The 55,107-nt window shown below is 57.0% G+C and carries 63 protein-coding genes and 1 pseudogene (1 of these 64 only partly in view); 50 read left to right on the top strand and 14 right to left on the bottom strand.

Annotated features, from left to right (window positions below; translation table 11 throughout):
• The 6 genes from AN476_RS15015 to AN476_RS14990 form a co-directional block, all read left to right on the top strand.
• A protein-coding gene (locus AN476_RS15015; protein ID WP_054462416.1) for a phage tail protein crosses the window boundary here: on the top strand, window positions 1-406 show its 3' portion. The gene continues 116 nt to the left of window position 1, outside the view; 406 of the gene's 522 nt are visible here — the last part of the coding sequence; its start codon lies off the left edge, out of view; it ends in the stop codon at window positions 404-406.
• Window positions 407-418: 12 nt separating this feature from the next.
• Entirely contained in the window at window positions 419-1,207 is a 789-nt protein-coding gene (locus tag AN476_RS15010) for a hypothetical protein (RefSeq protein ID WP_054462415.1), read from the top strand.
• Window positions 1,208-1,230: 23 nt separating this feature from the next.
• Window positions 1,231-1,629: a hypothetical protein gene (locus AN476_RS15005; protein ID WP_054462414.1), complete on the top strand. Its 399-nt coding sequence runs from the start codon at window positions 1,231-1,233 to the stop codon at window positions 1,627-1,629.
• A 107-nt stretch (window positions 1,630-1,736) separates the two neighbouring features.
• Window positions 1,737-2,915: a phage tail sheath subtilisin-like domain-containing protein gene (locus AN476_RS15000; protein ID WP_054462413.1), complete on the top strand. Its 1,179-nt coding sequence runs from the start codon at window positions 1,737-1,739 to the stop codon at window positions 2,913-2,915.
• An 84-nt stretch (window positions 2,916-2,999) separates the two neighbouring features.
• Entirely contained in the window at window positions 3,000-3,506 is a 507-nt protein-coding gene (locus AN476_RS14995) for a phage major tail tube protein (protein WP_054462412.1), read from the top strand.
• A gap of 9 nt (window positions 3,507-3,515) precedes the next feature.
• The gene (locus tag AN476_RS14990; protein WP_054462411.1) at window positions 3,516-3,815 is read left to right on the top strand and encodes a phage tail assembly protein; all 300 of its coding nucleotides are present in this window, start codon (window positions 3,516-3,518) and stop codon (window positions 3,813-3,815) included.
• A gap of 151 nt (window positions 3,816-3,966) precedes the next feature.
• On the opposite strand, the gene AN476_RS14985 is transcribed toward AN476_RS14990, so the two are convergent.
• Window positions 3,967-4,170, bottom strand: coding sequence for a hypothetical protein (locus AN476_RS14985; protein WP_157063773.1), 204 nt, complete (start codon window positions 4,168-4,170; stop codon window positions 3,967-3,969).
• A gap of 66 nt (window positions 4,171-4,236) precedes the next feature.
• Here AN476_RS14985 and AN476_RS14980 point away from each other — a divergent pair, with 66 nt between their 5' ends.
• The 11 genes from AN476_RS14980 to AN476_RS14930 are packed head-to-tail and all read left to right on the top strand — an operon-like array spanning window position 4,237 to window position 12,111.
• Window positions 4,237-7,545 (top strand): phage tail tape measure protein, encoded by a 3,309-nt coding sequence (locus AN476_RS14980; protein ID WP_054462409.1) that lies wholly within the window; start codon window positions 4,237-4,239, stop codon window positions 7,543-7,545.
• A 9-nt stretch (window positions 7,546-7,554) separates the two neighbouring features.
• On the top strand, window positions 7,555-7,977 hold the full coding sequence (locus AN476_RS14975) for a phage tail protein (protein WP_054462408.1): 423 nt from the start codon (window positions 7,555-7,557) through the stop codon (window positions 7,975-7,977).
• Window positions 7,977-8,189, top strand: a complete 213-nt coding sequence (locus tag AN476_RS14970) for a tail protein X (protein WP_054462407.1) — start codon at window positions 7,977-7,979, stop codon at window positions 8,187-8,189. The genes AN476_RS14975 and AN476_RS14970 overlap by 1 nt, the downstream gene beginning before the upstream one ends.
• On the top strand, window positions 8,189-9,181 hold the full coding sequence (locus tag AN476_RS14965) for a phage late control D family protein (RefSeq protein ID WP_054462406.1): 993 nt from the start codon (window positions 8,189-8,191) through the stop codon (window positions 9,179-9,181). The genes AN476_RS14970 and AN476_RS14965 overlap by 1 nt, the downstream gene beginning before the upstream one ends.
• A gap of 17 nt (window positions 9,182-9,198) precedes the next feature.
• Window positions 9,199-9,504 carry a hypothetical protein gene (locus AN476_RS14960; protein WP_054462405.1) on the top strand — a complete coding sequence of 102 codons (306 nt, stop codon included), beginning with the start codon at window positions 9,199-9,201 and terminating at the stop codon, window positions 9,502-9,504.
• Entirely contained in the window at window positions 9,497-9,982 is a 486-nt protein-coding gene (locus AN476_RS14955) for a hypothetical protein (RefSeq protein WP_054462404.1), read from the top strand. Before AN476_RS14960 ends, AN476_RS14955 begins: the two co-directional genes overlap by 8 nt.
• Window positions 9,983-10,011: 29 nt before the next feature.
• The gene (locus AN476_RS14950; protein WP_054462403.1) at window positions 10,012-10,407 is read left to right on the top strand and encodes a hypothetical protein; all 396 of its coding nucleotides are present in this window, start codon (window positions 10,012-10,014) and stop codon (window positions 10,405-10,407) included.
• A gap of 44 nt (window positions 10,408-10,451) precedes the next feature.
• Window positions 10,452-11,267 (top strand): M15 family metallopeptidase, encoded by an 816-nt coding sequence (locus AN476_RS14945; protein ID WP_054462402.1) that lies wholly within the window; start codon window positions 10,452-10,454, stop codon window positions 11,265-11,267.
• A gap of 1 nt (window position 11,268) precedes the next feature.
• Window positions 11,269-11,514, top strand: a complete 246-nt coding sequence (locus tag AN476_RS14940) for a hypothetical protein (RefSeq protein ID WP_054462401.1) — start codon at window positions 11,269-11,271, stop codon at window positions 11,512-11,514.
• The gene (locus AN476_RS14935) at window positions 11,514-11,873 is read left to right on the top strand and encodes a hypothetical protein (protein WP_157063772.1); all 360 of its coding nucleotides are present in this window, start codon (window positions 11,514-11,516) and stop codon (window positions 11,871-11,873) included. The genes AN476_RS14940 and AN476_RS14935 overlap by 1 nt, the downstream gene beginning before the upstream one ends.
• Window positions 11,851-12,111, top strand: coding sequence for a hypothetical protein (locus AN476_RS14930; RefSeq protein WP_054462399.1), 261 nt, complete (start codon window positions 11,851-11,853; stop codon window positions 12,109-12,111). The genes AN476_RS14935 and AN476_RS14930 overlap by 23 nt, the downstream gene beginning before the upstream one ends.
• A 36-nt stretch (window positions 12,112-12,147) precedes the next feature.
• Here AN476_RS14930 and AN476_RS14925 read toward each other — a convergent pair whose 3' ends face one another.
• A complete protein-coding gene (locus AN476_RS14925) occupies window positions 12,148-13,428 on the bottom strand; it encodes an FkbM family methyltransferase (RefSeq protein WP_172684837.1) in 1,281 nt (426 codons plus the stop codon).
• Window positions 13,429-13,467: 39 nt separating this feature from the next.
• Between AN476_RS14925 and AN476_RS23095 the strand changes: the two genes are divergently transcribed.
• Window positions 13,468-13,890, top strand: coding sequence for a hypothetical protein (locus AN476_RS23095; RefSeq protein WP_054462397.1), 423 nt, complete (start codon window positions 13,468-13,470; stop codon window positions 13,888-13,890).
• A gap of 28 nt (window positions 13,891-13,918) precedes the next feature.
• On the opposite strand, the gene AN476_RS14915 is transcribed toward AN476_RS23095, so the two are convergent.
• The 4 genes from AN476_RS14915 to AN476_RS14900 all read right to left on the bottom strand — a co-directional run bounded on the left by AN476_RS14915 (window position 13,919) and on the right by AN476_RS14900 (window position 17,990).
• The gene (locus AN476_RS14915; protein WP_054462396.1) at window positions 13,919-15,901 is read right to left on the bottom strand and encodes a glycosyltransferase; all 1,983 of its coding nucleotides are present in this window, start codon (window positions 15,899-15,901) and stop codon (window positions 13,919-13,921) included.
• A 651-nt stretch (window positions 15,902-16,552) separates the two neighbouring features.
• The gene (xerC, locus tag AN476_RS14910) at window positions 16,553-17,584 is read right to left on the bottom strand and encodes a tyrosine recombinase XerC (protein ID WP_054462395.1); all 1,032 of its coding nucleotides are present in this window, start codon (window positions 17,582-17,584) and stop codon (window positions 16,553-16,555) included.
• The gene (locus tag AN476_RS14905) at window positions 17,581-17,772 is read right to left on the bottom strand and encodes a hypothetical protein (protein ID WP_054462475.1); all 192 of its coding nucleotides are present in this window, start codon (window positions 17,770-17,772) and stop codon (window positions 17,581-17,583) included. The genes xerC and AN476_RS14905 overlap by 4 nt, the downstream gene beginning before the upstream one ends.
• Before the next feature lie 23 nt (window positions 17,773-17,795).
• Window positions 17,796-17,990 (bottom strand): Arc family DNA-binding protein, encoded by a 195-nt coding sequence (locus AN476_RS14900; protein WP_054462394.1) that lies wholly within the window; start codon window positions 17,988-17,990, stop codon window positions 17,796-17,798.
• 84 nt (window positions 17,991-18,074) lie between these two features.
• On the opposite strand from AN476_RS14900, the gene AN476_RS14895 reads away from it, so the two are divergent.
• Window positions 18,075-18,389 (top strand): Arc family DNA-binding protein, encoded by a 315-nt coding sequence (locus AN476_RS14895; protein WP_054462393.1) that lies wholly within the window; start codon window positions 18,075-18,077, stop codon window positions 18,387-18,389.
• Between the two features lie 2 nt (window positions 18,390-18,391).
• On the opposite strand, the gene AN476_RS14890 is transcribed toward AN476_RS14895, so the two are convergent.
• Entirely contained in the window at window positions 18,392-19,033 is a 642-nt protein-coding gene (locus AN476_RS14890; RefSeq protein ID WP_054462392.1) for a hypothetical protein, read from the bottom strand.
• 559 nt (window positions 19,034-19,592) lie between these two features.
• Here AN476_RS14890 and AN476_RS14885 point away from each other — a divergent pair.
• Genes AN476_RS14885 through AN476_RS14870 form a run of 4 tightly spaced genes read left to right on the top strand, consistent with a single transcriptional unit; the run spans window position 19,593 to window position 24,530 of the window.
• On the top strand, window positions 19,593-20,480 hold the full coding sequence (locus tag AN476_RS14885; RefSeq protein WP_054462391.1) for an NAD(P)-dependent oxidoreductase: 888 nt from the start codon (window positions 19,593-19,595) through the stop codon (window positions 20,478-20,480).
• Window positions 20,481-20,482: 2 nt separating this feature from the next.
• Window positions 20,483-22,195 carry a dihydroxy-acid dehydratase gene (locus tag AN476_RS14880; RefSeq protein WP_054462390.1) on the top strand — a complete coding sequence of 571 codons (1,713 nt, stop codon included), beginning with the start codon at window positions 20,483-20,485 and terminating at the stop codon, window positions 22,193-22,195.
• A gap of 56 nt (window positions 22,196-22,251) precedes the next feature.
• The gene (locus AN476_RS14875; protein ID WP_253279908.1) at window positions 22,252-23,544 is read left to right on the top strand and encodes an NAD(P)H-dependent oxidoreductase; all 1,293 of its coding nucleotides are present in this window, start codon (window positions 22,252-22,254) and stop codon (window positions 23,542-23,544) included.
• Window positions 23,541-24,530 (top strand): SMP-30/gluconolactonase/LRE family protein, encoded by a 990-nt coding sequence (locus AN476_RS14870; protein ID WP_054462388.1) that lies wholly within the window; start codon window positions 23,541-23,543, stop codon window positions 24,528-24,530. Before AN476_RS14875 ends, AN476_RS14870 begins: the two co-directional genes overlap by 4 nt.
• A gap of 60 nt (window positions 24,531-24,590) precedes the next feature.
• Here the strand turns inward: AN476_RS14870 and AN476_RS14865 are convergent, their stop codons facing one another.
• A complete protein-coding gene (locus AN476_RS14865) occupies window positions 24,591-25,520 on the bottom strand; it encodes a LysR substrate-binding domain-containing protein (protein WP_054462387.1) in 930 nt (309 codons plus the stop codon).
• Between the two features lie 96 nt (window positions 25,521-25,616).
• Between AN476_RS14865 and AN476_RS14860 the strand changes: the two genes are divergently transcribed.
• From AN476_RS14860 to AN476_RS14800, 13 genes are all read left to right on the top strand, one after another.
• The gene (locus tag AN476_RS14860; protein ID WP_054462386.1) at window positions 25,617-26,465 is read left to right on the top strand and encodes a MaoC family dehydratase N-terminal domain-containing protein; all 849 of its coding nucleotides are present in this window, start codon (window positions 25,617-25,619) and stop codon (window positions 26,463-26,465) included.
• An 8-nt stretch (window positions 26,466-26,473) separates the two neighbouring features.
• Window positions 26,474-27,625, top strand: coding sequence for an acyl-CoA dehydrogenase family protein (locus AN476_RS14855; RefSeq protein ID WP_054462385.1), 1,152 nt, complete (start codon window positions 26,474-26,476; stop codon window positions 27,623-27,625).
• Window positions 27,625-28,800 (top strand): CaiB/BaiF CoA-transferase family protein, encoded by a 1,176-nt coding sequence (locus AN476_RS14850; RefSeq protein ID WP_054462384.1) that lies wholly within the window; start codon window positions 27,625-27,627, stop codon window positions 28,798-28,800. The genes AN476_RS14855 and AN476_RS14850 overlap by 1 nt, the downstream gene beginning before the upstream one ends.
• Entirely contained in the window at window positions 28,800-29,627 is an 828-nt protein-coding gene (locus AN476_RS14845) for a CoA ester lyase (RefSeq protein WP_054462383.1), read from the top strand. The genes AN476_RS14850 and AN476_RS14845 overlap by 1 nt, the downstream gene beginning before the upstream one ends.
• 207 nt (window positions 29,628-29,834) lie before the next feature.
• Window positions 29,835-30,830 (top strand): TRAP transporter substrate-binding protein, encoded by a 996-nt coding sequence (locus AN476_RS14840; RefSeq protein ID WP_083464356.1) that lies wholly within the window; start codon window positions 29,835-29,837, stop codon window positions 30,828-30,830.
• A 64-nt stretch (window positions 30,831-30,894) separates the two neighbouring features.
• Window positions 30,895-31,425 (top strand): TRAP transporter small permease, encoded by a 531-nt coding sequence (locus tag AN476_RS14835; RefSeq protein ID WP_054462382.1) that lies wholly within the window; start codon window positions 30,895-30,897, stop codon window positions 31,423-31,425.
• Window positions 31,426-31,430: 5 nt separating this feature from the next.
• Window positions 31,431-32,717, top strand: a complete 1,287-nt coding sequence (locus tag AN476_RS14830) for a TRAP transporter large permease (RefSeq protein WP_172684836.1) — start codon at window positions 31,431-31,433, stop codon at window positions 32,715-32,717.
• A complete protein-coding gene (locus AN476_RS14825; protein ID WP_054462380.1) occupies window positions 32,717-33,133 on the top strand; it encodes a VOC family protein in 417 nt (138 codons plus the stop codon). The genes AN476_RS14830 and AN476_RS14825 overlap by 1 nt, the downstream gene beginning before the upstream one ends.
• Window positions 33,117-34,022, top strand: a complete 906-nt coding sequence (locus AN476_RS14820) for a LysR family transcriptional regulator (protein WP_054462379.1) — start codon at window positions 33,117-33,119, stop codon at window positions 34,020-34,022. Before AN476_RS14825 ends, AN476_RS14820 begins: the two co-directional genes overlap by 17 nt.
• Before the next feature lie 100 nt (window positions 34,023-34,122).
• Window positions 34,123-34,503 carry a VOC family protein gene (locus AN476_RS14815; protein ID WP_054462378.1) on the top strand — a complete coding sequence of 127 codons (381 nt, stop codon included), beginning with the start codon at window positions 34,123-34,125 and terminating at the stop codon, window positions 34,501-34,503.
• Window positions 34,504-34,534: 31 nt separating this feature from the next.
• Window positions 34,535-35,365 carry an AraC family transcriptional regulator gene (locus tag AN476_RS14810; protein ID WP_054462377.1) on the top strand — a complete coding sequence of 277 codons (831 nt, stop codon included), beginning with the start codon at window positions 34,535-34,537 and terminating at the stop codon, window positions 35,363-35,365.
• 83 nt (window positions 35,366-35,448) lie between these two features.
• Window positions 35,449-35,997, top strand: a complete 549-nt coding sequence (locus tag AN476_RS14805) for a YbhB/YbcL family Raf kinase inhibitor-like protein (protein WP_054462376.1) — start codon at window positions 35,449-35,451, stop codon at window positions 35,995-35,997.
• A gap of 191 nt (window positions 35,998-36,188) precedes the next feature.
• Window positions 36,189-36,407 carry a helix-turn-helix domain-containing protein gene (locus AN476_RS14800; RefSeq protein WP_054462375.1) on the top strand — a complete coding sequence of 73 codons (219 nt, stop codon included), beginning with the start codon at window positions 36,189-36,191 and terminating at the stop codon, window positions 36,405-36,407.
• 127 nt (window positions 36,408-36,534) lie between these two features.
• Here the strand turns inward: AN476_RS14800 and AN476_RS22895 are convergent, their stop codons facing one another.
• Entirely contained in the window at window positions 36,535-36,891 is a 357-nt protein-coding gene (locus AN476_RS22895; RefSeq protein WP_157063770.1) for a hypothetical protein, read from the bottom strand.
• 133 nt (window positions 36,892-37,024) lie between these two features.
• On the opposite strand from AN476_RS22895, the gene AN476_RS14790 reads away from it, so the two are divergent.
• From AN476_RS14790 to AN476_RS14730, 14 genes are all read left to right on the top strand, one after another.
• The gene (locus AN476_RS14790) at window positions 37,025-37,351 is read left to right on the top strand and encodes a hypothetical protein (protein ID WP_054462373.1); all 327 of its coding nucleotides are present in this window, start codon (window positions 37,025-37,027) and stop codon (window positions 37,349-37,351) included.
• 64 nt (window positions 37,352-37,415) lie between these two features.
• Complete coding sequence (locus tag AN476_RS14785; RefSeq protein WP_054462372.1) at window positions 37,416-37,994, top strand: lytic transglycosylase domain-containing protein; 579 nt, start codon at window positions 37,416-37,418, stop codon at window positions 37,992-37,994.
• Window positions 37,994-38,284: a TrbC/VirB2 family protein gene (locus AN476_RS14780; protein WP_025060020.1), complete on the top strand. Its 291-nt coding sequence runs from the start codon at window positions 37,994-37,996 to the stop codon at window positions 38,282-38,284. Before AN476_RS14785 ends, AN476_RS14780 begins: the two co-directional genes overlap by 1 nt.
• 7 nt (window positions 38,285-38,291) lie before the next feature.
• Window positions 38,292-38,570 (top strand): type IV secretion system protein VirB3, encoded by a 279-nt coding sequence (locus AN476_RS14775; protein ID WP_024096577.1) that lies wholly within the window; start codon window positions 38,292-38,294, stop codon window positions 38,568-38,570.
• The gene (locus tag AN476_RS14770) at window positions 38,560-40,926 is read left to right on the top strand and encodes a type IV secretion system protein B4 (RefSeq protein WP_054462371.1); all 2,367 of its coding nucleotides are present in this window, start codon (window positions 38,560-38,562) and stop codon (window positions 40,924-40,926) included. Before AN476_RS14775 ends, AN476_RS14770 begins: the two co-directional genes overlap by 11 nt.
• Window positions 40,927-41,069: 143 nt before the next feature.
• Window positions 41,070-42,218 (top strand): lytic transglycosylase domain-containing protein, encoded by a 1,149-nt coding sequence (locus AN476_RS14765; protein WP_157063769.1) that lies wholly within the window; start codon window positions 41,070-41,072, stop codon window positions 42,216-42,218.
• A complete protein-coding gene (locus tag AN476_RS14760) occupies window positions 42,215-42,994 on the top strand; it encodes a type IV secretion system protein (RefSeq protein ID WP_054462370.1) in 780 nt (259 codons plus the stop codon). The genes AN476_RS14765 and AN476_RS14760 overlap by 4 nt, the downstream gene beginning before the upstream one ends.
• A 4-nt stretch (window positions 42,995-42,998) precedes the next feature.
• Window positions 42,999-43,649, top strand: a complete 651-nt coding sequence (locus tag AN476_RS14755) for a virB8 family protein (RefSeq protein ID WP_054462369.1) — start codon at window positions 42,999-43,001, stop codon at window positions 43,647-43,649.
• A 3-nt stretch (window positions 43,650-43,652) separates the two neighbouring features.
• Window positions 43,653-44,348, top strand: coding sequence for a TrbG/VirB9 family P-type conjugative transfer protein (locus AN476_RS14750; protein WP_054462368.1), 696 nt, complete (start codon window positions 43,653-43,655; stop codon window positions 44,346-44,348).
• Window positions 44,341-45,654 carry a TrbI/VirB10 family protein gene (locus AN476_RS14745; protein ID WP_054462367.1) on the top strand — a complete coding sequence of 438 codons (1,314 nt, stop codon included), beginning with the start codon at window positions 44,341-44,343 and terminating at the stop codon, window positions 45,652-45,654. Before AN476_RS14750 ends, AN476_RS14745 begins: the two co-directional genes overlap by 8 nt.
• Before the next feature lie 2 nt (window positions 45,655-45,656).
• Complete coding sequence (locus AN476_RS14740; protein WP_054462366.1) at window positions 45,657-46,652, top strand: ATPase, T2SS/T4P/T4SS family; 996 nt, start codon at window positions 45,657-45,659, stop codon at window positions 46,650-46,652.
• Window positions 46,645-46,821, top strand: a complete 177-nt coding sequence (locus AN476_RS22470) for a DUF4177 domain-containing protein (protein WP_172684835.1) — start codon at window positions 46,645-46,647, stop codon at window positions 46,819-46,821. Before AN476_RS14740 ends, AN476_RS22470 begins: the two co-directional genes overlap by 8 nt.
• A 21-nt stretch (window positions 46,822-46,842) precedes the next feature.
• The gene (locus AN476_RS14735; protein WP_054462365.1) at window positions 46,843-47,841 is read left to right on the top strand and encodes a type IV secretion system protein; all 999 of its coding nucleotides are present in this window, start codon (window positions 46,843-46,845) and stop codon (window positions 47,839-47,841) included.
• A 224-nt stretch (window positions 47,842-48,065) separates the two neighbouring features.
• The gene (locus AN476_RS14730) at window positions 48,066-50,093 is read left to right on the top strand and encodes an ATP-binding protein (protein ID WP_083464355.1); all 2,028 of its coding nucleotides are present in this window, start codon (window positions 48,066-48,068) and stop codon (window positions 50,091-50,093) included.
• Window positions 50,094-50,187: 94 nt separating this feature from the next.
• Here AN476_RS14730 and AN476_RS14725 read toward each other — a convergent pair whose 3' ends face one another.
• The 5 genes and pseudogenes from AN476_RS14725 to AN476_RS23230 all read right to left on the bottom strand — a co-directional run.
• Window positions 50,188-52,080, bottom strand: coding sequence for a type IV secretory system conjugative DNA transfer family protein (locus AN476_RS14725; RefSeq protein WP_054462363.1), 1,893 nt, complete (start codon window positions 52,078-52,080; stop codon window positions 50,188-50,190).
• On the bottom strand, window positions 52,073-53,881 hold the full coding sequence (locus tag AN476_RS14720; RefSeq protein ID WP_054462362.1) for a relaxase/mobilization nuclease domain-containing protein: 1,809 nt from the start codon (window positions 53,879-53,881) through the stop codon (window positions 52,073-52,075). The genes AN476_RS14725 and AN476_RS14720 overlap by 8 nt, the downstream gene beginning before the upstream one ends.
• Window positions 53,868-54,458, bottom strand: a complete 591-nt coding sequence (locus tag AN476_RS14715) for a hypothetical protein (protein WP_054462361.1) — start codon at window positions 54,456-54,458, stop codon at window positions 53,868-53,870. Before AN476_RS14715 ends, AN476_RS14720 begins: the two co-directional genes overlap by 14 nt.
• Window positions 54,459-54,655: 197 nt before the next feature.
• Window positions 54,656-54,937 carry a hypothetical protein gene (locus AN476_RS14710; protein ID WP_054462360.1) on the bottom strand — a complete coding sequence of 94 codons (282 nt, stop codon included), beginning with the start codon at window positions 54,935-54,937 and terminating at the stop codon, window positions 54,656-54,658.
• Window positions 54,924-55,107 (bottom strand): annotated as a pseudogene (locus AN476_RS23230) (hypothetical protein); the annotation flags it as partial. The pseudogene AN476_RS23230 and the gene AN476_RS14710, both read right to left, overlap by 14 nt.

Below are 55,107 nucleotides of genomic sequence, written 5' to 3'. Positions count from 1 at the left end.
CGCCCCCAGCTATTCCCAGACCGCCCTGCAGCGCGAACTGGCGCGGCAGGCCATCCAGACCCGTCACATCGTTGGCAGCAATGCCTGGCGCGTGAAAGCGGAATTCGACCCCGACACCCCGGCCTTCGCGGTGCGTGAAATGGGGTTCTTCGACGCAGACGGCGATTTGATTGCTATCTGGGCTGGCAATGACGTGGTGCCGCGCCAGACTGGGGCCATCACCTATCTGGTGGACCATGTTCTGAGCTTCACGCGGGTCGATGAAGGGTTGGTCATCGTGAACGCGCCGGATGACGTGGTGTTCGACCTTGCTGTCACAACCGGCACCGCAATCGCAAACCTGCAACTTGAACAGCTGCGCCAAGCGGATGCCATCCGCTTGGCTGAAGGCACGTTCTTCATCTGAGGAGGCCACGGAATGGCGACCAGTACCGAACAAATCAACGACCTGATCGGGGCCTATACGGACCTGAAGAACACCTTCGAGACCAAGAAATCGGGCATCGAAACGGCGCTTTCTGCGGCGGCGGAAGCCTATTCGGACTTCCTTGTGTCTTTCTATGTCGATCAGGTGACCGGCAATGATGCAAACCCCGGCACGCAGGCATCGCCGGTCAAGACCATCCAGCGGGCTATCGACATGACCCCTTACACCGCGCTTGCTGATATTCGGGTGCGCGGGGCCTACACCACCACCCGGCGCTACAAAACGATGGGGCGGCATGTGCGCATCTCGGCCTATGACAGCGAATGGGTGATCGTGAGTGATCCGGCCAGCTATCCCGCTTTCACGATTTCCTACGGTCTCGGCTTCAATGACATCCGCGAGGTCTGGGGTTTTGACATTTCGTGGGGCGGCTACATCGACCTTGTGCGCTGGAATGTGAAGCTGCCGAGCGAGGCGGCGGTGCTTGCCGCGCTTCCGACCGCGACCGGTGACAATAACCGTTCCATCGGTCTTTTCAGCTACGGCGCATCGGATCGGATGGAAGTTGGTGGCGGCACCATTCGCTACTGCAATATCGACATCCCCGCCGATTACTACGGCAACCTGCTTGGCGACTACGGCGGATACTACCTTCAACTCGCCAACATCACCACCAGCGGCGCGGGCACCTATGGCGGTTCGGTTCTGCCCGGCGCGGCAGCGGCATCGCCAGCATCTGATTACGGTCATCTTCTGATGACCAATATCAACACCCTGTAACGCAAACCAAGAAAGGAAACGACATGCTTTCGTTTGATTTTGACGGTCGCCGCTATGAAGGGTGGACCGAAGAAGATGCCCGCCGTGCTGGCGTTCCTGCGGATGTGATCGCATCCGCCAAGCTGGATGCACGCCGTGGCGCGGTCAGCGCTGAATGTCGCCGTCGCATCTATTCCGTCGCATCGGTGGAGGCGCAGATGAACATGGCGACCGCCGTCGCATTGGTTTCCGGAAAGGCAGAAGCTGACCGCACCGATGATGACAATACGGTTCTGAACGGCGTTCAGGTGGCGCTTGCTTGGGTTTCCGACATGCGTGCGGCGTTTGAGGATTTGGCTGCAGATCCCGACGCGGATTTTTTGAGCGACGCGGCTTGGCCTGCGCTGCCGCCCGAAATTCCGCCTCTTATCGACCGGTTCTGAGGTCGAGCGCAGCAACGCTTCTGGCACCATTCAAATCCCTTCCCGGCGGATGCCGGGGCATGCCCGGCTGAGGAGTGCCGGGTTTTCTTTTGTCAAAGGAGACGAAGATGAGCTTTCTTAGCTTCCACCACGGCACCCGCCTGCAGGAGTCCAATGAAACCCCGGTGCTGGTGCAGATCGCGCAAACCGCAGTGGTCGGCCTCTTGGGCACCGCGCCCGATGCGGACGCGACCAAGTTCCCGCTGAACACCCCGGTGCTGCTTACGGGCAATCCTGCTGCGGCGGCTGACCTTGGGGATGCGGGCACCTTGAAGGATGCGGTCGATGATGTGTTTGACCAGATCGGTGCTTACACCATCGTCATCCGTGTCGATGAGGGCGTGGACACCGCCGCCACCATGTCCAATCTGGTGGGCGACGCTACGCAGCTGACCGGCGTGCACGCGCTGAAAAAGGCCGAAGCGCAGCTGGGCATCAAGCCCCGCCTGATTGCGATTCCGGGCTTTACCAGCGGGGACGGTGTGACCGCCAATCCGGTGGTGGCCGAACTGATTGGTGTGCTGGACCAGCTGAAGGCCGTGGCTTTTGTCGATGGGCCGGACACCACCGATGCCGATGCCATCGCCTATCGCGACCTGATCGGGTCGCAGCGTGTCTATGTGGTGGACCCCAAGGTGCTGGTCTGGAACACCGCCACCAGCGCCTATGTGGCCCGCCCGGCGTCGGCCCGGTTCGCCGGCGTTCAGGCCCGCGTCGATACCAATCTGGGGTTCTGGCATTCGCTGTCGAACAAGAACATCAACGGCATCGGCGGCGCGTCGCGGACTGTGACCTACGGGCTGCAGGCGAACTATCTGAACGAAAACCATGTGGGCACCATCATCAACATGGGGTCCGGCTTCATCACATGGGGCAACCGCGCCGCCACCACCGATGACCTGTGGGTGTTCCTGTCGGTGCGCCGGACGGCGGACTTCATCAATGAAGCCATCGAAAAGGCGTATCTGGAATTTGTGGATAAGCCGTTCTCGGCGGGCAACCTGAAGTTCATGCTGGAAAGCGGCAACGCGGCGATGCGGACCTTCAAGGCATCCGGGGCCATTCTGGGCGGTCGCGTCTGGATTGACGAAACCCTGAACGAGCCGACCGAAATGGCGGCGGGGAAAATCACCCTGTCCATGGAATTTGAGCCGCCCGCCCCGATGGAAGACATCCGGTTCATCACGCACCGCAACATCCAGTATTATCTGGAACTGACCAAGGAAGCGCTGAAGGCGGCGGCGTAAGCCTGCGCCACCGGTGAGTGAACAAGGCGAATGCGCCGCCGGTGCGTTCGCCCCTTTAAGCTGCGCTGAGAAGGAGTAACAGCCATGAAATCCACCCCCGCTTACATCCTGCGGAACTGCGCCCTGTGGGCCAATGAAGACGTGAAGGTCGGTCAGTTTTCCGAAGTGTCGATTTCGATGCCGAAGGAAAAGACCGAAAGTTTCCGCAACGGCGGCATGATTAAGGAACGCAAGGCCAGTATGGGTTATGAACATGATGACCTTGAATTCACCCTGACCGCCTTCGACCCCGCCACCCTGAAGCTGATGACCGGCAAGCCCGGCACCGAACATGGTTTCATGGTCACCGGTGCCCATGTCGATGAAGACGGTGTGACGCACAGTGCCGTCTACTACGTGCGTGGTCGCCTCGTCGCGGGCGATGCCGGGAACTGGAAACCCGGCGACAAGGCCGAACTGAAGTGCACCGTGGTGCAGAACTATGCCAAGCTGGAAATCGACGGGTCGGAAATCTTCGAGATTGACGATTTCGATTTCTCGGTGGGCGGCGTCAGCCAGACCGGCGACATCCGCGCCGCGCTGCTGCTGTAAGGGGGCACCATGGATTATCCAATTGAAGTGACCCTTCAGCGCCCCGTCACCATGGGTGGCAAAACCATCGAAAAGCTGGTGTTCGATGAACCGGACCTCGGCACCAGCATCGCGGTCGAAGAGGCGAAGTCGCCTGCAGAACAGACCGCCATTCTGTTGGCGGGCATGGCGGGCGTGGACCGCGCGGTGATGCTGAAGGTCAAGGAAAGCGATTTCCGCGAAATCGGCAAGCGCGTTCTGGAACCCTATCAGGCCCACGTGGCCGCGCAGCAGGGATCTGATGCGGGAAACGGGAAACCGGCAAAGTAGCGAAAGACCTGCGCTTTGCCGCGGGGTTCGTCGCAAAGTCGCTGGCGACCCCGCTTCCGCAGGTGTTGGCCATGAAGGTCAGTGAATTCCACATCTGGCAAGATACGGCCCGTGATGTGTGGGAGGCGACCCGCCTGAAATTCGAATAGCGTCAGTCGTCAGACAATGGGCGCTGGAAAGCGTTCAGCTGGTCGCGCTTCATCGGGCGGGCTGGCCCGCTCTGATACGTCATGGCGCGATAGGTCACCACCAGCAGTGCTGCGAAGGCCAGTGCACCCCAAATCCCGCCAGCAAACATTCCGACAAGTATTATCGCCGCGATAGCGGCGGCAATCATCAAGATGGCAAAGATCATCGCAAAAAATTCCATGGCCTAAATATAGGCATTTCCTCCTAAAATTGCAATGTGAGTGGGTGACCCATGGCGACCAAGCGCATCGAAACGCAGCTGACCATCAAGGCGGTGGATCAGTATTCCGGCATGCTGCACAATATGCGGACGGTTACAGGGCGTTTCGCAGATGGTGTGCGCACCGAAATGAGCCGCCTTCAGGGGTTGCGCGGCCCGCTTCGGCTGATTGAAGATTTCCGCAAACAGCAGCAGGTTGTCAGCCAATCCGGTGAAGCCTTGGGGCGTGCGCGGGAACGTGTTCGCCAGCTACAGCATGCGATCATCACCACTCGCAATCCGACCGCGCAGATGCGCCGTGAATTTGAGCGGGCACGTGCGACCGCAGACCGACTTGAGCAGCAGCACCAGAAGAACCGCCGAGCGCTGTCCGGCCTGCAGGGGCAGCTGCGCCAAGCGGGTGTGAACACTGGCGATCTTGCCGGGGAACAGCGGCGGCTGGCCGGAGCGCTAGATGGCGCGACCACGGCCTTCGGTCGCCAGATGGAGCGCATGCGCCGCCTTGAAACGATGCAGACTCGTATTGCGGAGGCGCGGGAACGCATGGACCGGTCGCTGGCCACGGCGGCAAACCTTTCGTTTGTCGGCAATGCCTCGATGATGACCGGTCGCCGCATTATGACGGCGCTGTCCGGCCCTGTGCAGCAGGCCATCGAATTTGAAAGCGCGATGTCCGATGTCCGCAAGGTGGTGGATTTCGACACGCCGGAATCCTTCACGCAGATGTCCGATGACATTCTGGATCTGTCCACCCGCATTCCAATGGCAGCGGACGGTCTGGCGCAAATCGTGGCGGCTGGTGGCCAGTCGGGCATCGCCCGCGAAGAACTGACGCGCTTTGCTGAAATGGCGGCGAAGATCGGCGTGGCGTTCGATATTTCTGCGGACCTTGCGGGTACATCCATGGCCAGCATCAAGACCGCCATGGGGCTGACGCTGGACGAAACAGGCTCCCTGTTCGATGCCATGAACCATCTGTCGAACAATTCTGCCGCACGTGCTGACCAAACGTTGGACTTTGTGAACCGCGCGGGTGCATCCGGCGCGACGTTCGGCTTCAGCAACACTGAAACGCTTGCCATAGGCGCTGCAATGATCGCGGCAGGGGCTGGTGCGGATACCGCCGCCACATCCTTCCGCAACATGGGGCGGGCGCTGACGCGCGGTGCAAGTGCGACCAAGCGGCAGTCTGAAGCGATGCAAGCCCTTGGCCTTGACGCCGAACAGATCGCCCGTGACATGCAGCGTGATGCAGTCGGCACGACTGCTGACGTGCTTCAGCGCCTTCGGGAATTGCCGGAACATATGCAGGCATCGGTGATGTCTGACCTATTTGGTGATGAGGCGCGTGAACTGACCAAGCTGATTAACAACGCGGAACTGTTGCCGCAGCTTCTGTCTATGGTCGCGGAAGAGCGCCAGTATCTGGGCAGCGCTGAAGCTGAATATGCGGCCCGCGCGGAAACCACGGCGAACAACCTTCAACTGATGCGGAACCAAATGGCCCGCCTTGGTATGAGTATCGGGGAAGTTGTTCTGCCGCCGCTGAATGACCTTCTGGAAATGTCGCAGGGCGTCATCGACCGGATGGTGGCGTGGACCAAGGAACACCCGAAGCTGACCAAGTGGCTGGTCATCGGTGCTGCGGCGGTTGGGGGACTGGCGATTGCCGGTGGTGCCCTTCTGACGGCAGCGGCGGGCCTTATCGGCACCATGGCGGTTCTGCGCTTCGGGCTGGTTGGGCTTGGTGCGCGTGCCATCTTCGCGGGTGGCAACATCGCAAGTCTGGCCGGTCGGTTTGGGCTGTTGCGCCGTCTGCCTCGGTTCCGCCTTGCAAGCCTAGTAACGCCCATTCGTTGGGCAGCAGGGTTGATTCCGTCCATTCGTTGGGCTTCGCTGGCAGGCGGGCTTCGTTGGACTTCGCTGATCCGTCCGCTTTCGTGGCTTGGCCGTGGCGCTTTGCGTTTCATCCCCGTGATTGGCTGGGCCACATTGGCTGGCGAACTGCTGTGGCACTTCCTGATTAAGCCGCTGGGATGGGATGAATACCTGCCGTCGATTGACTGGCATCGCATCTGGGGTGCCTTTTCGTGGGAAGGCTGGTTGCCTGAAGTTGATTGGTCTGAATTCGTGTCGGCAATCGACTGGCCGGAATGGATTTCCGATGTCGATTGGTCGCGTTGGCTGACGTTTGACTGGCTGACCTACATCAGCCCGATTTCATGGGTACGGTTCATTCCGAACATCCCTTGGTCGGACTGGTTTGGGTTCGAATGGTCGGACTTCCTGCCGGAGTGGAACTGGAACTTCATCGGTGAAATTGATTTCGCCGGTCTGATCAAGTGGCCGGAGCCGCCGGATTGGCTGAAGTGGCTGATGGGCACCGAAGACGAACCCGCAGCGCCGGTTCCGACCGTGATGGATGCGCCCGGCTTCGACCAATTGCCTGCTGCAGAGCGGGCGGCGGCGGAAACGGTTGTTTCGGTCATCCACTCTGGACCGCTTCCGACCCCTGCGCATCTGCAGGAGCTGCGAGACTATGCCGCCAGCCTGCGCGATGAAATCGCGGGCATTCAGGGCGAAATCGACAACCTTGGCGAAGGTCCAATGGCTGAAACCATGGCGATGCCGTTGCAACAGACCATGGACGCCCGCCGCAGGGACTTGCAGAAGGTGGAAGCGGAACTGTCGAATGCCGAAGGGCGCGCGGGCGATTTGGCAACGGCCCTTCAGGTCATCCATAGAACAGATGTCGCGCCTGAAATCGGCACGGCATCTATTGAGCGGGCCAATGACCTGATTGCCCAAATGCTGGCAAACCTGCGGGCCGTGTCTGGCGCTGAAATCAGGGCAACGGTTACGCCGCAGCCCGCCGGTGCCCGCGCCCGTGGTGGCCCCGTTCGCACTGGCCTGCCCTATCTTGTGAACGAAAACACCCCGCGTTCGGAGTGGTTCGTTCCAAGTCGGTCGGGCGGCGTTCTGAATGTTGGACAGGCACAGTCGGCCTTCCGGTCATACCTGTCCGCATCGGCCCCGCGACCGGTTGACGGCAACCCCGACCTTGCGCGGCTGCATCGTGGGGCGCAGGGGCTTCGCGCTGCCAGCCTTGCGGTGCTGACCAGTTCGGCGCTTGCGGCCCCGGCTGCGGCGCAAGGCCCGTACGGCGCTATGCCAAAGGGCGAAGTGCGAGTGGAAATCAATGGCGGCATCAACATTCAGGTGCCGTCCGGCGTGTCCGACCCTGACGCCATCGCGGACCTTGTGTCTGAACGTCTCGGGCAGCGTGTCGCGGCCACGATGTCTGCCAGTTTTTCCGACTAAGGGGGTGAGATGGCTGGACCTGTGACCATGGCCTTGGGGCCATTCATGTTTCGTGCCCACGGCTTCGGTTACACCGGAGTTGGGCGCAAGCTGGACACCACGTGGGCTGAAATCGAAACTGCGGGGCGGCTGAACGCCCTGCAGTGGACCGGACCCCGCACCGAAGTGGTGACCATCAATGGCGTGCTGTTCCCGCAGGAATTCGGCGGGGCTGGCACATTGGAAGGCGTGCGGCTGGCCGCGAAATCCGGGGTGCCGCTGATGCTGGTGTCCTTGGGTGGCAAGGTCTTTGGCAGTCACGCCATCCAGAAGGTCGATGAAGACCGCGCGTTCCATGACCGCTACGGCACACCGGGCCGCAATGCCTTCACCATAGAAGTGAAGCGCATCGGGGCCGGGTTCAGCCTGCTGTCACTGCTGGGGATTTTCTGATGGCCAGTGTTTACGTGACCACCGCCGGGGATGCGTTGGACCTGATTTGCCTACGCGAGTACGGGGCGCAGGCGGGTGCGGTCGAGCGGGTACTCGAGGCGAACCCGCATATCAAAGCCGTGGCCCACCGATTGCCGGTGGGTACTGAAATCACCCTGCCCGACATGGTGGTGCAGGATAGGGCTGGCCGGCCATTAAGGTTGTGGGACTGATGACGCATCCGCGCATTCTGGTGACTGTCGATGGCGTGCCCGTGTCGGGTGCGTTCTTTGACCGGCTTGTCAGCCTGACCATCACCGACCGCGAAGGCATCCGGTCTGATACGCTGGATCTGGTTTTCAATGACGCGGCCCCGCATTTCCAGTCGCCCCGGCGTGGGGCGGTTGCCACTGTCACTATCCTGAACGGCATTAGCGGCGGGTTTGTCGGGGCCTACATCATCGACCGGGTGGAATTCGCATGCCTGCCCTACACCATCACGGTCAGGGGGCATTCGGCTGACCTGCGGTCTGAAATGAAGGCGAACAAGACCAAGCATTGGGACAATGCGTCGGTGAAGGACATCGTGGAAGAAAAGGCCGGCGACTATGGCCTGCAGTCCAAGATTTCCGATACCGTGTCGGGCCATGTTTATGAATGGATCGGCCAGCAGGATGAATCCGACCTGAACTTTCTGGAACGTCTGGCGCAGCGCCACGGGGCGCTGTTCACCATCAAAAACGGCACGCTTCTTTGGCTGGAACGTGGCACAGGAAAGTTGGCGGACGGAACGGCCATTCCGCCGTCGCTGGTGTTCGCGCCGTCCATTATTGAGGGGTCATGTCGGGTGTCGGAAACCGATGTGGACCGTTTTGCGAAGGTCAAAGCCTATTGGCAGGACCGCAAGGGCGCGAAGCGGCAGGAAGTCATCGTGGATGCCGACCCGGAAGCAAGCGGCGAACATGTCCTGCGCGACCCATACAGTTCGAAGGAAGAGGCAACCGCTGCCGCCAAGGCCGCTGCCCGCGAAATGATGCGGGGCCTGATTGAAACCGGGTGTTCGATCGTCGGTCGCCCGGCGCTGATGGCGGGCCAGCCCGTCATCTATGCGGGGGTGCGCCCGCTGGTCGATGGCCGTGAATTCATCCTTGATAGGGTGACGCACACCTTCACGAAATCCGGCGGTCTGCGCACCGCTTTTACAGGCAAATTTAAGGCTGAATAACAGTCAAGGGGGCAGGCTTGCTGGGAAAAAGTCTTGAGTATTGGGCCGTGGTCATCGGCATGGTTTTCTATGTCATGAGTCGCGATGCCGAACGGGAACCGCTGGCGCGGCGGGCGGTGAAGACCGTGGCGTCTGCATTCCTGTCCTATGGGTTATCGCCCACGCTGGCCCCGCTGACGCGGGGGTCCGAAGTTCTAGCGGCGCTGGCCATCATGGCCTTTGCCTTGGTGCTGCTGGACACCATCACCGCGCTGTTCGCGGATCGTGAATTCGTGAAGGACATGGTGCGGCGACGGGTTGGCGGGGGGCCGAAGGATGATTAACACCCGCGCGGCATTGCGCCAGAACTTTGCGATGATTGTGCTGCTGCTGGCGGTGATGGTCATCAGCGGATTTTCCGCCGCGTGGGATGCCCTGTCAGGCAAGCGGTGGTTTCGCGACATCACGATGCAGACCCCGTTCTATGCGGTGACCGCTGAAGCCGAACCGGTCGATGGTGGGCTGACCGTGCGCGGCACTATGGTCAAGCGCCGGTGCGAGTATCAGGGGCTTCGGGCCTATGTGGTCCGCGCCAGTGGTTTGCGCGTGCCTGTCGCGTTGGATGTTTCGCCCGAAACCGCCGTCTGGGGTGGCGGGTCGCGGCCCCCTTCCGAAATTGCGGAAGTGTGGGGGCCTTGGGTCATTTCCGCGCCGCTCTTTGGTCGTGCGGCGGGGTGGGAAATCTTCGCCTTCCACCTGTGCCCGAACGGTCGGGTGCAGGTGAACCTATTCGCGGCTGGCCCGTGGTTGCCAGCGGACTGACCTGATTTTCACAATCGAAGGAGGCGGCAATGGCTGCTGATGCTGTTCAGGCGTCCCTGAACGGGCGCTTCACCTATCGTGCGGACAAAGGCGAAAGCTGGCGCATCATGGGCGGTGACGGGCCTGTGGCGGGCGACTGCGAAGACTATTCGCTGACGCTGGTCTGGCTCTATGAAGGCCGGTCGATGTGGCGTTTCTGGTGGGCGCTGGCCACCTTCAAATACGTGCTCTGGCATTGCCTGTCGCCGGGTGGTGCGGGGCATGCCGTGGTTTGGTGCCGTGGTCGCGGCTGGACCGATAACATTCAGCGCCAGCTGGTGTCGCGCGGCGACCTGAAGGCCAAGGGCTATCGGCTGCGCTTTCCCTACCTGTTCCCGCTGGTCGCGCTGAAGTTCCTGCTGCGACCATTGCTGCAGCGCATCTGACGCGCGGCATTTCCCTGAAAATCGAAACTGAAGCGAGGTGTGACATGCAAGTGTCGGACATCCAGATGCTGCTGGCCGATGTCGGCTGGTACACGGGCGCAATCGACGGTGATGCCGGGCCGAAAACGTGGGCGGCGGTGTCGCGTGTAGAACAGCTGCAGGGCACGAATTACCGCGATGCGCCGTCACGCTGGTCAAAGCGCCGTCGCCTGATTGGTGCCGGTCAGGCCTCGCTGACTGTTCTTGGCCATGAACCCGGCGTCATCGACGGTTACACCGGGCACAATACCGCCGAAGCCCTGACCGCGTGGCGCAGCGCCAAGGCTGGCGTGTCTGCTGCGGTGGAGCGGTCGCCTGTCACCGGGTCGCGCAGTCATCCGAAGCAAGACGTTTTCCCGCGCCAGCGCGACATGGCCGATTTCTATGGTGAAGCTGGTGGCCCGCAGTGCGCGGCGGGCAAGGTGGGTCTTGCCTATCCCATGGTGATCGCGTGGAACAAGCGCCAGACCATCCAGCGGTTTTCCTGCCACGAAAAGCTGGCGCAGCCGCTGACCGACATCTTCCGCCATGCGCTGCAGCACTACGGGCAGGCTGACATCGAGCGTCTGCAGCTGAACGTCTTTGGTGGGTGTTTCAATTTCCGCAAGAAACGTGGCGGCAGCACGCTGTCCACCCATGCCTTTGGCGCGGCGGTGGACCTGAACCCGGAACAGAACCAGCTTCGCTGGGGTGCTGACCGGGCGCAGTTCGCCCGGCCGGAATATGAGCCCTTCTGGAACATCGTGATGGCCCACGGCGGCACTCCTGCGGGCTACGCATGGGGCAAGGACTGGATGCACTTCCAATTCGCGAGGCTTTGATATGCTGAAGTTCTTCGGTCGGTTTATCATCGGCGGTCGGTCGGGCAAGCGGGAACAGGCGTGGGCCGTGTTCCTGCTGTGGTGCTTCGCCTTCGCGTGGATGGCGGCAAAGGAAGCTGCTGGCGTGGCCATGGAAGGCACGCAATCCATCCTGTCGCTGGCTTTTCCCATGGTCATCGCGAACCTTGCACTGGCCCACGGCATGGAATGGGTCAGCACCCAAACCGGATGGGGTGACGGGCAATGATGGCGGGGGTTCTTCGGTATGGCTGGCGATTTCTGACCAGCCGCATCGGTCTGGCGGTCGTGGTCTGCGCCCTTCTGTGGGGCTGGCATGTCTATGACAAGCGTCAAGCGGTCAGCGCCGCCCGCGACGGGTTTGTGCGCGAATTCGAACTGACTGCCGTTCAGACCGAACTGGATGCGATGCGCCGCAGGATGGCTGCGGCGGATGAAGCGAACCAAGCCCTGCGGGAAAAGGTGCAGGCGGCTGAAGGCGAAGCCCTGCGCTTTGCCGCCGAACTGGAGGCATATGAACGTGACACGCAAGTCAATCCTGAAGGTGTTGTGGATTCCGGTCTTCTTGAGCGCCTGCGGGCAAACTGACATCGCACGCATTCAGGCCGCAGGTGTTGCGGTCGGCGAAGCGCGGGCGGAACAGGTTCTGCCGGACCTGCCAGAAGACTGCCGCCGCCTGTCCTATAGCGGCGTGCGTGAAGGTGACCGGCTGGATGTGGCGGTGCTGAAGGCTGACGCGGCCCTTGCGCGGCAGAACGCCCGAACCTTACGCTGCGCCGATTGGTACGGCCAACTGCGGGCGGGGCTGCAGAATGGCCCGCAATGAGTACCAATGGATGCTTTCCAACTCCCTTCTCGTTTTTCACCAAGTCAAGTTTTTCGCATGAATGACATGCGTGCAGAGCTGATCCAAGTGCGTGAAAGGTCGGTGCAGCATTCGGATCTGGTACTCCCGTGCCCTTTCGATCTGATAGGTAAATCCAGCATCATCTAGAGTCTCCAAGATCGCCCTCAAGCGCGATAACGGTAGCTGATCACCGGTATGGAACTCGATGAAAAGATAATGCACGTTCTTGAGAAGATGTTTGCACTCCTGCAAAACGCCATCTTCCGCACCCTCGATATCCAGCTTAAGAAGATCAACGGGGGCATCGAGAAAATCACTCAACTTGGCAGACTTAATTACAAGACCATCTTCGTTGTTGATCTTTGTATAGCGCGAGTAGATGGAAGAGGCCATGGACTGCCCTTGCCGTCGCATCAATGGATAGTCGGCACCGTCATCTGTAAGGGCTAAATTATACTTTTCAATATCTTCACCGAGATGTGCCGTGTTTTTTGTCAGCAGTTCAAAATTACGCGGATCCGGTTCAAAACACAGTATCTTGGCCGCAGGGTAGCGGTTCTTGAAGTACAAAGCCGCCATCCCTATGTGAGCGCCGCCATCGATTATTCGGGGAGCCTCGGCGCCCAGTTCCGCGTAATAGTCTTCATAGAGAAAGATCTCCTTGTAGACGACATAAACAGAAAACAGATCATCGAAGTTAAGGCTATGGCCCATAAACTCGACACTAGGCTGCTCAGTGTTAAGCTTCGCCTCTCCGTTTTCCAATGCCAAAGCAAGTTTACGAAAATCAGGCAGGTCTTTAGGTCCAGCGCCGGGTCTTATCCCATTGGATACCAAGTGCTCTTGAAGCGACAGGATCGTCTGCAGTTCCTGCTCTTGAAGTCTGGTGTTCGAAGAAAAGTTCTTGCTTGCCTCCAGCATTGAGTCAGTTACTCGCCTGAGTTGTCTGGATACCTCGTCTCGGGTTCCATCCATGTGGGCCTGTATCGTTCTAGAAACGCTGGTTTGAGTGACGCTGATCTCTTTCTTGATCTCTTCAAGCTTTGCCGACAGCGTTTGCACCGTAGATTTCAGGTCTTCGGCGCTTGCGGTTGGCTCCGCATTCATCACATCAAGCGCCTTATCTATAGAGCGTTCGACCAAATTTGGCAGGCCTTCGAAATCCTGTCTAATAGCCTGAAGATCGTCAATTTTATGCTTTAGTTCCGCAACGTGATCGGATGATGAGAGCGAGTCCGCCATGCTCTTTCTTGTCTGCTCCAGCTGTATAGGAATATCAGCAATGCCGTCGCTCAACTGATCGATTGTCCCGTGCAGTTCGGCTGCTCGCTCGCGATGGATTTCACCCTCCCTGCAAAGCTCTTTCAGCAAGTTTTCCTGTTCATCAAACCGCCGCTGAAGCTGGTTTTCGAATTCGCCAAACCGCTTGAGCGGCTGGAGTTCCGTCTCAAATTTCAGGCCCATGCTGTTGAGGTCATCCGCGCCCTCGGACCGGAGACGCTGCAGTTCGAGAAGCTGTTCATCAAACCGCCGCTGAAGCTGGTTTTCGAATTCGCCAAACCGCTTGAGCGGCTGGAGTTCCGTCTCAAGTTTCAGGCCCATGCTGTTGAGGTCATCCGCGCCCTCGGACCGGAGACGCTGCAGTTCGAGAAGCTGTTCGTTGTTCCCCTGCATCAAGACACGTTCAACATTTACAAGCTGATCTTCAATGCGAGCCAGAACCCGCCGAAGCGGAGAAAAACGGCGGTAAATGCGTGACAGTCTTTCCTTTAAAAATGCCACTACTTCAGTCCTCCCTCTGCAGCTGAGGCTGCTGTTCGGCATAGGCTGCAACGATACTAGGGGAAACAACGCCCTTAGGTAGGCCGAACGGGAACTCCTTGGTGAGATAGTTCGTCAAAACGGAATAGGCGGCGCGCCTCTCAGGCTCGGGCATGTCGGATTTGTCGGGCCTCACGCGTATGTCTGCCTTGTTGAGCAACACCGTGAGCGGCAAATAATCTAAGCCGCGGGCATCTAAATACGCTTTCGACAACGAGAGATTGCGCACGATGTTCCGCATCTGCTCCGCTTCTGTACGCTTACCCGCCGTGATAGATCCGGGGCGATTTCGTCGGTAAAAGTAGAGCGGCGCAGAAATGGCCGAGATCTTTCCGGCTTGAGTGGACCATTGCACAGTCCAGAACCAGTCTTCAAAGTTTGCTCCATCGGGAAAGTGCGCACCTATTCGCCGCAGGAAATCCGTTCTGTAGATCTTCGTCCAAACCGCACAAATTTTTGCAAAGTTATGCCGTTTGAATGTACCGTTTTCAATCTCGGTACAATCATAGTGGCTGACCCATTTAGAATTGGGCTGAAAATAATCAAAACAGTCGAACACCGTCACATCACTATCGCTGGCCACTAATTTGGAAAATGCTTTCTCGCATGCGTCATAAGCCAGCCAGTCATCGGAATCCACGAACATCATGGCCTTGCCGGATGCACGCATCATAGCAAGATTTCGCGCTGAGGACAGTCCCAACTGCAATGGACGGTTGATTACAAGAATGCGCTCATCAAGACGCGCGTATTCTTGTAGAATTTTCAACGAATTATCGGTAGATGCGTCATTGACTGCAATGATTTCAAGATTGCGATGGCTCTGACTTATTATACTGTCAAGGCAGCGATCCAGATAGTCCGCTACATTGTAGACTGGCAGAATAATCGACACTCTGTCATTCTCTGACTGGGACAGGCTGCCCCCCGGAGATGCGGATGATTGTTTCTGAAATCGATTTACAATCGCTTCTACCGCGCGCTCGGTCGACGTGCGGCCTGACACGATGCTGAGGTGGCTATCGAAGTATGCTCGCGCACGCTCTCGTATGTCACGTTGCTCGATTTCAAAGGCTATGCTTTCCTTCAACGAAGCTGCTGTCTTGGCGACGGAAAATGCACCTTCTGCTTCATTGAAAGTGCGGGACCCTTCGTCGTGAGGATTATAATAGACGACAGGTTTTCCAAGAGCCAAGGACTCGTAAATTGCGTTCGAGAAACGGCTGATGAAAAGAGTGGACTCTTTTAAAAGATCATGCAGAGGGGCTTCGCTTACTTTGTCTTCATAACCCGTCAGGTCGGTTTCATCTTGGGGGTGAACGGACAATACATACTCCAGCCCAAGCGCTTCGCAGCTGGTCGCAACATCAACCAGCCAATCGCGGCTAAACTCAAGGCAGGTCTTGAAGGAAAAATTGATATTAATCAGGACCAACGGCGTCGATGGAAAAGATACAGGTTCATGGAACAATGGCTCGACACGATCCATCCCAATGATCGCATGGGGCCGCTCCGCGAAATATGTGGCGTCAAATTCGCTGGCCAGCAACAGAAAGTCGCTTTTTGTATAGGGCAAGCGGTTCGGATCCGAGTACCCCTTGTTATTCCAATTTTTCCTTAAAAAATCAGTCGTGCCTTCCTGTAACCCAATGATATCGATTCCCATCGACTGACAATGGCTTAGCAAATGGGAAGATGCGACATCCCAGTCATTCATTACAAGAACCGCTTTGGGTGATCGTATCCGACTGGTAAAATCCTCATTTGGGATCCATGCAACCGGCTTGCCTTCAAGTGCCTCGATCGCGCCATTGGCCCTATGGTTTTCGGTCGGCTCCAGAAACGCGGAAGAAAAACCGTGCGCTTCTAGTGCATTCGCTATCGGGTACATCGCTGAGGAGTGGTAATCTTTGTGCGGCATGAAAACAATGTCGTATTTGGTAAGCATTGGTCAGTCTGGCCTTAGTCCTAGGTTCGCCCGTAATCCGGTTGAGCGGTGGTAATGATTGTTGGTGTTATCTACGGTTGCCACGATGTCTGTATTCTTGGAAGGCTTCTCCGATACCTTGCGCTATACTTCTCGGCCGACGTGACAGACTGTTCTCTTTAACGCTTGTACCTGACGCTCAGAACAACGCATATGATACATAGTTCGTCGCCATTTACATATTCGTTTTGGCTCGATTGCTGCTGTCCACCTGCCACCGGTTCAAGCGAGCTTCTCATCTTAAACATGGTGTTCTGTAACATAACCTAACGTAAATCCATTTCGGTTGCGACGACACAGACGGTTGCTCAAAGCAGCTGGTAGAAACCACGTGTAACACGTCCGATTACCACGGCAAGTCTTTTGTTGGGCAAAGAGGTCTACACTCGGCAGCCCGCTAGTTGGGCTAGGGATCACGGCTAGGCATTCCCCATATGTTCCGCGATCTTCTTAGCCAAGTCTAACCGGAAGACTGTACAATTTCAGTGACATTCCATCTCTTGCAAATCCGTGTACACCGGTTCGATTCCGGTACTCGCCTCCAATAAAAACAATGACTTGCGTCATTCCACCTCTCCTTCACTGCCATTTTTGAAACAACCGTTGAAACTTTCACGTTTCGGTCTTGCTTCGTTCCATTTGATTTCTTGCCTCTTGAGCGCGCTTCGCGAGCTCTCTTTGCCGGATCGGGCCGCCGTACTTTTTGAGCATTTCAACGCCTGAGTGACCGGTGACGGCTTTGACCATCTCGTCATCACATCCAGCCAGATACAGCTCGATCGTCGCATTTTTTCTGAGCCCGTGCGTTTTGTAGTAGCTCGCCTTCTCGTGCTTCATCTTCTTTTTGATAGTGCGCATTTCTTCCGCAACGATCCGGTAGCTCACTGGTCGTCCCTTGACGTCAGCCACAACAGTGCCGTCCGTTCGGGCGAGCCCGTCGAGATGGGCTTTCAAGCGGTCGGTGAGCGGGATCCACAACGGCTTGTCGGTTTTTCCCTGCGTGAAATCGAATCCTTCATCGGAGAAGTGCTCCCATTTCATCTTCACGACATCGCCGATACGCTGGCCTGTACCAACGCAAAGCTCGTAAACCAGCCGCGCCCTCTTTGAAGCCAGCGCTTCGAACTCGGCCCGAACATCAACTGGCCAAGGCTCCCAGCCGTCGCTCTGCTGCTTGAAAAGCGGAATACCCTTCGCCGGATTGCCGTGCTCTTTCTTGATGAAGCCGATCAACCGGGCGTGATTCATCAGGACGACCATGACCTGGACAAGATAGTTGGCTTGCCGCCAATGATCCGCATTGGCCCGGTGCAATTCATAAATGTGATGGGTTTCGATCCTGGCCGGGTCTTTGTCGGCCCAGATCTCACGAATGTGGCTGATATACCGCCGATAGTCGGATCTCGTCCGGGGCTTCAGCTTCTTGTAGGCGTCGCTCTCGTAGTAGCTAAGGATCAACGCCTCAAAATTGCGTTTGACCGGCGCAGGCGCTGGTTTTCCTTTCAGCAGGCGATTGTAATGATCCCAAAATTCCGGCGTGCCCGCTTCCTCGTGCATCATGACCGAGATACCGCGCGAACGCCGGATGAACCGGAGATACCCCCGGTCATTGTAGACGTATTTGGGCAAGCTTTTGCGAGTCATTCGCCCATTCTCAGGTCACTGTTGAGAAAGTCGTCTGCCGCCTCTGACGCGACCATGTTGGCATCGACGATGACGCTGCCATCGGGCTTGATCTCGAACTTCGCGCGCTGCCAACCTGCCTCCCGCGCCTCGCGGATAAAGGCAGAGGCAGCTTGTTTCGCCTTTGTCTGTACACTTGCTTTGGTCATCTGAACGACACCTTTCTTACTCGTCAACAACGTGCATTATCACCCTGATCCATTTTGATATTTCCAATTGCTCCGGGGGCGGAACGTCTATCCTTCGCCGCGCGAATGGCGCGGATCACTTCGGAGTTTTGAGAGTTGCCATTTCGATCAGACTCCGCCTTGATCCACTCCTTGAGCTCTTGCGGAAGCCGAAGCTGCATTGGTTTACGACTGTTCATGAAACGCCTCCAGGTTGAAATCGCAACCCATTAGTGGCACTTAGCCACTATTGCGTCAATCAAAATTTATGGCACAGTGCCACCATGCCAGAACAGAGCTCTCAAAATCAGGATAAGTTCATCGTGCGCCTGCCCGACGGCCTGCGCGATCGAATACGCCTCGCGGCGGAAGCCAACCACCGCAGTATGAATGCTGAGGTCGTGGCCCTACTTGAAGAAAACTATCCGGCACCCGTGCCCGAAAAGCTGGAAGATCCCGCCGCGCGGCTGCTCTTTTGGCTTGCCAAACGCATCCGTCGAAGAAACCCGAAGCCTGGGACACCTAGGGACAAGCAAGCCGCCCTGTATGAGCGCATTGCGGGCGATATCGCGGAACGCATGAAAGACATCGGTGAATAGCCCTAGTAGGCCACCCACTCATATCCGTGGTTGCCTTCGTGATCCTCCCATTCAACGCCGACGCCCCGTCGCCAATTCGATGACGAACAGCGTCGCGACGGCAGAACCCATTGCGGGGCGGCCGCTGGTGTTGTGCGTTGCCAGCCAAATTCGCCCTGCGTGCCGTAGGTTCCGAGGCGCATGTTGTAACTCTCAGAACAATCATCGTCGCGGCCACGTTCGCGATGGCTGTAGTATCGAACATCCCAGACTCGGATCGAGCGTACGAAATCGAACTCGAGGCCGCTGATGTCGATATTGGCACCGCCTTCGACCATCTGAGCCAGAATGACTTGGCCGAGCATCTGGCTTGTCTGGTGGCTGGCCTCCCAGATCTTCGGGATCGGGCTTTGCAAAGGCGTGCGCTCAGAAACATTCATCGGGCAACGCCAGATTTGCAACGGCGGTTCAATCGGCCAAGGCGTGATCCGGCGGATAAACACAGCACGGGCATGAGCACATTCTGCTGACGCGGGCCACCCACCAGCCAGGCAAAGCAGTATGGCGCAGTCGATCTGATAAGCTCGAGCAGGAGTGGGAGCAAAACCCAACACGAGGGCAATGGCAAGACCACCTGTCCAGTTGAGGAAAACTTTAAACAGCATGACATCTCCCATCTATGATCGGGTATTCTAGGGTATCTATCGAAGCGCTCTAATCATTTCAGGCATCTATTCGTTCATTCAAGGTCCTGAACTTCAAAGGTCATCTTTAGTGGAGTATCCTCCGTCAGCCGTTTCTCACTTGGCGACCTGAGAACGCCAATGGTCCCAATTGGGGCACGCTGAACGTTCCCCTTTTCAGAACGAGCTCTTCTCGCCATCTATTCCATTGAGCGAAAAACATGGTTCTAGGCGAGAGCCCTAGGCGGCAGCACCCCTCAAATTTCCAGACAAGGAAATCCACCTTTTCTCGTTGAGTTATTAGCAGCGACCAGCTTTGGCGAAATTGTTTCTGAAACTGCTTGCGAAGCCTCTATGCGCCTAGTGAAAGCAAGGCATCTCGCAGAGTTCAGAACTGATCTGTAATCAACGCCGTAACCTCCCATTAAATTCAACGCTACAAAGCAACGTTTTCCCCGAGAGGGGCAATCGCAATTGAGAATGCCAGGTTAGCACGGTCGCAATGCTAGTCCTTCCCCGGAATAATAGGAAGGAGATCAACATGCGATTTGGATTTGTCGGTTTGGGTCAGATGGGTGCACCGATGGCGGCGAACCTTGCTAGCTCAAACAACGTAATGGTCTTTGATCTCAGCGAGGAGGCAATGGATGCCGCCGCTGAAGCCGGTGCCACTAAGGCCGGAAGTACGGCAGATTTCTCAGGCGTGGATGTGCTGATCACCTGCTTGCCAAGTGGTGGGATCGTGGAAAAGTCGCTGTTCAACCCTGAACATGGGATTGCACAGCGTCTTTCAGCCGACACGATTGTCATCGATACCTCGACCATAGAATACGGACTGACGCTCAGCATTGGCGAGCGGCTTTCAGCCCTCGGGCTTCGCTTTCTCGATGCGCCCGTCTCTGGCATGTGGAAGCGGGCCCAGGAGGGCACGTTGACAATGATGATCGGAGGAGACGGCGAGATTGTCGAGGCGCTGAGACCAGCCCTTGCAACAATGTCGAACCGCATCCTGCACACTGGCGCTGTCGGCTCGGGTCAGCTCACCAAGCTAATCAATCAGCTTCTCTTCGACATCAATGTGGCGGCCCTTGCCGAAATCCTGCCGATGGCAAAGAAGCTGGGCCTTGATCCGGAAAACACCGCCGAGGTGGTGAACTCAGGGACCGGCCGCAGCTATGCGTCGGAATACTTCATTCCCCAGATCCTCGAAGGCAAGTTTGACACCGGCTACCCGCTACAAGCCGCCTACAAGGATCTGATCAGCGGTGCTGAAATCTCAGCCCGTTATCAGATCCCGGCACCTGTGTTGGCCGCCGCGACAACCACCTATCAGCAGGCACTTCTTGAGGGCCATGGCGCGAAAGACAAAGGCGCAATGGTGCTGGTTTATGAACGACTGCTTGGCATCGATTGCCGGAAGGAGGGGTGAAAATGGCCGAAGGTAAAGGTATTCAGGGCGGACTGACAAATTACGGCGATAAGGATTTTGCAGCGTATCTGCGACGGTCTTTTGCTCGCTCAATGGGTTTGTCGCGGGAAATGCTCGATAAACCGATTGTCGGGATCGCGATGACCCCTTCGGGCTTCAATAACTGCCACAGAGCGATGCCTGAGCTGGTCGAAGCTGTCTCTCGCGGTGTGTTGGCTGCAGGAGCTTTGCCGCGACCGTTCCCAACGGTGTCTCTTGGCGAGGTCTTTCTGAACCCGACCAGCATGGTCTACCGGAACCTCATGTCAATGGACACTGAGGAGATGGTTCGTGCGCAGCCAATGGACGCAGTGGTTTTGATCGGTGGTTGCGACAAGACAGTTCCAGCTCAGCTGATGGGCGCGGCGTCCGCTGACATTCCGGCCGTGCAACTTGTGACCGGCCCGATGATGACCGGTCGCCACAAGGGTGAACGCCTGGGTGCCTGCACTGACTGCCGCCGTTTTTGGGGCAAGTTCCGTGCCGGTGAGGTAGAAGGTGAAGAGATTGCAGAGATCGAAGGCCGACTGGCGACAACGGCGGGCACCTGCGCCGTTATGGGAACAGCGAGCACCATGGCGTGCATCGCCGAAACACTTGGCATGTCATTGCCCGGTACAGCGGCCATTCCATCTGTTCACGCAGACAGGCTCGTTGCAGCTGAGGAATGCGGCAAGCTGGCTGTTGAGCTGATCCAGAACCCTCGAAAACCAAGCGAGGTCATCACCGAGAAGTCGGTAGAGAACGCTTTCCGCGTGCTGATGGCTGTCAGTGGGTCCACCAATGCCATCGTTCACCTTATAGCTGTCGCGGGTCGTCTCGGCATCAGGATTTCACCCGAACGCCTCAATGAAATCTCGGACGAAACACCGGTTTTGGTTGACTTGAAGCCAGTCGGTGAAGGGTACATGGAAGATTTCTATGCCGCTGGCGGTGTCGGAGCAGTCTTGCGCGAGATCCGCCACCTCCTGCACCTCGATACCGTGGATGTAACAGGTCAAACCCTGGCGGAGCGTCTGGACGATGAGCCTGATTGGGTTGATCGCCGGGTGATCCGGTCGTTTGACGATCCTGTTTCAAATGAGGGCGGGTTGATCAGCCTTTATGGGAACATCGCGCCTCAGGGAGCCATTTTCAAACGCGCGGCGGCGACACCAGGGCTTTTTGAAGTCGAAGGCCGTGCCGTGGTCTTCGACAGTCTCGAAGATCTCGCCAGGCGCGTTGATGACCCGGACCTCGATATTGAGGCCGACGACATCATGGTGTTGAAAAACGCGGGACCAGTAGCTGCGGGAATGCCGGAAGCCGGGTATCTGCCGATCCCGAAAAAACTGGCACGGAAAGGTATCAAGGATATCGTGCGAATTTCAGACGCTCGGATGTCTGGGACGGCATTCGGGACCATCGTTCTTCATATGTCACCCGAGTCCGCGGTTGGCGGGCCATTGGCCGCTGTCGAGAATGGGGACCGTGTACGTCTCTCGGTCGCAGACAAGCGCATCGATCTGCTGGTCGATGACGCCGAGATCGCCCGCCGTCTCGAACAGCACAAGCGCCCGGAGCTGCAAAATCGGGGTTATCGCGGGCTTTATAGCCGGACGGTTCTGCAGGCCGACGAAGGCTGCGATTTCGATTTCCTCACACAAGAAGGCTGGTCCAAGGAGAACGCCGAATGAACCTCTTTACGAAACTTCAGGAGCGCGCAGCGAACGGGCAACCGGTCCGTGTTGGCATGATTGGCGCGGGCAAGTTTGGCACGATGTTTCTTGCGCAGGCACTTCGATTGAAGGGGATTCATATCGTTGGTGTCGTCGATCTGCGTCCTGATGCGGCCAAGTCCAACATGAAGCTCGTTGGTTGGGATGCAGCGGCCTACTCAGCGGCCAGCCTGGATGATGCGGCAACATCTGGCGCAACCTTTGTCGGCGATGATTGGGAAGCGCTTACAGCGCACCGGGATATTGAAATCATCATTGAATGCACCGGGAACCCGATCGCGGCCGTCTCGCATTGTCTCAAGGCGTTCGAGAACGGTAAGCACATCATCAATGTAACAGTTGAAGCAGATGCCTTTGTCGGGCCGGGCCTGGCAAACAAGGCCAAGGAAGAGGGTGTGATCTACAGTATGGCATATGGGGATCAACCGGCGCTTGCCAGTGACCTGGTTGATTGGGCGCGGGGCTGCGGTTTCAGCGTCGTTGCGGCTGGCCGAGGCCACAAGTGGATGCCGCATTACCGGCAATCGACGCCTGACACTGTGTGGGATCATTGGGGTCTGACGAAAGAGCAAGCCGAGCGCGGTCGGTTGAACCCCAAAATGTTCAATGCGTTTTTGGACGGCTCGAAGCCAGCCATTGAAAGTGCAGCCATCGCCAATGTGTGTGGGTTGGACGCCCCTGAAAATGGCCTGGTCTTCCCTTCGGGTGGGATCGATGACGTTCCAAATCTGGCGCGGCCGCGCTCAGAAGGCGGTGTGCTGGATCACAAAGGCATGGTCGATGTCATCTCTTGTCTGACGCCAGAAGGCGAGCAGATCCCGCATGACATCCGGAAGGGCGTTTGGGTCTGCTTTGAAGGGGACACCGAATACCTGCGCAACTGCTTTGAAGAGTACAAGGTCGTGACCGATGATAGCGGTCGCTACATGTGCAACTACAAGCGCTGGCATCTGATCGGGCTGGAACTCGGGATCTCGGTCGCATCTGTTGGCATTCGCAAGGAGCCCACAGGGGCGGCGCATGAATTCCGGGCCGATGTTGCGGCCGTCTCGAAGCGAGAGTTAAAAAAGGGCGAAATCCTTGATGGCGAGGGTGGATACACCGTGGCCGGTGGTCTTCGCCCAGCATCGATTTCTGTTGCTGAGGGCTACGTTCCACTCGGTCTTGCGCACAATGTCACATTGATCAGAGATATTCCTGAAGGTCAGCCGGTCAAATGGAGTGACGTGCAAGCAGATACGAACACGGACGCCTATCGTTTGCGGCGTGAAGTCGAAGCGAGCATTTCGAAGAACCTCCCGGCATGACCAACGAACCAAGCATATCCTATATCGGCAAAGGTTTGAGCCGTCCGGAATGTGTGCTTGCGACCCGTTCTGGCGACATTTTTTGCTCGCATAAAGGGGCTGGCGTAATGCGGATTTGTCCGGATGGTCGCCAGTTCCTGTTGCAAGGCGACACCGAGTTTGGCGGAATGCCGGTCGTGCCAAACGGGATTGCGCTACGGCAAGACGGCTCGTTCCTCATTGCCAACATCTCTGATGCAGGGGGTATCTTGGAGCTGGATGCTGATGGTGTGAGACCACATCCCATCGCTGCCAGAGAAGACGCGCTTCCACCGGCGAACTTTGTCTATGTCGATGAACTTGGCAAAACCTGGGTGACGGTCTCATCGAAGCTGCGGCCGCGCTCACGGGCCTATCGGCGTAATGTGAAGAACGGTTATGTCGGGCTGATCAATTCCGACAATTCCTTTTCGATTGTCTTGCAAGGGCTGCACTACACCAACGAACTGCGTCCCGACTATGGAAACGGGTGGCTCTACATCGCGGAAACCTTTGGTCAGAAGATCACGCGCGTGCGCCTCGATGAAAAGGGTGTGCGTGGTGAGCCGGAACTTTTCCTCCAATTCGGGCCTGGCACGTTCGTGGATGGTATCGAACTGGACGGCGCTGGCGGGCTTTACGCGGCCTGTATTGTATCGAGCGAGCTTTATCACATTGATCCGGAAGCAGTCCCCACCCTGGTTGTCGGGGAACGCGACAAAGCTTGGGTGGAAAGTGTTGAAGCAGCGCTCGATGATCACACGATGGATCGAACGCACTTTGATAGTTCGCCTGCCGAGAGGCTTAAGAACATATCTAGTCTGGCTTTTAAGGGAGAAAGCCGCGACCGGATTGTTTGCGGAAACTTGCTGGGGGATTCACTACCAGTTTTTGATGCTCCCCATAATGGACCCGAGCCACCATACTGGAATGTAGTGGTTCCAATTTGGGGCACTCAAGTTTCCTAATCTTCCCGACAAGGGGCTTCCACCGGACTATGAGTTAGTTCTTCTAACTCCTCAGAAAAACTAAGGACTCGCGCTTGAAGCAGAATCTTCCATCATCAATCTCTCACCACCTGGACTCGACTCAACTAACATATCAACGAGCGCGCGTGCTGCGGGCGGTAAGTTGGTCCGATCTCTAACGAGGACAGATCGGGTACGGATTGACCAGTCATCTTGCAGATTCAACAAGGCGATGTTCATCGTCTTTCTGTGACGATTAGCTGCTGATTCCGGGACGATACCTATCCCGACTCCAGCCTCAATAAGGCGGCACATAGCTTCAAAACTCCGCACCTGTAAACGAAGGTGTTTTTCGTACCCGCTTCGCCGAAATTGCCGCCTTAGAAAATCAAGAAGCGTACTGCCCTCGTGCAGCGAAATATGCTCGTAACTCAAGGTATCTCTGAACATCACGCCGTCGGATTTGGACAGTGGATGATGAGCTGACGTTGCGAGCATTAATCTGTCAGTTGAGAATGGAATAATGTCCAGGTCATCCGTCTTTGGGTCACCGGAAATTATTCCGAGATCGGATGTTCCATCTGCAACTGAGCGAACAATGTCACGTGTCAGACGTTCCTGTAAATCTACCGTAACTCCCGGCCATTTTGACAAAAAATGCGCCAGCGTTTCTGGCAAGAACTCAGTCAATGCAGTGGTGTTTGCCGAGATTCGAATATGGCCGGAATCCGGGTTGATCATTTCCTCGATCAGAAAATCGACTTGACGGAGAACCAAACGCGCCTGACGTAAGAACACCTTGCCTGCATCGGTCAGCGTGACGCCTTTGTTGCTTCGTAAGAACAATTGCTGCCCGGTTTCCTGTTCGAGCGATTTTATACGGGCACTGGCTGCCGGTGGCGACAGAAATGCTTTTTCGGCTCCATGTGTAAGATTTCCACATTCGGCAATGCATACAAAGAGCTTCAGATCGATGAGTTCAAGGTTCATGGCGTTCACCTAACACGAACGCGGTCTTATTTATATGCGAATTTTCTGAAGGCGAGAACTGTGTAAACCTCCTGTGAAACTGAAGTCGAGGTTACCATGCAACAGGACCAACTCCAGGAATGGGTGGGAAAATCAGAACATAGGATTGAGCGTATCGCGCCATTCCCAGCGAACGCATTGGCGGCGACACTTGATCGTGACGATCCTGTTTACGAAACCCTGACCGCACTGCCACCACTTTGGCACTGGTTGCATTTCCTGCCAGTTTTCAAACTGTCCGACGCTGGGTATGATGGTCATGCTGCCCTTGGCAGTTTCCTTCCCCCGGTGCCTTTGCCACGTCGGATGTGGGCAGGAAGCCGACTGCATTTCCATGCTCCGATGCGAATTGGTAAAGAGCTCAAGAAGATTTCGACAATCAAATCGGTGAAGACCAAATCCGGGCGATCCGGTCAGCTGGTCTTTGTCACCGTTGGCCACCAGGTTTTTGACGGCGGCACGCTTGGCATCGATGAAGAGCATGACATTGTTTATCGCGAGGAACCGAAAGCGGGTGCCCCGGCCCTGACACCACTGCAAGCCCCGAGCGCTTCCGATTTCTCCCGCGACATCAATCCTGATCCGGTTCTCTTGTTCCGTTACTCCGCTCTGACGTTCAATGGCCACCGGATTCACTACGATCAGCCGTTCTGTGTGAATTCAGAAGACTACGCTGGGCTTGTCGTTCACGGACCGCTACTGGCAACGTTACTTCTTGACCTGCTGCGCCGCGAAAAACCGGACGCGACAGTCAAGAGCTTCGAGTTCCGCGCGATGTCGACAATCTTCGACACTGAAAAATTCTCGGTCCATGGCGCTGCTGACAAGGATGGAAAAACCTTCCATCTCTGGGCGCGTCGGCAGGATGGCGCGCTTGCCATGAACGCCAAAGCAACGATTGCTTGAGGTGTCATATGAATTTTGACCACACAGAGATCCGTGAAGCCGTTCGGGCACTTTGCGCCACATTTCCACCAGAATATCACCGGAAAATAGATGAACAGCGTGGCTATCCAGTGGATTTTGTCAACGCCCTGACAGAGGCGGGTTGGCTTGCCGCCATGATCCCGGAAGACTATGGCGGCTCGGGCCTTGGCCTCACCGAGGCGAGCGTCATCATGGAAGAGATCAACAGGTCAGGAGGCAACTCCGGCGCGTGTCACGGCCAGATGTACAATATGGGGACCCTGCTGCGCCATGGCTCGGACGTGCAAAAGCAGCGATATCTGCCCCGGATCGCCAGTGGTGAATTGCGGCTGCAATCGATGGGAGTGACCGAACCCACAACCGGCACGGATACCACCAAGATCAAGACGACCGCGGTCAAAAAAGGAGATCGCTACGTTATAAACGGTCAGAAGGTCTGGATCAGCCGGGTGCAACATTCCGATCTGATGATCCTGCTGGCACGCACCACGCCGATTGATCAGGTCACGAAAAAGTCGCTAGGCATGTCGATCTTCATGATCGAACTCAAAGATGCCATCGGCAACGGCATGGAAGTGAACCCTATTCCCAACATGGTCAACCACGAGACCAATGAGCTTTTCTTTGATGATCTGGAGATCCCTGCTGAGAACCTGATAGGCGAAGAAGGCATGGGGTTTCGTTACATACTGGACGGGCTCAATGCAGAACGCACGTTGATCGCCGCCGAGGGTATCGGTGATGGCTACTGGTTCATCGAAAAAGTGAGCGCCTATGTCAAAGAGCGGGAGGTTTTTGGCAGGCCGATCGGTCAAAACCAGGGCGTCCAGTTCCCGATTGCAGAAGCAAAAATAGAACTGGAAGCCGCCAACCTTATGCGGTTCCGCGCCTGCCAGCTCTTTGATGCGGGCCTGCCCTGCGGGTCTGAGGCCAACATGGCCAAATATCTGGCAGCGAAGGCCAGCTGGGAAGCGGCCAACGCGTGTCTGCAATTCCATGGCGGGTTCGGTTTTGCCAACGAATACGACGTGGAGCGCAAATTCCGCGAAACCCGGCTTTATCAGGTCGCTCCAATCTCCACCAATCTCATCCTGTCATATGTTGCCGAGCATGTTCTCGGCCTGCCGAGGTCATTCTAATGCTCCCACTTGAAGGAATTACAGTCGTCAGCCTTGAACATGCGATCGCGGCTCCATTCGCAACCCGCCAGCTTGCTGATATGGGCGCGCGCGTGATCAAAGTTGAGCGACCTGGCGTTGGGGATTTTGCGCGCAGCTACGACACCCGCGTAAACGGCATGGCCTCGCATTTCGTCTGGACAAACCGGTCCAAAGAAAGCCTGACGCTGGATGTCAAACACTCTGACGGGGCCGACATCCTGCAAAAGCTGGTCACAAAGGCTGATGTTGTTGTGCAAAACCTCGCACCTGGCGCAGCTGCGCGCCTCGGTCTTGGGTACGAAGATCTATCCAAGACCAACTCCGGTGTCATAGTTTGTAACATCTCTGGATACGGCAGAGGTGGGCCGGACGAGAACCGCAAGGCCTACGATCTGCTGATTCAGTCTGAATCCGGTTTTGTGACCACGACCGGCACACCGAATTGTCCAAGCAAAGCCGGAATCTCAATCGCGGATATTGCGGCCGGAATGTACGCTTATACGAACATCCTGACAGCGCTCATGCAGCGTGAAAAAACCAGAAAGGGCTGCGAGATTGATCTGTCGATGCTGGATGCGATGACAGAATGGATGAGTTATCCGCTCTACTACGCCTATGAGGGGGCTGAACCTCCTGCGCGTGCCGGTGCCAGCCATGCCACGATTTTCCCTTATGGTCCCTTTGCGGTCGGGGACAGGCGCACGGTCATTCTGGGCTTACAGAATGAACGCGAATGGAAAGCCTTTTGTGACGTGGTCCTTGAAGCACCGGGACTTGCAACAGACTCGCGATTTTCATCGAACAGCCTGCGCGCCGAGAACAAGATCGCCCTTACCCAGATCATCACATCCAGTTTCGATGATCTGACAACCGAAGCTGTGATCGAGCGGTTGGACCGGGCCAGTATCGCCAATGCGAACATGAATGACATGTCCGACGTCTGGCATCATGTGCAATTTGAAGCCCGCAATCGTTGGCGCGAGGTGCAAACACCAAAGGGGTCAATTCCTGCGTTGCTTCCCCCAGGTGGAATTGGATCAGAGCCCCGTATGGATGCCGTACCTGCGCTTGGTGAACACTCCGCTGATCTCCTTGCAGAGCTTGGCTACTCAGGCAGTGAAATCTCAAGATTGCAAAATGAAAGGGTGATCTGATGCCTAATCTAAAGTCAGCCCGCAGCTTTCTCTTCGTTCCCGGGGACCGGCCAGAGCGTTTTGCCAAAGCGGCAGCCGCAGGTGCCCATGCCATTATCATTGACCTTGAGGATGCGGTGTCACCCGAGACCAAAGTGAAAGCACGCTATCATGCGAGAAGCTTTCTGGACAAGGTGGTCGGCCAGGACATACTGGTCCGGATCAATGGCACAGACAGCGAGTTCCACGATGAAGATCTCGCACTGGCAAGTCACAAAAATCTGGCAGGCATCATACTTCCCAAAGCCGATGCAAAGAGCTGTTCGGAATTGACACGAAGGTTGGATTCGCCTGTCTGGCCACTCATCGAAACCGTGCAGGGCCTCGTCGACCTAAGGGAAATCGTGACTTTGCAAAATCTTGGGCGTCTTCTGCTTGGTACAATTGATTTATCCATGGATCTGGGGGTGGATATTTCCCATGCTGCCAGCCAATCCACACTCGACACAGCCCGGTTCATGCTTGTGTCAAATTCTCGGCTGGGCAGTCTTCCTGCACCGGTAGATGGTGTCTTCACGAACTTGAACGACGAAATCGGACTTCAACGTGCAGCAGAGCATGCGGGAGCGTCTGGCATGGGTGGCATGATGTGTATTCATCCGCGCCAAACAAACATTATTCATACTGCATTTTCCCCGAGTTCCAGTGACTTCGAATGGGCGAATGCTGTTCTCCAAGCCTCTAAAACTGAAAAAAGCAGCTTCCAGTTTCGTGGCCAGATGGTTGACAAGCCGGTGCTTGCTCGCGCGCAACAAATTCTCGAAGCCCAGCCAGCACAAAGCTCTTGAAGAGCTCCGTCAGTCGCCGGTTCTAATGATTCTAGGTGTGCTTAACCAATCCAGAAGCGAAAGACCCCTAAAGGCTCCTTAGCAAAGAGGATGAAACAAAGCTTATGTTCATCGCGAAACGCGATGGCTCCGTTATCGAACCAATTCTGGGCAGATTACATGTTTCGCCTGATCCTTCTGGGACCACAGAATTCTCGGGAGGAAACCATGAAACTCACACGACGCACTGCGCTCAAATCTCTGGCTGCGGCAACGGCCGCACTGGCAACACCTGCTCTTGCTCAAAACAAAATCACAGTTCAAGTCAATACAACTATGAAACCAGGCGGTTCTGAAGAAGCGGGTATCGCGCGCTTCAAGGCTGCGCTAGAGGAGCTGGCTCCGGGCCGGTTTGAGGTTGTTCCATTCCTGAGTGGTCAGCTGGGCGGCGAAAACGCTGTCCTGGAACTGCTGAACATCGGTGAGACCCAAATCTCCCTGACAGGTGGCAACTGGCGCGCTCAGTACGCACCTGACTACGATCCGATCTCGATCCCGTTCCTGTTCCCGAACGGCGCGGCTGTCGAAGCTTTCATGGCCACTGACTCTGGCAATGCTTTGCAACAGCGCGGCATTGATCAGGGTGGCATCGTAGAGATGGGGGCTCAGATGCGCGCACCGCGTCATATGACCTCGAACAAGGCCATTACGACGCCAGACGACCTCGACGGGTTCCGGCTGCGTTTGCCGAGCATTCCTGTCTGGGTCGATGTATGGAGCGGTTTGGGCGCGCAAACTGTCGTTGTGCCCGCTACGGAGATCTACCTTGCAATGCAGACTGGTCAAGTCGATGGCCATGAGAACTCTCTCGTCTCGCCATTCTCGCGCAAGCTCTATGAGGTGCAATCGCATCTCATCATGACCGGCCACGTGCATTTCCCATGGCATTGGGTTGCATCGAACTCCTGGTTCTCGGGCCTATCCGATGAAGATCAGGCCGTTGTCCGTGCAGCCGTCGAAATTGCGCGTACTGAAGGCACTGCTGTCGAAGCGCAGAAGGATGTGTTCTATCTCGAAGAGCTCAAGAAAAAAGGCATGACCGTGGTTGAGCCTGATGTGGCTGCATTCAAGGCCAAGGCACAGCCCGCTATCGACAATGCAATGTCATCACTGGCTGACGGTGTGATCGAAGACCTACAAAACGCGATCGCTGCAAATTCGTAACCTCCCTGAAACTGGACGCCCGTCTTTATGGCGGGCGTTTTTTTATAAGCGCAGGGGGAACCACATGCAGCTTGAACATGAAAACACGGACGCTGCGGCGATCCCGACACGCAACGTGGGACGTGTCGAAAAGACGTTGGTAAAGATCACAGAACTGTTCTCGGGCATCATGCTGATGGGGCTTGTTGGATTGCTGGTCCTGTCGATCCTGTCGCGCGATGTCATTCGCTTTCCCGTTCCATGGCTCGAAGAAATCGCCACGCTGATCACGATCTACGCCGTAGCCTTCGCCTCGATCGGCGCGTGGTCTCGCGGAGCCCACATCTCCGTTGAGCTGGTGCCTATGGCCATAAAAGGCGTCTGGCATTCGCGCTATGCGCTCTTTCTGCAAATCCTGTCGATTGTATTCCTTGTGCTTGCGGCATGGGGTGCTGCCGAGATGATGCAGCGGAGCGCCAACAACCGCACAACGGCTCTCTCAATGAGTTTTTCGATTTACTATGGGGGACTGCTGCTCGCCTTCGCAGGCATGGTCTTTGCATCCCTTCTCCGTCTTGTCGGTGAGTTTTTCGACAAGCCAAAACAGGAAGGGTAGAGATCATGGAAATCTTTTTACCATTTGTTGGTGGCCTGATCTTTTTTATGGCATTGGGTCTGCCGGTCTTTGTTGCACTAGGGGCAACCTGTCTTCTCGCTCTCGCGATGACATCCGCATCCGGTGGCTTGCCGGTGGAGCTGATGTCTCTGAAGATCACGCAGACGCTAAACAGTTTCCCACTATTGGCGATCCCGCTCTTCATCCTTGCAGCAAACCTGCTCAACCGAGGAAGTGCCACAACGCGGATTTTCGATTTTGCCAATGTCATGGTCGGGTTTGTGCGTGGGGGGCTGGGACACGTGAACGTGGTAGCCTCAATGATTTTCGCTGGCATGTCTGGCACAGCGTCCGCCGACGCTGCGGGTCTGGGCGCTCTGGAAATCCGCGCCATGCGGGAAAAAGGGTACGACCTGAAGTACAGCACTGGCATCACAGCTGCTTCCAGCGTGATCGGTCCGATCATTCCGCCAAGTGTCGCCATGCTTGTATATGGCTGGCAGGCAGACGTGAGTGTCGGAGATCTGTTTCTTGCGGGCTTTGTACCTGGTGTGCTGATGGCTGTGCTGTTGATGGCGACGACGTTCATCATGTCTTACAAGATCGACATGCCGACGCGCTCGCTGCCAACAGCGCGTGAGGTTTTTGAAACCGGCCACCGGGCCGTGCTTCCGATGCTGACACCGTTAATCATCGTGGGGGGCATATGGAGTGGCATATTCTCACCGACCGAAGCCGGAGCTGTGGCCTGTGCCTACGCGATCGCGCTCGGTGTGTTTGTCTACCGCGATGTAAAGATCAAAGAGCTGTTCCAGGTCTTTGTGCAAAGCATGGAGTTCAGTGCCGTCATTCTGCTGATCATCGCGATCTCAGGGTTCTATGGTTGGCTGCTGGTGCGCCTGCAGGTGCCGCAAGCTTTGGCTGCCGGTCTGGTCGCCATGGATCTGCACACGACGATCCTTCTACTGATCCTGATGGTGTTCTTCGTCCTGGTCGGCTGCTTCATGTCGGTGATCGAGAGCGTGTTAATCCTAACACCCATTTTGGTCCCGGCCGTCGCCGCATCGGGAGTGGACCCGCTGTTTTTTGGCGTGTTCATGGTCATCACACTATCGGTCGGGGTGATAACACCGCCATTCGGAACGGTTCTCTATATTCTGGTTCCGATCACAGGAATGCGGTTTGAGAAGGTGGTTCTATCAGTCCTGCCGTTCTTGATCCCGATCCTTGCAACCATCCTGCTGGTGCTGTTCTTCCCGCAGATTGTCTTGATCCTGCCAAGCCTGTTCTGATGGGGAAGCCACATCGTATCGCGTGGGCAGCACTGGATTACGCAGTGATCACTTGCGCCGACATCGAAAAGTCCGTCGCCTTTTATGGCGGCGGGCTTTGCATGGCGATCAACCGGTTGGATGATGGCCGTGTCGAAGCGACGTTCGGGCGCTGCAAGCTCAACCTTCAGCCCAACAACCGGCACTATGGGCCGCCCAAAAATGCTGGAAGGTCTTGGTCTGCAAATATTTGTTTGCTGGTCGAGCAAGGCCTTTCTGATGTAGAATTCTGCTTAAAAGAGATAGGTCTCCGCATAGAAGAAGGACCGGTGGAGCGCGTCGGCGCTCAAGGCACAATCCTTTCGCTGTATTTGTACGATCCGGACGGCAATCTCATTGAGATAAGTGAGTACCTGAGCCATGCGGAAAAGATTTGACCTCGTTACCCTCGAACTCTTCCTGGCTGTGGCTACGTCGAAGAGCATCGCGCAGGCCGCTGCAACTGAGAACATCGCCGCGTCCGCCATCAGCAAGCGGATATCTGATTTTGAAGCCCAGGTTGGTACTGCTCTTTTTTACAGACAGCAAAAAGGCGTTGCCCTCACGCCTGCCGGCGAAGAAATGTTTCGCCATGCCAAAGACCTGCAGCGTCTGTTAGATCGTATCGACGATCATATGAGCGACTTTGCGCAAGGCTTGCGTGGAACTGTGCGGATCGCGGCAAATACGTCTGCGATTACACAGTTTTTGCCGGAGGATCTGGCGTTGTTTGTCGCGGATCATCCCGACATGCGGATCGATCTCACCGAGCAAACGTCAGATGAAATCGTAACCGCCGTCCGCGATGGTATTGCAGATGTCGGCATTTTCTCCGGCATGATCCCAAACCCGGATCTCGACGTGTTCACCTATCGCAAGGATACACTTGTTGTCCTGACGCCGAAAGGTCATCCGCTTGGGACAGATGGGCCAGTTTCGTTCAACGAATTCTCAACACATGATCTTGTCGGCCTTCAGAAGGGAAGCTCTCTGCAGGCCTTCATCGAGAAGCGCGCCGCAGAGCAGGAGTTGGAGCTGAGAACACGGGTTGAAGTCCTCAGCTTCGATGGGGTGCGACGCATGGTCGAAGCGGGTCTTGGCATCGCGATATTACCGCTTGGAGCCGTGGAGCCGTACCTGACGGCCTCTAACCTGCGGATGGCCCCTGTGGCGGATAACTGGGCTGAACGCACGTTGAAGGTGGCCGTGCGTGATGCTGAAGCACTGTCGCGGCCCATTAGATCTCTCATGGTCCATCTGACCAGTGAATTCCCCGAGGCCTCTTAGTCCCGGCATCTGGGATTGAGATGGGGTCTGTCGTCATTGAGCAATGGTTTAGGACGAGGGCAAACACCTATTTTGTCTGCAAAAGTAAGGAGACCAAGCAATGCAAATTGATCGCGTGGATCATTTCGTCCTGACAGTCGCCTCGATCGATGCGACCTGTGACTTCTATTCAAAGGTTCTGGGTATGGAAGTGACGGAGTTTGCGGGAGGACGTAAGGCGCTTTCGTTTGGGGCGCAGAAGATCAACCTTCACCAACATGGCAACGAATTTGAGCCCAAATCTCTGACGCCGACACCGGGCAGCGGCGACTTTTGCCTTATCTCGGCTGTCCCGATTGCTGAAGTTGTCGCGCATCTCGAAAATTGTGGCGTCGAGGTTGAAGAAGGTATCGTTCCGCGCACAGGCGCAACCGGACCCATCAATTCCGTGTATCTACGCGATCCGGATCAGAACCTGGTCGAGATATCAGTGTACGAATAAAAGGCAGTGTGCGCTGCAAGGAGATAGTTGAATGGACGGTTCACATCTGCCCGAGACATATATGACGAACCGGCCTGTTGGGTATGTCGAATTCCGCCAACGCTGCAGCGCCGATTTTCATCAACTTCACATCTCCAAAACCTGCATCTTGCGCATCCGCTCCGGGCGGAAAACAGTCCGGACCTTTGCGGGTGCTGAGACAACGGTTGAGCAAGGCGAGTTTGTCTATCTGCGTCGTGGTGAAAACCTGACGATCGGGAACATCATCGGTGATACTGGTCTTTACTTCTCGGAATGCCTGGTGATTGACGACAGTGTTATCTCTGATTTCCTGCAACGGCATCCAAACCCAAGCACTGCGCGCGAAATCAGAAAAGGGGTCATGCCGAACGGCTTCAACGACGCCTTCTCTCGCGTTGTCGCAAGCCTGGATGATCCCGATCTCTGTGATGGCATTTTGTCCTACCGAACGCAGGAATTGCTGATGTGGCTGCAGTTGCAGGGTGCCGAGCACCGTGTTCACTGCTGTGAAGGCCTGAAGGATCGGTTGCGGATGCTCTTTGAGGGCGATCTGGAGCGCAGTTGGAAGGCTCCGCAAGCCGCCCGAGAGCTTGGTATGAGCGAAGCCACATTGCGCCGGACGCTCAGCAAGGAAGGCACCGGTTTCATCGAAATGCTGCGCGATGTGCGCTTGTCGTTTGCGTTGATGCGCATTCAAACAACACAGCATTCGTTGGCCGAGATCGCTTTTGAATGTGGGTTCAGCTCTCAATCGCGCCTTAGCGAAGCGTTCAAAGCACGATTCGATATCACACCGGGAAAACTAAGGGCGTCTGAAGCTCAACTTGAGCGAATAGCGTAAAAGCTTGATCGATTCCGGAGATATAAGGCGCGACCTGAGTGGCACATAACGATCATCCGAAATACTTCTGATGGAGATCGAAAATGAAACACCTGATCAAAACGGTAGCACTGGTTGCTTCCCTCGTTACCCCGGCTTTTGCAGACGAAGCTTTCACCCTGTCCAGCCCTGACATCGCCGAAGGGCAGCAGCTCGACAACACATTCGTCTTGAACGCCTTTGGCTGTGGAGGCGACAGCATTTCGCCCGCTCTGGAATGGAGCAACGCTCCCGAAGGCACCAAGAGCTTCGTCATAACTGCATACGACCCAGACGCGCCGACGGGCTCCGGCTGGTGGCATTGGGTTGCCTTTGACATCCCTGCGGACGTGAACTCGTTGGTACAGGGCGCAGGTTCCGAAGGTGGCAACATGCCTGACGGAGCAGTCCAGAGCCGTACTGACTTTGGAGCCCCCGGCTTTGGCGGCGCATGTCCTCCTCCAGGCGAAGTACACCGCTATGAGTTCACCGTTCACGCTCTGGGCGTTGAAAGCCTCGGCCTCGACGAAAACGCCAGCGCTGCTTTGGTGGGCTTCATGACCGGCGCGAACTCTTTGGGTTCCGCAGACATTACAGCTGTCTACACACGCTAATACGCATATCGCACCAGTCGCCCGGTCTTCCGGGCGGCTAGACTTTCTGAAATTGGCTTCCTTTTTCTCGAGTGCCAAGCGTCAGTGAATAGGAACTGTTTTATCGATGAAAAAGAACAGGACCGCTTTCCAATTTGCTTTGTGGAATATGGTCCGTAGAGCCCTCTTGCGGTTCCGGCTGAAGAAAGGGCATGAATCTACGGGTACGTGTTGGCTTAAACCTACAAAACACAAGGTACTCCAGAAAGTTGAGCCAAGAGGCACTCGCTCTATCCGCAGGAATTGATCGCAGCTACATTAGCGAGATTGAATTGGCGAAATCCTCAGTTTCCCTCGACATTCTGGAACGCCTTGCGCGTGCCTTGGACGTAGACCCTCAAGTACTCCTCGCACCCCGTGAAAAGAAATGATCACACAGAAAAATGTACGCAACACAGCGGCCCCTATCGGACGCATTATCTGCATTATGACTGCAGAAGAAGTCGGCCTCCTCTATCAGTGGGACAACGGCGATACGCAAGTTGCACTATATTCTGACTATTCTACCGAAGAACTTGAAACCCACATTGGGAACTGTTCGCCTGTCTTTGTGCCAACTTCAAACAATTCCGAATGATCCTCAGCCGCTTGCCTAGCTTCTCGAAACATTTCAGGACGCTCGGTATCGATGCAGCGAAAATACAGTTGTACTTCGGAAAACCGCGTCTCTTTATCCCAATGCAGAAGGCTCGAATACGTCCTGATATCGTCGATACATTCACGTAGATAAGGTGGAAGAGGACGCACACAACTATATCCACCAGATGCTTGACCGGCTAAAATGCGCATCATCACATACCCCAAGAATTTTCGGCACATCAAATCAGCCACCTTGGCTTGTGGAAGATAATCCACTAAATGGCTGTTTCAGCATTACTATGGCTACGAAACACATAACCGCCATTGATTGCGATATTATAATCTTGCATTGATCAGGCAGCCCATGACGGGCTAACAGGTCATTGCACTGACACGCAGGCCCTGACCTATGAACTTAATGCAAGATGCCCCGAATGTTGTTAGCGAAGACGGGCTGCGCGCGCTGCTTGCTGAAGGACATTCGGCGGATGTCCTGTGCCGCGTTACGCCTACAAGAACCTCTGCCCAGTGGTCTGGTGTCTGGACTGTGCATTGCCTGTCACCTGACGGTGAGATGCGCCGACTGCTGGTTACTTCGCGCAACAATATGGTGGGCCGGGAATTCAAAACGATCAACGGGCTCGTCAGTTTCCTTGCAGGACTTGGCGTTTCGATCGTCTCGATCCCGATGCTCGAAGGCAAGGTCGCCTCTCACAAGCTGGACGACGCGAGCTAAGCCACTTGCCGTCCTTGCAGCAATCATCGCTGCGCCCGCCAATTCTGAAGGCTTCGTGCTTTCCATGCGGGCCGATGGCCAGCTGGAAACCAAATCCCCCCAATCCGGTTTCGCTCAAAGTTATGTCGACGGGATTGGTGCAAACCCGCCAGAGCTGATCGTCTTTGCAGCGCCTGAGCCTGATGCTCGGCCTCCTGCACCCGCCCGAGCAGTTCCCCGACCTGAAATCCTCGCAGCACTTGAAAGCACCGCGCATCGCTATGGCGGGCACCCGGCGTTGCGTCGCGCGGGTCTGTCGGTGACGGAATGGCAGGCCCTCTTCCAAGCCAATATCGAGATTGAAAGCGCCTATCGCCCGAACGCGCGCAGCTCCGCAGGTGCGATTGGCCTCGGACAGTTGATGCCTGTGACTGCCGCGCAGCTCGGCGTTGATCCGCATGACTGGCAAGCCAATCTGGATGGCTCTGCCCGTTACCTCCTGATGATGTTGGCGCATTTCGGCACGCCCGAACTCGCACTCGCCGCCTATAACGCGGGGCCTGACGCGGTCGCGCGCTATGGCGGCATACCTCCTTACCGAGAAACCCAAAACCACGTGCGCCGCGTCATGGCCGTGCGTGATCGACTGACTGGAGCCTCCTGATGCACATACAATTTCGTACGATCCTGTCGCTGGCTCTGGCCAGTCTAATGATTGCCAACCCGGCCTTTGCGCAAAGCATTGACCTCTCCCCGGTGCAGAACCTTTTGCAGGGCATCGTCGACACGATCACCGGCCCCTTGGGCATTGTCATCGGGACCTTGGCCTTGATCGGCGTGTTCCTTTCATGGCTCTTTGGCATCCTCGACTTCCGCCAAGCTCTTTGGGTACTGGTCGCGATCGCAGGCATCGCAGCTGCGCCGACCATCGTGACCGCCATCTGGGGCGCGTAAATCCGGCATGGCAACGCAAACCCGCCTCTTCCTGGGCCTAATCCGGCCGCCAAAGCTCATCGGCTTGCCGATCATGTATGCCATGGTTTGGCTGTTTGGGTTTGTGTTGCTGTTTCTGTGGGTCCAGAGCTGGCCGGTGATCATCATTGCCGCTCTGGCCTATCCCGCGCTGTGGAAAGCCGCTGACTGGGACCCGGCCTTTCTTGAGGTGATGGTCACCGCCTTGCAGGAGACGCCGCCTACCCCGAACCGCAAGATCCATTCGGGGGACAGCTATGCGCCATGATCCTTCGGATGATCTTGCCGTGCTGCCGGATTGGGCGCGCAAAGAGCGGCCGATGGCCAGTATGCTGCCCTATGTCAGCCTCGTGAATGACGTGACGATCCGCACACGCGGCAATGCGCTGTTCCAGTGCATCCGCCTTGATGGCGTCAACAGTATGACCAGCGATGACGCGCATTTGGAGAAGATCCGCGCGCTCTTTGCTGCGATCATCGCGCAGATCGGGTCAGAGTACAGTTTCTACGTGCACAAGGTCTCCAAGGCGATCGAGACCGCCTTGTCACCGGTGCCCAATGAGGGGTTTGCGCAAGAGCTGGATAGCCGATGGCAAACGGCCATGGCGCGGGCGGGCCTGCGGGACAAAACGCTCACACTCACAGTTCTGAAACGTCCTCCCCTCGGCGCTCGGCTGCGCCTGAAACGTGCAGATTCAATCGCGCAGCTGAAAGAACAGACAACCAAGCAGCTGCGCAAGCTCGAGGAGGTCGTCGGTTTTCTGCTCTCGTCTTTCGCAGAGATGAGCCCGCGCCTTCTTGGAGCTGAAAGCGGCGAATTACTCGGGTTCCTCGGGGCACTCAATATTGGCCAAGAGCGACCGCTCTTCGCGAAATCCCGCTTTAGCGTCATTGCCGATGATGTGGCCAATACGCGTGTCACGTTTCAGGGGCGCGGCTTTGCGCTCGACGACGGGACAGCGGGAAAGCGGTTTGGCACCAGCTTTGCGATCAAGACCTATCCGGCCAAAACCAACTGCACCATGTTCGATGAGCTGAACCTGCCCGTCGACATGGTGGTCACACACTCCTTCACGCCGATCAACAGCAACATCATGGCCAGCCGGATCAAGCGCCAACAGCGTCTGATGAAGGCCAGCGATGACGGCGCGATTTCCCTCGCCGAAGAACTGGTCGACGCGCTCGACGATCTGGAATCCAAGCGCCTCAGCTTTGGCGATCATCACATGACGGTGACGGTTTTCGCCGAGACCGAGGAAAAGCTGGAAGCCATCGCTGCCGAGGTGCGCAACATCGCGGCCAGCGAAGGCGTCAATCTGGTGAACGAGAGCTTTGCGGCGCGGACCCATTATTTCGCGCAGCATCCGGGCAATGGGCAGATGCGCAGCCGCAAGGCCGCCATCACCAACACGAACTTTGCCGACCTCGCAGCGCTTCATCGCGGTCAACTGGGCAAACCTGGCCATCAGGTGCCTTGGGGCAAACCGATTACCCTGTTCCCGACACCTGAACGCTCGGGCTTCCTTTTCAACTACCATGAGACGGGTCAGCCGGACAAAGAGCCGACAGGCGGGCACACCTTGATCCTCGGTCGCCCTGGCTCCGGCAAGTCGGTGTTGTCAGCATTCCTCATGACCCAAGCCTGGCGTTGCGACGCGCGCGTGTTCGTCTTCGACTATCGCGCGGGCATGGAAATGGCCGTGCGGGCCAATGGCGGGCGATACAGTGCTATTAAGGCTGGAGAAGCGACAGGCCTAAACCCGCTGCGCACAGAAATCGACGGACGCGGGCAAGCCTGGCTGTCGGATTGGTTGGCGACGCTGTTACATCGTGCTGACAAGCCTCTAAGCCCGGTCCAGATCAACCGCATCCAAGAAGTGGTGCGCCAGAACGCCGGGGCGAGCGACGCCGCGCTTCGCAACTGGCAGGATTTGGCCTCACTCTTTGTGGCCGGGGCGGATGAAGGGGATCTGTTTGAGCGGATACAGGAATGGACCTCAGATGGCCGCTATGGCTGGATATTCGGGCAAAGCACCGAGGATACCTTCTCGCTCGATGGTGATGTCGTGGGGTTTGACCTGACCGGCATTCTCGACAGCGAAAGTGAGAAAGAACGCATGGCGGTCCTGTCCTACCTGTTTCGACGGGTGGAGCGGGTGATCGAGGATCGCAAGCCGACGCTGATCATCATTGATGAAGCCTGGAAGGCGCTGGATAACCCCTATTTTGCCGACCGCCTGAGCAATTGGCTTGTGACCGCGCGCAAACAAAACGCAGTCGTTGTGATGATGACCCAATACGCAAGCCAGCTCGATAAAACCCGCACCGGCAAGACAATTGTCGAGGCTGTGCCAACGCAGCTCTTGCTTCCTAACATCCGCGCCTCATCCAGCGATTACACCATGCTGGGCCTCACTGAAAAAGAACTCAGCGTTCTGCTCGGCACAGGCAGCAACTCCCGTCTGGCGTTGGTGCGCGATGATCAAGGCTCGGTGGTGATCGATGCCGATCTGAGCGCCCTTGGGCCCTACCTCACGATCCTTGGCGGCATGGAAAAGGGCGAAGCACTGGTCGGTGCAGATTATCGCCAGAACCCCGATTTTTGGAGACAGATTGATGCGTAGACTTTGCGTTCTGACCCTCACCCTTTTGACCCTAACAGCCTGCGCGGAATACCGACCGTCCGAAGCTGAATGCTTCAACTCGTTTGCAGAGGTCAGTCACAGCAACTGCAATTTCGAGCTGCTCGGGCCGATTGGTAGTCTCAGTGAGTAAGCACCGCCTGCATATCTTTGCGGGCTTGGTCTGTTTCTCCGCGCCGTTGGCCTATGCCCAAGGTGTGCCCACATTTGATGCGGGCATGTTCTTGCAACGCGAGCGCGTGCTGCAGCAGGGCGAACAAGATCTGGCGCTGCAGCAGGATCGGTTGACCAAAGAAGAAGAGCTTGAGGCGCTCGAGCAAGAACAACTCCAGGCGCTGGAAAACATCCTCAATTCCACGACGTTGGCCAGCGGGAATCCCGGCGCATTGGTCGCGAGTTTGGAAACTGGTTCTTCGCCTGAGAGTGCTGCAGAAACGCTTTATGGCCCGGTCGACCCGAACCCAGGCGCGGCTCAGATGTTCGGCGACGCCTCTGGTTCAATCGAGCAGCTGATCATTCGTGCGTCTCAGGAAACGCATCATATGTCAGGTGTGCGCGCGGCGGGCTTATCGCCCAAGCAATGGCGCTGCCTATTACAGGCCTTGATCTGGCAAGAAAGCCGCTTCACCATCGGCGCGCGTTCCCCTGTCGGCGCATTCGGTCTGACCCAGATTATGCCCGGAACGGCGCAGGATCTCGGGATTTACCCGGCCTACTATGAAAACCCTTACATCCAGGTCACGGGCGGCGCGCGCTATCTGGCGCAGATGTTGGCCATGTTTGACGGCAACATCATTCACGGGCTCGCGGCCTACAATGCCGGTCCCGGCAATGTGCAGCGCTACGGTGGCGTGCCACCCTTTGCTGAGACCCAGCACTACGTCCAGGTGATCCCCGAGCGCTACAATCTCTACCTTGCCCGTGTCGGCGGCGTTGACGCGCTCGGCACCATTGATCCCGTCTTGCTCGCAAACTCTACAATGAGCCTGACCTCCTTCGGCGCAGGCGTATATGGCGATTACTCCTTGGTCTCCGTGCAAGCGGCCGCGTTGCGCGTGCAGGACATCATCAGGCGCATTGGCGAGACAGATGACATTCACGCGGCCATGTCGCTCAACACCTACGCGCGGGCCGAACTCGCCCGCCTGATCGCCATCCGCACGCGCCTCAAGGCCGCCCACACCCGCCCGCTCAGCGCGGAAGCGCTGGCCATGGCGGCCGCGCAGGCCCGCGAACAAGACTTCATGCAATTCGATCTGGAGGCCCTCCGATGATCCGCTTTCTTTCTGCCGTAGCCACCTGCGCATTGTTGGTTGCGTCTCCTGCAATTGCTCAAGGCGTGCCGACGGTCGACACGCGCAACATCGCCCAGGAAATTCGCCAGCTGCAGCAGATGCTGGAGGATTTCGGGATCCAGACCGACCAGCTCGACACGCTTTTCGAGCAGCTCGACCTGGTGCAGCAGCAACTCGACACACTCAATGAGACCTACGCCGCCCTGACTGGCGCGACGGATATTATCGAGATGGCCATGGGTGGTGATCTCGACGGGCTTCTCGATCAGGAATTCGGCGACCTCCTTGGCACCATACGGCAAATCCAAAGCGGCGATTTCAGCGGCCTCATCGGCAACGCCGCCCCTCAGATGGAAGGCCGCATGACGCAAGCCCTAGAGGATGCGGGCTTTGATCAAGACAGCCTGTCCGACATGGCCAGCAGCGGCAATCCAGGGGCGGAGCGCATTGCCAGTCAGGCAGGCACCGGGGCCGTCATGTCGGCAGCCGCTGAAAACAGCTATGAAGAGGCCGCGCAGTCTCTCGAGCGGGTCGAGCAGCTGGTCTCATTGATCCCAGACATGGAAACGCTCAAGGAGGCTGTCGATCACAACACACGCGTTACAGCCGAACTGGCGATTGCCATGACGCGCATGTGGGAACTCGAAGCCATTCAGACCGTCGGCGCGGGCCAGTCCGGCGTGGTGGATGCCGCCACGCTTGCCGCAGAGCGCCGCTACATGGACTTCACCTTGCCAGAGCTGCGCGCGAACTGATCCTATGAACAGTGAGGCAGAAATCATCGAAGAAGAGCTCGTCTACGGCGCACGACGACGCGAGCTCTTGTGGCGGAAACTGGGGCTGACAGGCATGGCGTTTGGCATGGCAGGTTGCCTCGCCGCTGCCCTCGTGGCCCTGTTCGATGTGGACCCGCCGCCCATGATCGTGCCCTTTGATAGCGAAACCGGCATGGCCCTCCCCAATGCCATGGTTGAAGCGGTCTCACTCACGGAACGCCCCGCTATCATCGAAGCACAGGTCTACCGCTATGTCATAGATCGAGAGACATACAACCAGCTCGACAATGATGTGCGTGTGCGGCGGGTCCTGGACCAGTCTGACGGCGCGGCCGCTATAGGACTGCGCGCGCTTTGGACCAGCGGCCATGAGGCCTATCCGCCCGACAGCTACGGCACAGATGCCCGCCTTGAAGTCGAGGTTCTGTCGATCACCCATATCAGTACCAATCGTGCCCAGGTGCGCCTGCGCAAGCGGCTCAGCTCGCCGCGCGGCAGTCAAAACGGGCTCTTCACCGCAACGCTTATGTTTGAGTTTCGACCCGAGAACAGCCGGTCAATTGACGACGTCTGGCAGAACCCCTTCGGCTTCACCGTCACCGAATACGCGATCCGCTCGGATCGCTTGGAGTAACCAATGCGTCGCCTGTTCCTGATCCTCATCTTCTTTGTTCCGCTTGCCGGAACCGCCTATGCAGAAACCCAGCCGCGACAAGGCCCCTATGATGCCCGCGTCCGACTGGCCACCTATCAGGATGGGCAGGTCTACCGCATCCGCACCAGCCTGACCCATGTGACCAGCATTGAATTCGGCCAAGGCGAGACAATCCGCTCAATCATTGCAGGCGACACTGAAGGGTTTCTCCTGGACGGCGTGCCCGGTGGCCAGGCTTTTGCGATCAAGCCGGTATCGCGCGGCGCGCATACCAACATCAACGTCTATACCAACCGGCGCAGTTACTATTTCAACGTCACCGAGGCGAGCTCGCCGACTTTCTATGTCATCCGCTTCACCTATCCGGAGTCCGCTCCCCAGCAATCGCGTGTGGCGGCAAGCCAACCTGCCAACCACGCCTATGGCGTCAGCGCACGGTCCGAGATCACTCCGCGTGAAATCTGGGACGACGGCACCTTCACCTACTTCCGCTTTGCCGCAAACGCACCGCTGCCTGCGATCTTTCGTTGGTCCGGCGGCAATGAGGGCAGCGTGAATGCGCTCGCGCGACCGGATGGAGTGATCCGCGTGTCAGGTGTCAGCGATCGATGGGTTCTCAGGCTCGGCGAGGACGAGATTTGCATCCAAGAGATGAGCGAGGCAAATCCCGATGAGTGAAACAGCTGAGCTTAAGAAGCGCCTCGAAGCGCTTGAAGGAAAACCACAAAACCAAAAATCGCGACCTTCTGCTGGCACGATTGCCCTAGGCATTGCGGCAATCGCCGCACTTGGCGGCCTCTTGCTGTTGTTCTCTGGCGGCTCTGAACCCGATAGCCTGGAAACAGCCTCACCGGATGAGTTCCAAGCAGCGGGACCGGGTTTTGGCGCGATAGAGTCACCCCCTGCACCGATAGACACTTCGCCACCGCCAGAGCTGGAACCAGACAGCGAGACGGAAGAGCTGCGCGCGCAAATGGACGCCATGCGGTCTGAACTTGAAGCACTGCGCAACGCGCCAGCACCCGAGACCCCTGCCGTTGACACGGAGGCGCTTGATACTTTGGGTGCAGAGATCGATGCCCTGCGCAGTGAGGCCGCTGCAACTCAGGCCGCTTTGCGCGAAGAACTGGAAGAACGTGCCCGACAAATCCAGCGACTGCAGAACGATCTGGAACTTGCACGCCTGGAAACCGCGCGCACTCCCGCACCAACCGGCCCCACGGCCGAAGAACTGCGCCTTCAAGAGCTCGAGCGGCGGCGGCAAGCAGAACTTGAGGAACTCCAAGCCCGCATCGCCAGTCCTATCATCGCCTTTGGCGGCACCGGAGGCGGCAACAATGAAACCGCTGCGCAGCAGCGGCGACTTGATGGCGACACAGACTTTGTCCGCAATGGCGCTGAACCCGCCGAGGTGACGCAAGCCCAGTTGATCGTGAATCCGGCAAACACAGTAGTTCAGGGCACGATGATCCAGGCGGTGCTGGAGACCGCAATCGACAGCTCGCTCACCGGTCAGGTCCGCGCCATGGTATCGGAAGATGTCCACGCCTATGACGGCTCGCGGATCCTGATCCCTCGAGGCGCACGTCTGATCGGACGGTATCAATCTGGCCTCGACATCGCGCAACAACGCGTGACGATCGCCTGGGACCGGATCATTCTGCCCAGCAACCAGACCGTTGAAATCAGTGCTTTTGGTGGCGACGAACTGGGGAGGTCTGGCACGACCGGCTTTGTCGACAGCCGCTTTGGCACTCGGTTCGGGTCAGCCGCCCTGATTTCGCTGATCGGAGCCTTGCCCGCCGTGGCAGCCCAGAATACCGAAGATGAGATAGCCTCTGATGTCTTGGAAGGCATTGGCGAAGACCTGCAAGACAGCGCGCAAAGCGTGATTGGCGAATATCTCTCCGTCTCGCCCGTGATCTATGTCGATCAAGGTGCCCGTGTCACCGTGATGGTCGATCGTGATCTGGAGATTTTTTGATCATGGCGGCCAGCTATCTGCAAAGCTCGATGGACAAGATCCCCGAGGCGCGTGATCCGAAGCTGATCGAGCTTTGCATCAATCCCGACGGCAAGTTGTGGGCCGAGTTTCAGGGGGATCACTTTATGCGGCCCGTCAATCGGCGGCTCACGCAGAACGAGATCAAGGACCTTGGCAATCAGGTTGCTTCCGCCGCGAACACCACGCTCAGCCGAACGAAACCCATCGTCTCGGTCAGCATTACCTACCGTGACCGCCCAATCCGGGCGCAGGTCATCCAGCCCCCCGCCGTTGATGGTGGCTATGCGATTTCCTTGAGGTTCTTCGCTGACCTGCCGCTGGAAAAGATCAAGCTGTCCTATCTCTTCGGAAAAGAGCGCAGCAACGAGGGTGCAAGGCGCAAGCGCAACGCCGAGCTGCGCAATGTCGTGGCCACGGGTGATATCGACGCCGCGATCAAGTTCTGTGTGTTCCACAAGCTCAACATGATCGTCTCTGGCGGCACCTCGACCGGCAAAACCGTCACGGCGCGCAAGATCCTCTCCTTCGTTCCCTCTGACGAGCGCATCATTACCATCGAAGAAGCCGCCGAGCTACGCCCAACGCAGCCCAATGTCGTCACCCTGATGTCTGACCGCGATGAAGCCACGCGCAGCGCTGATGTCCTGCTGACCTCCACCCTGCGCATGCGGCCGGACCGCATCGTCCTAGGCGAAGTACGCGGCAAAGAGGCTATGACCTTCCTCGAGGCGATCAACACCGGCCATGGTGGCTCACTTACTACCCTGCACGCTGAAACGCCGCAACTGGCGGTGCAGCGCCTCGCCATCGCCGCCCTGAAAACCGACGTGCCCATGACCTACCAGGACATGAACGACTACATCACACGCTCGATCGATGTGATCATTCAAGCCGGTCGCCATGAAGGTGCGCGCGGCATTACCGAATTCTACCTGCCGATTGATCCGGCCCATTCGAAGGAAACAGCCCATGTTTGAATACAAGATTGAACAGATTAACACCGCCAAAACTAAGCCGCCAAAGATCGAAGCGCAGCTGACCGCACTCGGCCAAGAAGGCTGGGAACTGGTCTCAGTGGCGCCGGATTTTGACGGCGAACACATACTGAGGGCCTTCCTGAAGCGGCGCACAGGCGCGAGCGCCTAAAGCCAACTTGAGGAGGATCCGATGGGCGTCGTGACCTGGATGGTAGAGACCACCGACAACTTTCTGGATGACGCGGCCCAAACCACCTTTGGCAACGTCGCCGGTCAGCTTGGTGGCGTGATTGCCGTGGCCTCTACGCTGGCTGTGATCGGCGTCTTTCTCAACATGGTGTTTCAGTACAAATCCATGGATGGGCGAACCGCCTTCTGGTTCGCCCTCAAGCTCATGCTGATCTCCCTCTTTGCAATGAACTGGGTCCAATTCAACGCAGTAGCCAGCGCCCTCATCAACGGGCTCGACCAGCTCGCGGGCGGCATGGTGGCAGGGCTTGGCGGCGGCGGAGCAGGTGCGTCCTACTTTGCCGAGGCCTTCGACGATCTCATCGAAGAGTTCGGCGACTACCTGAACGCGGCCGGTGACAACATGCATTGGATGGCCGGAGCCCTGATCGGCGCGATCGGCGCTTTCCTCCTCGGCGTCATCGGGGCGCTTTGCGGCCTTGTCCTGATCTTCGCGAAAATCATGCTGGCCTTCATGATCGGCATCGCTCCCATCATGATCGCGCTTTCGCTTTTTGATGTCAGCAAGGACTATTTCCATCGCTGGCTGTCCAGCACGGTGTCCTACGCGCTCTACCCCCTCGTGATCGCGGGCGTGTTTTCCACCGTCGTCGGAATGTCGCGCTCGCTGATGACCGAACTCGGTGATCCCTCAGGCGCGAGCAACATCGGCGCACTGGTGCCCTTCTTCATGATGATGTTTCTCGCAGGCGGCATGATCATCGCCACTCCGCTGATCGTACGCTCTATCTCAGGCAACTTCATGATGGCCGGACCGCCGAGCATTCCCGGTCCTGGCGGGTTCGCCAAGGGCTTGATCGGCACCAAGGGCTCGCGGGCTCGTGCTCGGTTTGGGACCAGATCAAACGCCGAGATCGCGGGAGCCGGAATACGGCAGGCGGGCGGAGCTACTGTTTCAATGGTTCAGAAGGTTGCTGAACGGGCGAAGCGGTTGGAGTAAAACTGGCCCAAAGCCACTTTGCGTCGAGAAAGTCGGAGACCTCAACACGGCCTTTCGAAGCAGACAATCTTTGCAACTGCAGCCCATGAGAGCAGCCTCGAAATCCGTGGAGGTGGCACCTGGTCTTAGCTTCAACTCGGGGTTGCTTGAAAAGTTGGTCTATCCGCAAAAGACAGGTTAGGATATTCGAGATTTAAGAAAGAACTATGAGGCCAGATAATTTCATGGCGGACGCCCATTTCAGAGTGCAGGTCGAAAAGGACCACCTTAAAAAGCTAGCAAGCGCAGACGCCATCAAGGCTTTGTCGGAATTGATATGGAACTCAGTCGATGCTGACGCCACTCGCGTGGACATCGAAATTGAGAATGATGATATCAGCATGCGCTCAATCACTGTCCGGGACAACGGCCACGGCATTCCACACGAGGAAATCAAGCAACTCTTCGGTAGCATCGGCGGGTCTTGGAAGCGCCACGGAAGCCGCTCTAGGGGCAAGAAGCGAATCCTGCACGGCAAGGAAGGTAAAGGTCGCTTGAAGGCTTTGGCGCTCGGGCGATCGGCTGAGTGGATTGTGCGCTACAGGGACGAAGACGGCAAAGGCAAACTGCTCGGATACAAGGTTTCCCTTCTACGGGATGATCTTGTCGATGTTCGTGTGACTGAACCGGAAGAGGCCGATCCTGCTCTTGGCACCGGCGTGGAAGTCAAAGTGGCCGAGCTCGATAAGAACTATCGGTCCCTTGAACCGGAAAGATCGGTACAGTCGCTGTCCGAGGTCTTTGCGCTTTATTTGACGGACTATAAGGAGGTGTCGATTTTTGTCGAGACCGACAAGTTGGACCCGAACAAAGCCATCAAAGAGAAGGTCAGCATCGACCTAGACCCTATCATCGAAGGTGAAGGCGACAACGCCAAGGCCTACCCAGTTTCCCTTGATCTTATTGAGTGGAAGACATCAACCGAACGCTGGTTCTTCCTATGTGGGCAGCACGGTTTTCCGTTCCAACGTGTCAAGCCACGTTTCCACGCGCCCGGACACCAGTTTTCAGCTTACTTAAAATCCAGCTTCATCGATGAGCTTCAGGAACGCGGTGAACTGGAACTAGCCGAGATGATCGCACCGGCACTATCAGAAGCACAGGATGCTGCCGCCGAAGTCATTAAACGTCACTTTGAAAACAAGGACGCGGAGGCGGCGCAAACAGAGATTCAGCAGTGGAAAGAAGAAGAGGTCTACCCCTATAGGATCGAGCCGCAATCCCCCGTCGAAGAGGCTGAACGCAAGGTCTTCGATATTGTCGCGCTTAACGTCAACAAGCACCTTCCGGATTTCAAGATTCAAAGTTCCAAGAGTAGGGCGTTCCAGATGCGTATGCTCAGACAGGCCATCGAGAAAGGCCCCGACGAGCTACAACATATTTTAACTGAAGTTCTGGAGCTTCCGCCAAAAACCCAGAAGGAAATGTCCAAGCTGCTTGAAGAAGCCGATCTAGCCAACGTTATCAGCGCCGCGAGGTTGGTATCTGATCGGCTCAGGTTCGCTACCGGGTTAGAAGCGCTGATATTTCACCCTGATACGAAAAAGCACCTCAAAGAGCGCAGCCAACTGCACCGCTTAATCGCCGAAAACAACACATGGATATTCGGAGAAGAGTTCAACCTGACCGTCGATGACCAGTCGCTGACTGAGGTGCTACGGAAGCACCAAAAGATAATCGGAAAGGATACCGTCATCGATCGCCCCGTTACTAGGGTGGATGGAAAGGTGGGCATCGTCGACTTGATGTTGTCCAGGGCGCTTCCACAGCGTCGGGAAGGCGAATGTGAGCATCTCATTGTGGAACTAAAAAGACCTAGTTGCAAAATAGGTTCAGCAGAGATCAATCAGATCGAAGACTATGCATTCGCTGTGATCGAGGATGAGCGTTTTCGGCATTTGAATACGCGATGGAGCTTCTGGGTAGTTTCCAATGAACTGGACGCCAGCGCCAAGAGGAAGACCCGTCAGCTAAACTGTCCACCTGGTCGTATCTATGCGTCTGATGATGGCATGGTGGAGGTGTGGGTGAAAAGCTGGGCGGAGGTTCTGGATGCATGCAAGTCGCGAATGAAGTTTGTGCAGGATAAACTAAATGCCAACGTCGATATGGACAGTGCCTTAAAATACCTCAAGAAGACTTACGAGAAGCATCTTGTTGGAGTAGCAGAAGAGCACGCTGAAGAGCTAGAGCCGGAAGTGGCTGAAAATTGAAGGGCGGCCTATCGAATTGAAGCCGTTTTTCCCGGTTTCCTTTCTCATGCCCTTCTTTTTTCGTGCGGCCGCGGTGAGTGTCTGCTCTCCCATTTTATCCCCGAGCTGCCTCCTCCAAAAATCTCTCCACTCGATCTGTCCCAGCCTGATACTCGCCCCGGCTAGGCGTGTCGTCCGACGTTACTTTCCGCTGTTCGCTGACAAGGTCTTCGACCTCTTCTCGCAGTTTCCCACCGCCTGCGGAACCACCAACTGGCACCACCTTCGGCAACTCAAGCTCTCCGATCTTTGCCTCCAGTGCCTTGATCTGCCCTTGCAGCCCGCGCATCTGGTCTCCTGCCGAGGGATAAGGTAGATCGCCGGTCTGCTTGTCGAAAATCTGCTTAAAGAACCTGTCGTCATAGTATTTGATCCGCTTGGCGCGGACGGGCATTTGCGCGTCGACGACCAGAACAATGTCATCAAGATCCATACGCCGTGCCTCATCCTCGGGTAGGAGCGCGGTTTCTTCAGTCCGTTCAGACATGCTGCGACCAGCGAAAGGGTTTCGGCCGACAGAACGCGAGCGGGTCACAACGCGCTTGGTTGTTTTGCCAACGGCCTTGCTGAGCTCTTCGATGGTCTTTTCGTCTGAGGGGGTCAAATAGAGCTTGATACCCGCGTTGCCCTGCAAGGCGCGGCGGGCGTTTTCACCGTAGATTTCGTCCAGCGCCGGGATCGTCTGTGTGACGATCGCGAGGTTCGCCCGGTAAGATCGCAGGGTTTCGATGCTGTCCAGAACGATGGGCATTTTGCCCAAGCGGTTGAACTCATCGAGCATGATCATCACAGGCCAAGGCTCGTCCTTGCCGGGTTCATGATCTTGCAGCGATGCCAGCAAATCCGAGAAGAACAAGCGGATCAGTGGCGCGAGGGGTTTCACCATCAGCGGTTCGACCACCAGGTAGACTGAAAACGGCGTCTTTCGGATGTCGCAGAAGTCGAAGTCAGAGGTTGCGGTTGCACGGTCGATGGCGGGGTTGGACCATTGTTTGAGGCCAGATGTCATCAAGAGCGAAAGGTAAGAGGTCAGCGTGTCGTTGTTGGTCGAGGCCATGCGCATGAAGATCAGCTTGGCAGCTGGATTGACCACTTCGTCGGCGCGGCGGCGGTATTCCTTCTGCTTGTCCCCGCCAGATGCGGTGATGCGGTAGATCTCGCCCAGAGTCGGCCGCTTTCGCTCGAACGCCAAAAGCCCTGCCGCCACGAATAGATCGATACCGCCATCGAGGAGCCCTTGGACCCGGTCGTTATCTGCTTGCAGGAACAGCGAAGCCAGAAGTTGCAGCTCCATCTGCTGGCGGTCGACGTTTTCCAGCGCCGATATCCGCAGCAAGGGATTGTAGCGGTGCGAGCGGCCGTCCTTCCAATCAGTCGGCGCGAACCGGAACACCTTGTCGCCCTGCGCGACCCTGTGGCGGGCCGTCGCATCGAAGTTTTCGCCTTTCACGTCCAGCACCACCGCACTGCCCTGATAGGTCAGAAGGTTTGGGATAACGAACCCCGTGGTCTTGCCGCGCCCGGTTGGGGCCACGATCAGGGCATGGGGGAATACTTTGGACATCACAAAGGGTTTGCGGCTCTTGGGCTTGCCCATTTTGCAGAGGACAAAACCGTGGCCAGGCTTGCCGAAGAAACCGTTTCGCTTCATCTCGTACATGTGCTGCCAGTGGGTTTCCCCAAACTTGGTCAGCGCGTCGTTCATCAAGACGGCACTAAGCAAAACACCGAAACCTGTGCTGATCCCCACGATCGAGTGAACAATCTGCATATCGCCCGCGTGGGTCGTTCGAAGAACCCCATAGCTGCGCGCAAGCATCAAGAAATCGATGTCAGCCCCAACCCCGAACCAGCGGAACGTCAGAAAGGCCGACGCCAGAACATAGCCCAACACCGCTCCCAGAAGAGCAAAGCTTATGACGCCGAGTGCGATCCGCGCCTTACCCATGCGTCACGCCCTTTTCGCCGTCGGCATCGACGTGCCGCTCGCGTCGGACGTCTATTTCTTCATTGGCGATCTCGTCGAGGACATGCTCCATCGCTACGCTGTTCGCCAAAGCGGCATCGCTCTGGAGATATGCCTTGGCCGCATAGAGCCGGTCCAGGCGGTCTTCTATATGTTCCTCCAGCGTGGTCTCATCGCCAATCGCCAAGTCCGAGGTATCCTCTTCTCTGACCAGCTCCTCCATCTCAGCACGCAAAGTCTCGCGTTCCAGATCGTTTCGGAATGGATCCGCCGTAGGGTCGTCCCTCATACGGTTCAGGATATCAGAGGTGGTCGGCGGCAACCCGTCGACTATGGCTTCCTGCCGGTCGACCTCCACCGCCCCACTGTCCTTGAGAACTTCAGCATCGGCCAACAAACGACCCAGATCACTGTGCACCTGGTCAAGACGGTCGATCGCTTTCTCAAGCTCATCGGCGCGTGACAGGTCAAAACCGTCCTTCTCGGCAATCGCCTTCAAATCCTGTCCAAGCCATTGCCGCTCAAGCGCGGCATTGCCCGCGCCGATTTCGACACGACGCGTCACCTCTTGCGCGTCAATTCCGGTGCGTTTCAAAGCCTGTTCTAGACGTTCGGCGAGCGCTGTATCCTGCAAAGCGCCTTGGGCCTCGGCCCTGATATTTGCGGCAGAATAGATCCCACTATCGGACGCGTCTTCGAGCAAGATGTGGGACTGCGTTCCCATGGGGCTCAGATGTGACAGTGAACGATAGATGTCGTTCAGCTCATGCTCGAGCGCCGCGCGCCGCTCCACAGGGGCCGCCGCAACAATGCGTTCGGCTTGGTTGATCTTGTCGTGAAAGGCATCCACAACCTCATCAAACGAATGCTGTTCTTCGACCATGCCATATACCTTTCCATCTGCTTCAATCGGTTTGCCCTGCGCCAAAAGTGTCGCGGCTTTGTCCAAGGCCGCTGCAATGTCGTGCTGGTTCTCGCGCGAGGCCTCGGCCGCCAGGCCGCGATAGAGTCGCGCGTTCTGCGCCACCTCAGCCAAGGCACGGTCAAGCTCCGGCCCCACACGCTCACGCCCGGACAGCTTTTGACCCGTGGCTTCGGCGCGACGCTGATCTATATCGCTCGGCCTCTTCGTCGTGACCCCACGCTCGAGTTTTCGTGTCGCCTCAAGGCGCAGCCCATAGCGGTCGGACACCTCCACCATCGCCTCGCGAAAACTGTCGTAATTAAAGTGGTGCCCTTCCTTTAGGAAGAAGAACTCGCCGTCCTTGCTGCGCCGGTTCAGAACGATGTGCGCATGCGGGTGGTCCCGGTCCTCATGCACGGCGGCGATGTAGTCAAAATGGCTGCCCTCGCCCTGAAAGAACCGCTCGCAGATCTCGCGCGTGATCTCGGCGACATCCTCTCCGCGTGTACCAATCGGGAACGCCATCAACAGATGTGAAGTATGCCCCAGTTTGGGATGAAACCCCTCATTCCATTGCGCTGAGAACCGGCGCATGACCTGCTCGATCTCTTTACCTGACAGAACGCTTTGGCCGTCGTAGGTGCCACGGCTGTCGATGATGAAGCTCGACTTGGTGGTCAGGTATTCCAGCTGATTGCGCAACTGAGATTTGTTGTGTGTGCCGCCGTCACGAATGGCTTTGAAGATCGCGGGGGAATGCCCCATGGCGGCGCGCGCCATTTGCTTGGCACGGGCGCGCGGGACGCTTCCACGAATGCGGCTCCAGTCGCGATCGAAGAATGCCTCCTGTGCGGCGGCAACGGCGCTATTCCGGGCCATCGGCAAAGCCCCCCAGAACGCGGGCAACCTCGCCGGACAGCGCGCTGCGGCGGCGCTGCGCCATGTCTTGGACTTGGTCAGCGATGTCGAAGATCAGCCCGGCCAAGGCGCGGACCTGGCTATGGGCAGAATCACCATAGGGCGGCGTCTTGCCCTGGCGTTTTGCCTCGTTCAGGCGCTGTGCGATCTGGTTGATGTTGTTGCCGGTGCGATTGAGCGAGGCCGAGAGCCCCTGCATCTGGTTGGCCAGTTCATCGTCGGGAACGAAGAGATCGTTCGATGCATGGATCAGCCGCCGCAACCCCTCGGCACGGCTGGTGATATCATGCCGCGTTAGCACTGCATCAAAGCTCCCAAGCTCTTTCGGTGTGAGCCGGACATTCACCAGTTCGGAGCGCACGCGCGCGTCGAGCTTTCGGCTTTGATCAGCCTTCAACGTGTAGAAGATGCTGCGGGTTGTGACGCCGAATTCACGGGCCAGATCCTCGATCGGCACCCCTTCGGCACGCTTGCGCACGATGGCAAATCGCTGGTTTTGCGTCAGTCGCTTGTGCCCTGGTGCGCGCGGTCGGCCCATGTGAAGTAATCACCCCTATTTCTTGCCAGCATCATACAGGTAGCCCTGCCAGCATCATACAGGTAGCCCTGTTATGGCATTTCGCCATAATTGATTCAATATTATAATATTGCATCAACTGTCTGTATTCCGTTTGGAGCAGCCTTAGGCTGCGACAGCCGGGCAAAACCCGGCCACATGCGCAAGGCCTGGCACCACTAGTCGTGGTTCCACGCCTCAGCATCGCCAAGCAATTGCAGCGCTATTGCGCAGGCTGCGCCTTCGGCGCTGGAATAGGTTTGATGGTCGGGCAGCTCGTGCAGATCAAAGGGCTGTTGCGGGTCGTCCGGGGTCTCAACTCGGACATAGATTGCCCAGCCATCAATCAGTTCTGGATCATCACAATACTCCTGCCCGCCATCGGGCAGATTATAGAACCCATGCAGATGCACGCTGGCGCGGCCCTCTCGGGCCGCCTGCCTGATGTTAGAATACCTCATGGCGAACCTCTGCACTTTCCCCGATGAAAAATTCGTCGGGCTTGCCATTCAAGCGGGTGCCGTCCCGACTGGTCAATCCAACAGCTGACCCATTCAGCGTGAAGGTGATGAGGTACTGCCCGAGGTCATCACGCGTCACCACATACCCGCAGTTGACCCAGTGAACGCGG

The sequence above is a fragment of the Phaeobacter sp. 11ANDIMAR09 genome, from assembly GCF_001294455.1.
Classification (GTDB): domain Bacteria; phylum Pseudomonadota; class Alphaproteobacteria; order Rhodobacterales; family Rhodobacteraceae; genus Pseudophaeobacter.
This window is presented reverse-complemented; position numbering and strand designations above follow the sequence as displayed.

Coding starts and splice junctions, on each gene's coding strand:
- AN476_RS15010 (WP_054462415.1), top strand. CDS start 419: ATGGCGACCAGTACCGAACAAATCAACGACCTGATCGGGGCCTATACG.
- AN476_RS15005 (WP_054462414.1), top strand. CDS start 1,231: ATGCTTTCGTTTGATTTTGACGGTCGCCGCTATGAAGGGTGGACCGAA.
- AN476_RS15000 (WP_054462413.1), top strand. CDS start 1,737: ATGAGCTTTCTTAGCTTCCACCACGGCACCCGCCTGCAGGAGTCCAAT.
- AN476_RS14995 (WP_054462412.1), top strand. CDS start 3,000: ATGAAATCCACCCCCGCTTACATCCTGCGGAACTGCGCCCTGTGGGCC.
- AN476_RS14990 (WP_054462411.1), top strand. CDS start 3,516: ATGGATTATCCAATTGAAGTGACCCTTCAGCGCCCCGTCACCATGGGT.
- AN476_RS14985 (WP_157063773.1), bottom strand. CDS start 4,170: ATGATCTTTGCCATCTTGATGATTGCCGCCGCTATCGCGGCGATAATA.
- AN476_RS14980 (WP_054462409.1), top strand. CDS start 4,237: ATGGCGACCAAGCGCATCGAAACGCAGCTGACCATCAAGGCGGTGGAT.
- AN476_RS14975 (WP_054462408.1), top strand. CDS start 7,555: ATGGCTGGACCTGTGACCATGGCCTTGGGGCCATTCATGTTTCGTGCC.
- AN476_RS14970 (WP_054462407.1), top strand. CDS start 7,977: ATGGCCAGTGTTTACGTGACCACCGCCGGGGATGCGTTGGACCTGATT.
- AN476_RS14965 (WP_054462406.1), top strand. CDS start 8,189: ATGACGCATCCGCGCATTCTGGTGACTGTCGATGGCGTGCCCGTGTCG.
- AN476_RS14955 (WP_054462404.1), top strand. CDS start 9,497: ATGATTAACACCCGCGCGGCATTGCGCCAGAACTTTGCGATGATTGTG.
- AN476_RS14950 (WP_054462403.1), top strand. CDS start 10,012: ATGGCTGCTGATGCTGTTCAGGCGTCCCTGAACGGGCGCTTCACCTAT.
- AN476_RS14945 (WP_054462402.1), top strand. CDS start 10,452: ATGCAAGTGTCGGACATCCAGATGCTGCTGGCCGATGTCGGCTGGTAC.
- AN476_RS14940 (WP_054462401.1), top strand. CDS start 11,269: ATGCTGAAGTTCTTCGGTCGGTTTATCATCGGCGGTCGGTCGGGCAAG.
- AN476_RS14935 (WP_157063772.1), top strand. CDS start 11,514: ATGGCGGGGGTTCTTCGGTATGGCTGGCGATTTCTGACCAGCCGCATC.
- AN476_RS23095 (WP_054462397.1), top strand. CDS start 13,468: ATGGATTTCACCCTCCCTGCAAAGCTCTTTCAGCAAGTTTTCCTGTTC.
- AN476_RS14915 (WP_054462396.1), bottom strand. CDS start 15,901: ATGCTTACCAAATACGACATTGTTTTCATGCCGCACAAAGATTACCAC.
- xerC (WP_054462395.1), bottom strand. CDS start 17,584: ATGACTCGCAAAAGCTTGCCCAAATACGTCTACAATGACCGGGGGTAT.
- AN476_RS14905 (WP_054462475.1), bottom strand. CDS start 17,772: ATGACCAAAGCAAGTGTACAGACAAAGGCGAAACAAGCTGCCTCTGCC.
- AN476_RS14900 (WP_054462394.1), bottom strand. CDS start 17,990: ATGAACAGTCGTAAACCAATGCAGCTTCGGCTTCCGCAAGAGCTCAAG.
- AN476_RS14895 (WP_054462393.1), top strand. CDS start 18,075: ATGCCAGAACAGAGCTCTCAAAATCAGGATAAGTTCATCGTGCGCCTG.
- AN476_RS14890 (WP_054462392.1), bottom strand. CDS start 19,033: ATGCTGTTTAAAGTTTTCCTCAACTGGACAGGTGGTCTTGCCATTGCC.
- AN476_RS14885 (WP_054462391.1), top strand. CDS start 19,593: ATGCGATTTGGATTTGTCGGTTTGGGTCAGATGGGTGCACCGATGGCG.
- AN476_RS14880 (WP_054462390.1), top strand. CDS start 20,483: ATGGCCGAAGGTAAAGGTATTCAGGGCGGACTGACAAATTACGGCGAT.
- AN476_RS14875 (WP_253279908.1), top strand. CDS start 22,252: ATGATTGGCGCGGGCAAGTTTGGCACGATGTTTCTTGCGCAGGCACTT.
- AN476_RS14870 (WP_054462388.1), top strand. CDS start 23,541: ATGACCAACGAACCAAGCATATCCTATATCGGCAAAGGTTTGAGCCGT.
- AN476_RS14865 (WP_054462387.1), bottom strand. CDS start 25,520: ATGAACCTTGAACTCATCGATCTGAAGCTCTTTGTATGCATTGCCGAA.
- AN476_RS14860 (WP_054462386.1), top strand. CDS start 25,617: ATGCAACAGGACCAACTCCAGGAATGGGTGGGAAAATCAGAACATAGG.
- AN476_RS14855 (WP_054462385.1), top strand. CDS start 26,474: ATGAATTTTGACCACACAGAGATCCGTGAAGCCGTTCGGGCACTTTGC.
- AN476_RS14850 (WP_054462384.1), top strand. CDS start 27,625: ATGCTCCCACTTGAAGGAATTACAGTCGTCAGCCTTGAACATGCGATC.
- AN476_RS14845 (WP_054462383.1), top strand. CDS start 28,800: ATGCCTAATCTAAAGTCAGCCCGCAGCTTTCTCTTCGTTCCCGGGGAC.
- AN476_RS14840 (WP_083464356.1), top strand. CDS start 29,835: ATGAAACTCACACGACGCACTGCGCTCAAATCTCTGGCTGCGGCAACG.
- AN476_RS14835 (WP_054462382.1), top strand. CDS start 30,895: ATGCAGCTTGAACATGAAAACACGGACGCTGCGGCGATCCCGACACGC.
- AN476_RS14830 (WP_172684836.1), top strand. CDS start 31,431: ATGGAAATCTTTTTACCATTTGTTGGTGGCCTGATCTTTTTTATGGCA.
- AN476_RS14825 (WP_054462380.1), top strand. CDS start 32,717: ATGGGGAAGCCACATCGTATCGCGTGGGCAGCACTGGATTACGCAGTG.
- AN476_RS14820 (WP_054462379.1), top strand. CDS start 33,117: ATGCGGAAAAGATTTGACCTCGTTACCCTCGAACTCTTCCTGGCTGTG.
- AN476_RS14815 (WP_054462378.1), top strand. CDS start 34,123: ATGCAAATTGATCGCGTGGATCATTTCGTCCTGACAGTCGCCTCGATC.
- AN476_RS14810 (WP_054462377.1), top strand. CDS start 34,535: ATGGACGGTTCACATCTGCCCGAGACATATATGACGAACCGGCCTGTT.
- AN476_RS14805 (WP_054462376.1), top strand. CDS start 35,449: ATGAAACACCTGATCAAAACGGTAGCACTGGTTGCTTCCCTCGTTACC.
- AN476_RS14800 (WP_054462375.1), top strand. CDS start 36,189: ATGAATCTACGGGTACGTGTTGGCTTAAACCTACAAAACACAAGGTAC.
- AN476_RS14790 (WP_054462373.1), top strand. CDS start 37,025: ATGAACTTAATGCAAGATGCCCCGAATGTTGTTAGCGAAGACGGGCTG.
- AN476_RS14785 (WP_054462372.1), top strand. CDS start 37,416: ATGCGGGCCGATGGCCAGCTGGAAACCAAATCCCCCCAATCCGGTTTC.
- AN476_RS14780 (WP_025060020.1), top strand. CDS start 37,994: ATGCACATACAATTTCGTACGATCCTGTCGCTGGCTCTGGCCAGTCTA.
- AN476_RS14775 (WP_024096577.1), top strand. CDS start 38,292: ATGGCAACGCAAACCCGCCTCTTCCTGGGCCTAATCCGGCCGCCAAAG.
- AN476_RS14770 (WP_054462371.1), top strand. CDS start 38,560: ATGCGCCATGATCCTTCGGATGATCTTGCCGTGCTGCCGGATTGGGCG.
- AN476_RS14760 (WP_054462370.1), top strand. CDS start 42,215: ATGATCCGCTTTCTTTCTGCCGTAGCCACCTGCGCATTGTTGGTTGCG.
- AN476_RS14755 (WP_054462369.1), top strand. CDS start 42,999: ATGAACAGTGAGGCAGAAATCATCGAAGAAGAGCTCGTCTACGGCGCA.
- AN476_RS14750 (WP_054462368.1), top strand. CDS start 43,653: ATGCGTCGCCTGTTCCTGATCCTCATCTTCTTTGTTCCGCTTGCCGGA.
- AN476_RS14745 (WP_054462367.1), top strand. CDS start 44,341: ATGAGTGAAACAGCTGAGCTTAAGAAGCGCCTCGAAGCGCTTGAAGGA.
- AN476_RS14740 (WP_054462366.1), top strand. CDS start 45,657: ATGGCGGCCAGCTATCTGCAAAGCTCGATGGACAAGATCCCCGAGGCG.
- AN476_RS22470 (WP_172684835.1), top strand. CDS start 46,645: ATGTTTGAATACAAGATTGAACAGATTAACACCGCCAAAACTAAGCCG.
- AN476_RS14735 (WP_054462365.1), top strand. CDS start 46,843: ATGGGCGTCGTGACCTGGATGGTAGAGACCACCGACAACTTTCTGGAT.
- AN476_RS14730 (WP_083464355.1), top strand. CDS start 48,066: ATGGCGGACGCCCATTTCAGAGTGCAGGTCGAAAAGGACCACCTTAAA.
- AN476_RS14725 (WP_054462363.1), bottom strand. CDS start 52,080: ATGGGTAAGGCGCGGATCGCACTCGGCGTCATAAGCTTTGCTCTTCTG.
- AN476_RS14720 (WP_054462362.1), bottom strand. CDS start 53,881: ATGGCCCGGAATAGCGCCGTTGCCGCCGCACAGGAGGCATTCTTCGAT.
- AN476_RS14715 (WP_054462361.1), bottom strand. CDS start 54,458: ATGGGCCGACCGCGCGCACCAGGGCACAAGCGACTGACGCAAAACCAG.
- AN476_RS14710 (WP_054462360.1), bottom strand. CDS start 54,937: ATGAGGTATTCTAACATCAGGCAGGCGGCCCGAGAGGGCCGCGCCAGC.